Genomic DNA, 57,671 nt, shown 5'->3' on the forward strand with positions numbered 1-57,671 from the left:
AATCAACATTTTTTGCTCAAAATAGAGAAAGACTAACGAAAACATTACCTGATGAATCCGTTACGATTTTATTTGCGGGACAAGCACCGCATATGTCAGCTGATGCACATTATAAATTTGTACCGAATCGTAATTTTTACTACTTAACGGGAATCGATGAACCAAATGTTATCTTTATGCTGAAAAAGTTTGGGAATAGTGTAGAAGAGACACTTTTCATTGAAAAATCAGATCCAGTAATGGAAAAATGGGTTGGGAAGACAGTTTCTAGCGAAGAAGCAGAGGGAATTTCAGGTATAAAGAAAGTTTTATATTTAGATAGCTTTGAAAAAGCAGTATCAAATATACTCTTTACAGAAAATGCGAAGCATCTATATTTAGATATAGAACGTCGCGAGTGGAATGGTACGGAGACAAAAACATTAGCATTTGCTAAACATGTAAGAGAAAAATATCCACACGTAACAATTGGTAATGTATATCCGAACATTTGTGAATTACGAGTTTTTAAAACTGAGGAAGAAATTGAAATTATTAAAGAAGCGATTGCTATAACGAAAGACGGTATTTACAACGTACTTAAGCATGCAAAAGTAGACATGATGGAGTATGAATTAGAAGCTCAATTTGATTTTACACTGAAATCATCTGGCATTAAGCATCATGCGTTCAATACAATTTTGGCAAGTGGTAAAAATGCTACAGTTCTTCATTATGAAGATAATGATGCACAAATTCAAAATGGTGATTTAGTATTGCTAGATTTAGGTGCTCAAAAAGACTACTATAACGCTGATATTAGTTATACATTCCCGGCAAATGGAATATTCTCTAGTCGTCAAAAACAAATTTATAATATTGTATTAAAAGCATTAAAAGAAACAACAGAGATTATTAAGCCGGGATTAAAGTTCGCTGCATTAAATGAGCATACAAAAAAGGTACTGGCAGAAGAGTGTAAAGCAATTGGTTTAATTCAAGAAGATGAAGAGTTATCAAAATACTATTATCATGGTGTCAGCCATTTCCTTGGTTTAGATACACATGATGTAGGAACATATAAAGATAGAATGTTAGAAGAAGGTATGGTTATAACAATTGAACCTGGTCTTTATATTGAAGAAGAATCAATTGGAATTCGTATTGAAGATGACATTCTTGTAACGAAAGACGGGTATGAAAACTTGTCAAAAGATATCATTAGAGAAGTTGAAGAAATTGAAGAATTTATGAGTGTAAATAATGAACATGTAAAAGGAAACCAAGCTGTAGTTAAATAATAAAAGAGTCATCACTAATTTATTTGAACTTTATCTCGAATCGTGGACAATTAAAAAATCCATGATTCGGGATAGGGTTCTTTTCTTCGAAATACTAATCTTTAATTATTAATCCTAATAAAGTAGCAAACTGAACAGCTTGATATGTTGATACTTTACATCCTCTTAAATCGTTCACTGAAACTGTAAGTGTATCAAAGGTAGAAGAACTAATATCTATCCCCTTCAGTGATGTCTGATCAAAATTAGCTTCATCAAGACTACATAATTGGAATTCAACTTTTTTAAGTTTACAGTCAAAAAAATCTGCATTATTTAATGAAGTTTCATTAAATATAATTTTTTCTAGTTTAGAATTCCCAAATGCTGCTAAATTCAAAATTGAATTCTCAAATTTAACATTTCCTAAGCTAGATTCTGCAAAATTAACCCCGATTAATTTACTGTTTTTAAATTCGACTCTATGAACAGAAGAATTGCTTAAATTAACATTTGATAAATCGCAGTTTTCAAAACAAACATCTGTAATATCAATATTGCTAAAGTCTGTATTAGTGAATTTACAATTCTTTATCACTGCATCATACAATCGCACTCTATCTACAGATTCATTTTCGAAAGTGGAGTCTATAATTTCACACACTTCTAATGTTGGATCTTCTTCATAAAAAATATCTTGAAAATTCTTTGAAGATAACTCTGGTGAAATTTTTGGTCTATCAATTTTCATCGTATATCAATCCTCTTCTATTTGATATATTTGTGTAATTTGAGTCCATTGTCTGTAAAGAACATTAGTTCTTATTATACAAAAATCTAAGTTCTTTTGTGAAGAGCATTTTAGCTACATTTTTCTTATTTAATAATAGCAGTGTTATTGTTTCTTAAGAAATAACGTCAAAACAAATACGAGAACGGCTAATATAGTCGCTACAAGGAAAGCATTTTGTATTTCTAAAATATTCGCCTCTTGTAATGTCTCCGCTTTTAGTAATCTTCCAATTAGCTTACGTAAGATCTAATTACATCTCCTTATTTTCTTGAAAATCAACTTCTATAATGATTTTGAAAAAGAAAAAGGAGGGATTTTCCATGAAACGATTTGTATTAGCAGCCATTACAGTCTCTGTAATATTTTTAATTGCTGCCTGTTCTGTGACGACAAATACAACAAATGATCATAAAAATATGAATGATAAAAAAACACTACAGACTGAAACAGCTACAACACCATTGAAGGTTGAAAAAGGACCAGAAGTTACTTTAATAGCGAAAGAAGAAAAGCAAAAATTAAGTAACGGTGTTATTGTTCCAGTCTGGACATTTAATGGCTCATCTCCTGGTCCAGAAATTCGGGTGAAAAAAGGTGAAAAGGTGAAAGTGACATTAAAAAATGAATTATCTGTACCAGTATCCATTCATTGGCATGGATATCCTGTCCCAAATAACATGGATGGAATTCCAGGCGTGACACAAGATGCAGTTGAACCAGGAAAAAGTTTCACTTACGAATTTGAAGCGAACGTACCAGGAACGTACTGGTATCACTCGCATCAAGATTCTGTAAATCAATTAGATAGAGGTTTGTATGGAGCGCTCATTGTAGAAGATACAAAGGAAAAATATGATAAAGATTACACATTAATGTTGGATGAATGGGTTACAGATAAAGAAGAAATTAAAAAGCAGTTAAAAGAAATGACAAAAGGGCAAATAGGTAATAAATCTAAAGGTGATGAAAATACGAAAAAGAATGACGATAAGAACGGCATGGATCATTCCGGTATGGACATGGGCAGTGATCAAAAAGACTCTGGCAATATGACAGGAATGGACCATGGAAATATGAAGATGGAAGGTCATGATATGAGTATGTATGATTTATTCACAATCAATGGAAAAAGCGGTGATTTAGTAGTGCCATTGAAAGTGAATAAGGGAGATAAAGTTCGTCTTCGACTCGTTAATGCTGGTTATCTATCACATGATATACATGTTCACGGTCATGATATAAAAGTAATTGCGACAGATGGTCAACCAATAAACGATCCAAAAGTTATAAAGGATAAAGTAATTTCAATCGCACCGGGTGAACGTTATGATATTGAATTTACTGCTAATAATCCTGGGAAATGGTATGTTGAAGACCATTCAAAAAATAAAGGTGCAAAAGGAATGAAAGCTGTTATTGAGTATGATGGCAGCAAAGAGATGAAAGATAAAACAGACGAAAAAGAAAAATTACCGAAAGTAGATATAATGAAATATGGTACTAAAAAATTAGGTAGTTTCACGTTAAATCAAGAGTATACTGCCACATATAATATGGACTTAAATACGCAAATGAATGGAAATGAAATGGTATATACAATTAACGGAAAGGTATTTCCGGATATTGACCCAATTCAAGTGAAAAAGGGTGATTTAGTAAAAGTGAGATTGGTAAATCGTTCTAAAATGGATGATCACCCAATGCATTTACACGGACACTTTTTCCAGTTGTTGAGTAAAGATGGAAAACCGATAGAAGGTTCTCCAATTGTAAAAGATACATTGAACTTAAAACCGGGTGAAGAATATGAAGTAGCCTTTGTAGCAGACAATCCGGGTGAGTGGATGTTCCACTGTCACGATTTACACCATGCTTCAGCAGGGATGGTAACGGAAGTGAACTATACAGATTATAAATCTGGCTATGTTCCAAACCAAAACATTCCTAATAAGCCAGAATAATAGGAAGCAGTTATCCTATGGATAGCTGCTTATTCATTTTTGTTGCAAGTACTAATGTATATGTTGATTATGCCCAGGTGAAAGGAGCATGATTTGGAAATGTCGCGAATACGGCAACGATAATTACTACACTAATTGAAAGTAATAACAAAAAACGCTGTTGGATAAAAGTAGAAAAGTTCTCCGATAATAATTGAATCACACAGGACATAGTAATCGTTATAGTAAGTAAAAGGCTAATGAACAATATACTATGAGCTTGTTGAGCGCTTAACATTTCTGTAATCATTGCTCCCATCATACTTGCCATTAATCCAGAGAACATTCCTTCTAAAGCAGTATATAGGTGAAAACGTAGACCGATTAAGAAACCGATAAAACCACTAATTAAAATAGCAAGCAAAGTAGAATATAGTAATTCCCCCTTAAAGAGAATGCCTAAGTAAAAACCAATACTTAAACCGATACTCATACTAAAAGACATAATAAATACCATATACTCCATTAGGGTACCCTTACGTTTAGAAATATAGGATGTAATAAGAATCGAGGTACAGCAAAGTGTTAAGGTAGTTAACGTATAAGCAAACATTATGATACCTCCTTGTCCTATCGTTCATTTCATCATATGTTTATATGGAGGGTACTTATGCTTATTAATATCTGCATATTATCTGCACAATTTCATAGATGTAAGCAAAGGAACGCTTGATTTTTTAGGGCGTCTTTTTTAATTATAAGCATGTGAAAGAAATTGTTATATTATGAGTTTCTATTGTGAAGGCATAAAGAATAAGCGTATAATATTATAGGTCTCCCATTTGCGAGACAAACCGCGAATGATAAATAAGATTGTTGTTTTATCATCGCTTCTAAACATATAGACAATGAAAGTAACACTGGAATACAGATAGGGAGTTATAAAATGAAATTAATTATTGCCGAGAAACCAGATCAAGGGTTGGCTCTTGTTTCACAGTTTAAATATCGCCGGAAAGATGGATATTTAGAGGTAGAAGCGAATGAGTTATTTCCAAATGGAGCGTACTGTACATGGGCAATTGGTCATTTGACGCAGTTATGTAATCCAGAGCATTATCACGCAGAGTGGAAAAAATGGTCACTTAATACATTACCGATGATTCCAGAACGTTTTCAATTTGAAGTAACAAAGTCAAAGTATAAGCAATTTAACGTAGTGAAACAGCTGTTACATAATCCTCAGGTAACAGAAATTATTCACGCGGGCGATGCTGGGCGTGAAGGGGAACTGATTGTACGAAATATTATTAATCTTTGTAACGTGCAAAAGCCGATGAAACGTCTATGGATTTCATCTTTAACGAAGCAAGCTATTTACCAAGGATTTAAAAATCTACTTGATGAATCAGATACAATTAATACGTATTACGAAGCATACACAAGATCTTGCGCTGACTGGGTTGTTGGTATGAATGCATCACGTGTCTTTAGTATTTTGTTAAAGAAAAAAGGAATGAATGATGTATTTTCTGCTGGTCGTGTCCAAACACCAACGTTAGCATTGATTGTAAAGCGAGAGAAAGAAATTGAAAACTTTAAGTCAGAGCCTTTCTGGGAAGTGTTTGCAACCTTTAATATAGAAGGAAAGAAATATGACGGAAAATGGGAAAAGGATAATGAATCCCGCTTAAAAGACCCTGATATGGCGAATAAAATTGCGGCATTTTGCCAAGGGAAACCGGCTGTTGTGAAGGAAATGAAAACGGAGCGTAAAGAGTTTCAGCCGCCGCTTTTATTTAACTTATCATCACTGCAAGCAACGGCAAATAAAGCCTTTAAGTTTTCACCGAAAAAGACGCTTGATATAACGCAAGCACTCTATCAAAAAGGGATTGTTTCTTATCCACGTTCAGATTCTAACTATGTTACACAAGGAGAAGCAGCGACGTTCCCTGATATTTTACAGAAGTTAAGTCAGTTTGATGAATATAAAGGCTTATTACCGGCTCCGGTTGAATCCATTATGAATAACAAGCGTTATGTAAATGAAAAGAAAGTAACAGATCACTACGCAATTATTCCGACAGAGCAAGTTACAAACCCAAGCAGACTATCAGGTGATGAAAAGAAAATATACGATATGATCGTAAGAAGGCTTATTGCAGCTCATTATGAAGTTGCAATCTTTGACTATACAACGATTGTAACGCTTGTAGATGAACGTGCTGAATTCATTTCAAAAGGAAAACAGCAAATTCAAGAAGGTTGGCGTAAAGTTATTTTCCAAGACGATAAAGATGACGAAACCATTCTTCCAATTGTAGCTGAAGGCGAAGAAGGAAAAGTTGTAAAGGTGAAAGTGAAAGAAGGAAAAACACAGCCACCGAAGCGCTATACAGAAGGACAACTTATTACGTTAATGAAAACAGCTGGTAAGTATTTAGAGAATGAAGAGCTGGAGAAAGTATTAAAGAAAACAGAAGGTTTAGGTACGGAAGCGACTCGCGCAGGTATTATTACGATGCTGAAAGACCGTAAGTATATAGATGTAAAGAAAAACCAAGTGTATGCGACTGATAAAGGAAAAGTATTAATTACCGCAATTGGTGATAAAATACTAGCTTCACCGGAAATGACTGCGAAATGGGAACAACGTCTTGCGGAAATTGGTGAAGGTACAGCTTCACCAGCTACATTTATGGAACAGACGAAAAAGCTATCAGCTAAAATTATTGAAGACGCAGTGGAAATGTCTGAGAAGTGGGATTTCACGGGACTACATGTTGAATCGATTGAACGGAAAGGATCGAAATTTACAACGGGTAAAAAGGTTGGTAGCTGTAAAAAATGTGATGGTGATGTAATTGATAAGTCAACGTTTTACGGTTGTTCTAACTATAATACAACGCAATGTGATTTCACCATTTCAAAGAAGATATTAAGTAAAACAATTTCGCAAAAGAATATGACAAAGCTCTTAAAAGGTGAAAAGACTGATTTAATTAAAGGTTTTAAAAAGGGCGAGAAAACGTTTGATGCGAAATTAGAGTGGAAAGATAATAAGATTAATTTTGTATTTGAGAATTAATTTGTTAAAAGAGCATGACATAAAACTGTCATGCTCTTTTGTTTTTCTTTTATTTAAAATTTAACGATAAAAAAAATCCTTTAAATAATAATTTTTTATTGTAAAACGATAAATCTTGTATTAAAATCAAAATCATAATAAATGAGTGAGGTGCTTTTGTTAAAAGGTAACAACCTTATTTTTAAAATTAGAGGAGGTATAACTATGAACATTAACAATTTGATTGTTAAAAATATGGATAACCCCCATGAGTTGGAGAAGATGTATAGAAAAGATCCGAAAGCTTTTAAAAAAGCATTCTCACAAGCATGGGACCAAAACCCTGATTCCCAGGTTCTAGGTGCTTGGTATGAAAGGTTGCATTTCAAGGAGAAAGTAAATAAAGAAAAAACATCTTTGTTTCAAAAAGGTTTCTTATTCATGGGCCTTTTAGCTATTCTGGCCGGCATAAGCACCAGGATCATTTTCCACTTTGTTGAGCAGGAAGCAATTGCTCCAATTAACTTGGCTTTTGGTGTAATTCCCTTTATTGCTGCTTATTTTGTTTACAATAATACTCCCAAAAAAAGTATTATTTATTCCCTTGCAGCGTTGTTCCTTATTTCCGGGATGTATCTTAATACGTTGCCATTAAATTATAAAGACAGTACCATTCTTGCTTATTTACATCTTCCTATATTTTTATGGGTCTTAGTAGGGCTTGCGTTTACAGGAAATGAATATTCAAAAGGCAGTACAAGATTAGCCTATATAAAATTTAATTTAGAATATTGTCTTCTCTACGCCAGCATGGCAGTGAGCGGAATGATACTAGCAGTATTCACCATGCGTTTATTTAGCTTTGTTGACTTAGATATAGGAGAATTCTATTTTAGTAATGTTGTTTTATTTGGAGCAGCGGCTCTCGCTATTGTGGCTGCATACTTAGTATCAATGAATCTTAAGCTTGCTAAAAATATTACACCATACATATCTAAAATTTTTAGTCCTCTCGTCCTGATCACGTTGCTTATCTATCTTATAACGGTAATTTGGGTCGGGAAAAATCCGTTCTTGGATCGCAATTTCCTAATGGCCTTCAACGGAATCCTCCTTGGTGTATTGGCTGTTACCATATTTTCTATCGTTGAAAGTGACTCGGACGAGAAAAAGAATATTTCAGATTATATAAATTTTTCCTTAATTGTTCTGGCGCTTATTATTGACACTGTCGCATTGTCAGCCATAGTATTTAGACTTTCTTCTTACGGGATTACACCTAATAGACTTGCTGTTTTAGGAGTAAACATACTGATTTGGGCAAATCTCATTTGGATTATGTTTGCCTATATGCGTTTCTTGCAAAATAAATCAGGACCAAAAGCTATCCAAGATGCCGTTACGAAGTATTTGCCAATATACGGACTTTGGGCAGCTTTCGTCATATTTACGTTTCCTATCATTTTTAATTAGAAAGGATCTGTTAATGCGGGAGTGGTGAGGGCTAATAATCATTGGGGGATGAACAAAACCCCCAATGATTAAAGTTTCACTTTATTACAATTGGTATTATTACGTTTGTAGTTTCGGTAATTTCATTTGTAATGATAAATAAGAAATAAGTGTTGTATGTAATCTTTCCATAATAAAAAACGTCCCAAAATGGGACGTTTTTTATTATGCGTATTGCCGTTTTTTCTTAATAAGCAACAAAACTTGTGACACACAAGCTAGTACCGGTAACTCAATCAATGGTCCAATAACGAGTGCAAGTGCGATAAGAGGTTCGTCTGGAAAAGCGGTTACAGCGATAGCGAGTGCAACAGGTGAGTTTCTTGCTAACGTTGTTAAGCTTAGACTTACTGTATCTTTGTAAGATAAATGCATCATGCGCCCGATAAATTGTCCTAGTAAAAAATTGATGATGAAGAACAATAGAACAGGAACGAGTAATAATAAAACAACATTCATATTTTGTAGTAAATATTTACCTTGTGATGCAAACATCGCTACTATTGCTAAACTTAAAAATACAATTTGAGCAGAGCTAAAAAACGGAATGAGTTTATTCTCGAGAGGTTCAGCTTTTTTCATTTTATTCATAATGAATTTTGTAGCGTGTGCAAGTATAAATGGTAAGACGATTACGATAACAATACTTTCTACTAAAACAGAAATCGCTACAGCTTTCATGACACCAGCAAATAAAAATAAATAAATTGGAAGGAGTAGTACTTGCAAAATTAAATTTACAGGTAAAATTGCAGTAGAAAGTGCTACATTTCCTTTCGCTATTTCAGTAAAGATTAAGTACCAATCTGTGCATGGAGTAACCATTAACATTATAAATCCAACCCAAAGTGCTGGATAATCTGAAAGAAATAGTGCTCCTAATCCCCAAGTGAGTAAAGGGGTCCATAAGAAGTTAATAGTAAGACTTGTTCCAGCAAATTTTAAATTGCGAAATCCGTTTTTTATTTCTTTTAATGGGATGCTGAGGAATAATCCATATAGCATGAAGAATAAGAAGGGGACAATAAATTTGTCTGAATACGTATGTATCATATTAAATTGTCCGAGTACGATGCCGCATGTAACAGCAAAAAGAATAATAAAAGTTTGAATCTTTTCTATAGTGCTCATGAATAAATCCTTTCTATATATGAATTTTCCTCTCTAAGTTGTATTATACAAGTAATAAAGATGTATTTGGTGTTCAATTGTATCTCGCTTAATATTTTTAAGTCGAGATTTTATTTTTTATTAAAAGTTACTTGACTAAAGTAAGTGACTATATTACAATCACTTACATAAGGTAATTAAATAACAAAAAGTTGCAATGGCGTAACTTAAGGTATCTATTGGAATTTTTTCTTAGAATAAGAATTTTTATGATGATGAATAATGAATATGAAAAGAAAGATTAGGTGAAGAAAATGGGACTATTTAGCTCATTATTTGGTAAAAAAGAAGAAAATAAGAATGTAGAGGGGAATAAAAAAATGTCAAAAGTATTATTTGTAAAAGCAAACGATCGTCCAGCGGAGCAAGCAGTTAGTTCAAAAATGTATGAAACATTTGTAAGTACTTATAAAGAAGCAAATCCAAATACAGAAATTACGGAATTAGATTTATTTGCATTAGATCTTCCTTATTACGGAAATATCGCGATTTCAGGTGGATATAAACGTAGCCAAGGTATGGAGTTAACAGCTGAAGAGGAGAAGGCAGTTGCTACAGTAGATCAATATTTAAATCAGTTTTTAGAAGCTGATAAGGTTGTATTTGCATTCCCATTATGGAACTTTACAGTACCAGCACCATTAATCACATATATTTCATACTTATCTCAAGCTGGAAAAACGTTTAAATATACAGCAAATGGCCCAGAAGGTTTAGTTGGTGGTAAGAAAGTAGTTGTGTTAGGTGCTCGTGGTTCAGATTACTCTTCAGAACAAATGGCTCCTATGGAAATGGCAGTTAATTACGTAACAACTGTACTTGGATTCTGGGGAATTACAAATCCAGAGACAGTTGTAATTGAAGGACACAATCAATATCCAGATCGTTCACAACAAATTGTTGAAGAAGGTCTAGAAAACGTTAAAAAAGTAGCAGCAAAATTTTAATTCATGATAGTAAATGGAAAAACCAACATGGATGACCATGTTGGTTTTTTAGTCTATTTTTCATGTTAAAAAATGTATATTTATAAAATAAAAGAAAAGTTCGAAAATAGTATTGCAAAATATTATATAGCAAACTATAATGAATTCAAGAATAGTTGATACTTAAATTAAATATTCAGAAAATTCAATTAGTTAAAATTGGAAAATGAGATAAGGAAACTTGAATGGGGGTTATATTATGGCGAATAAAGTACCGTTTTCGTTCATAGTAGTTATTGGATTAATGTTATTTGCACTATTTTTTGGAGCGGGAAATTTAATTTTTCCAGCGATGCTTGGTCAATCAGCTGGAGAGAATGTATGGATTGCTAACGCTGGATTTTTAGTAACTGGTGTTGGATTACCATTACTAGGTGTACTAGCATTTGGTTTTTCAGGTAAAGATGATTTGCAGTCGTTAGCTAGTCGTGCTCACCCAGTGTTCGGGATTGTATTTACAACAGTTTTATACTTAGCGATCGGTCCGTTATTTGCAATACCGAGAACAGGAAATGTATCTTATGAAATTGGTCTTAAGCCGTTTATGCCAGAGGGAGTAGGTTCTACACCTTTAATTCTTTTCACAATTATATTCTTTAGCATCACTTGTTTTTTTTCGCTAAATCCCGCGAAAATTGTCGATATTGTTGGAAAAATTTTAACGCCAATTAAGTTGACTTTCATCGGTATTTTAGTAATCGTTGCTTTTATACATCCGATTGGAGATATGCAAGCACCAGTGGAAGCTTATACATCACATGCATTCTTTAAAGGATTCCAAGAAGGATACTTAACGATGGATACGCTCGCATCATTCGTATTCGGGATTATCATCATCAATGCTATTAAAGAAAAAGGTGCGAAAACGAAAACACAAATTATGGTCGTTTGTGCAAAAGCGACAATAATTGCAGCATCTATTTTAGCAATTATCTATACAGCTCTTTCTTATATGGGTGCTTCAAGTGTTGCAAAGCTTGGACATTTAGAGAACGGCGGAGAAGTATTAGCGAAAGTTTCTAACTACTATTTCGGATCATATGGCGGAGTATTATTAGGATTAATGATTACAGTAGCTTGTTTAACAACTAGTGTGGGACTTGTATCAGCATGTTCTTCATTCTTCCATAAGTTATTCCCAAATGTTCCTTACAAAGCAATTGCAATCACACTATGTGTATTTAGTGCAATTGTTGCAAACGTAGGATTAACACAATTGATCGCAGTTTCTGTTCCAGTATTAACAGCAATTTATCCACTAGCAATCGTATTGATTTTCTTAACATTCTTCCATTCATTATTCAAAGGAAGAGCTGAAGTTTATCAAGTGAGCTTAATCGTAACATTTATCATCAGCTTATTCGATGGATTAAGTGCAGCTGGAGTTAACATTGAAGTAGTAAGCCAAGTGTTCACTAAATTCCTTCCGATGCAGGGAGTAGGATTAGGCTGGATCTTCCCAGCGATTATCGGTGGATTTATCGGATATGGCATTAGCGTTGTAAAAGCAAAAAATCAAGTTCAACCAGCTAGTGCGAATAAGAAAATAGGTTAAATAAAAAAGTTATAGAACTTGTTTCTATAACTTTTTTTGTTACTATTGATAAGGATAGAAAAAATAAAGTAGTAGGGGAAATAAAATGAAAAAAACAATTGATCATATCGGCATCGCAGTTCGAGATATAGATAGTACGATACGTTTTTATGAAAATGTGTTACTAGGAACTTTAATAGATCGTTACGTAAGTGAAGCTCCTGGTGTGGAAAGCGAAGTAGCCATTCTTGAAGTGGATGGAGATAGAATTGAATTACTTGCACCGACGAATAATACGACGTCGCCAATTGCCAGATTCATCAAACAAAAAGGTAAAGGTGTACATCATGTTGCATATCGAGTAGATGATTTAGATGTAGCTTTAGAAGAGTTAAAGGAGCAAGGCATTCGAACGTTAGAGCATACACTTCGAATTAATAAACACGGCAGAAGATTAATTTATCTTAACCCAGCGGATACTGAAGGAACGATTATCGAGTATTGTGATTATCCGGAAGAGAAATAGAATAGGGATATTTTTTTAAAGGTGTTACGTAATAACGTAATACCTTTTTATTTATGTATTTCACATTTTCTTCACAAATGATTCACGATAACTTTTCTTCTTTGATAACTTACATAAATATATTTTATGATATAATAACAATCGACTTTAAAAATGTAAGTTGTATCTATCGTGATAGTTACTATCATATTAGAAGTTTAAAGGTGGAAGAGAAATAAAGAGTTATACTTTCTAGAAGTTTATATTTAATCAGGTTAATATTTCGCCGGAGAATCAAACTTCGGAAGTTAAAGTAATGAAAATAGAGCGATGAGGAAGAAAGAAGTGAAATGAGTGTGAAAGTAATGAGAAGATTAGGGACATGGTTATTACTTGCGTGTGTGCTTATCATATTGATACCGAAAAGTGCATCTGCTCATGCGTATGTTGTGAAATCAAACCCTACGGAAAATGAAACGTTGAAGAGAGCACCATCTGTTGTGAAAATTGAATTCGATGAGGACATACAAGTTTCACGTTTTAATACATTGTATGTGAGAGATACATCAGGTAAAAGAGTCGATTTAAAAGATGCTCATATTGATAAAAAAAATAAAAAACTATTAGAAGCCGGATTAAAAGAAAATCTCAAAAATGGTCTCTACTCTATTCAGTGGAAAGCTATTTCAGCTGATGGGCATCCAATTCAAGGGGTTATTCCATTCCGTATTGGATTAGCGGAAGCGGGAACAGACGATGTACAAGTGGAAGAGATGGGGTATGTCCCGCAAATCGATATGATTATGGAACGTGGAATTTTATATACAAGTTTCTCGCTATTTTTAGGAGTTCTCTTCTTTAATCTTATTATGTATAAAGGGAATGCAACCTCGGTTCGATCAAGGAGTAAGAACATAATATGGATCTCCTTATTTGGGATATTTATTAGCTTGTTATTCAACCTACCATTGCAAGCGAAAATAAATGCCGATGTTTCGTGGCTAGAAGCATTCAACCCTTTACTATTAAAAGAAACATTACAGCTTTCTGTTTTTGGTTATGTATGGATTACTCAAATGGTTCTCATTAGTACGCTTATAATTGTTACGTATTTTGCGGTGAAGCATGAGAAGTTTTCGTCGTTTAAAGTATGGAGTATTCCAATACTATTGTTTATAGGGTTACTTGTTATGAAGGCCTTTAATAGTCACGCATACGGTTTAAAGTTTAAAGACATTGCTGTCGTTATGGATTTTCTACATTTATTCGCAGCTTCATTATGGGCTGGTGGTTTATCATCTATTATTCTTCTTTTACGTAATGAGGATAACAAGTGGCATATGTATTGGGATATGATTAAGCGTTTTTCACCGTGGGCAACAGGTGCTGTCATCGTGATTTTAATAACAGGTCTTTTTAACAGTACATTTTTTATTCCAACAATCCACTCGTTATTTGATACGAAGTATGGATTGGCTTTATTAACAAAGATACTTTTATTCATTTTCATGGGGATATTGGGAATTATTCATTATGTGAAAGGGAGAATGCGAGCACAGCAAGGATTAGGAGCTACGGTGAAAGTAGAGTTTGTCATTGGAATTATCATTTTCGTAATCGTAGCTTTTATGACAAACGTACAAACACCACCGATGCCTCCTACTGGACCATTTACAGAGAGTAAGCAATTAGATAATGGATATGAACTTACGCTAAATGTAAGTCCGAATAAGGTAGGTCAAAATAAATTCCATATTACACTAAAGGATGAAAAGGGACAGCCTATTACTGATATGGAACAAATGATATTGACGACTCAATCATTAGATATGAACATGGGAAACGGTTCATTTAAAGTTTCAGTAGTTTCACCGGGAGAATATGAAGCAGAAGGTATGTATATTAACATGACAGGAAACTGGAATATACATGTTCATGGATTAACAAAATCTCTTGATAGTTTCGATACAGATTTTAAATTTATTGTCGGTGGCAGATAAAAAGAAGCTATGTATGAAAAGGAGCTAATAGAAAATGAAACGTATAAAAAAATTAGGAACAACAATGATCGCAACAATTATTGCAATGGGGATTTTTTCGTTACCTGTTAGTGCTCACGTAACTGTGAAACCAGCAATTTCAGATGTTAACTCTTGGGAGACTTATACGATAAAAGTACCAGTTGAAAAAAATATGGCAACGACAAAAGTCACGCTGAAAATACCAGCTGGCGTCGAGTTTCAACAGTATGAACCAGTGCCAGGATGGAAAGTGGAAGAGAAAAAAGATACAGATGGAAAAGTTAAAACTGTAGTATGGGAAGCAACAGGAGAAGGGATTTTACCTGGTCAGTTTCAACGATTTACTTTCGTCGCTAAAAATCCAAATAAGGAACAAAAAATAGCTTGGGACGCATATCAACAATATAAAGATGGAGAAATTGTTGAATGGACAGGTGATGAAAAAGCTGAAAAACCGCATTCACTTACTACAATTGCAAAAGGTACGTCATTAACAGGAGAACATGGTGAAGTGTCTAGTGTAGAAAAGAATGAAGGTACTAGTAATATGCAATTGATAGCAATTGTCTTATCTATTTTGGCGATAGTATCGTCGGTAAGTGCGTGTGTTTTTGTAGTACGTCGTAAAAAGTAAAACGTAAGAAAGAGCCTACAAACAGTAGGCTCTTTCCCATATTTATTTCACTTCAACTTGCTGCCTTACAACAAGTGTTTTCGGTTTTATATTTACAAAACAAATACTCACAACAATAAATAATAGTCCGATGAATAAGCTAATGGTAATAGCCTCATGTAAGAAAATTGAACTTACAATAATAGCTATTAGTGGAATGAGGAATGTATAAGCCCCAACTTTACTTGCTTCACCAGCTCCAACAAGTGTGAAGTATGCAAGCCACCCCATTGCAATAACGAAGAACGAAATAAAGAGAAGTACGCTAACAAATGGTATACTCCAAGCGATACTAGACCAGCTTTCAAACTCTGAACCAAATCCAATTAAGCAAAGGCCACCAATAATAAGCTGAAGTGTTACCATCCAAATGGCATTAACACGGTGACCAGTCTTCTTAATAAATACTGTGCCAAGTGCCCAGCCGATAGCGCATCCTAACGCGAGAAGGATTCCAATAATAGAAATATGTCCTGTTAAACTGCTAGAGCTAATAACACCTACACCAATAAATCCGAGAACAAGCCCGAAAATTTTCAAGCCGTACATTGATTCTTCAAGCCATATCCACGAGAAAATACCGAGTAAAACTGGTTGTAGAAATACAATGGCGGAAAATAACCCAGCAGGCATATATTGAAGGCCGACAGTTTGTAATCCGTAAAATATAATGATGTTAAGTAAAGAAGAAATAACGTATAAATGCCACGTTTCTTTTAAATGTAACTCTTTGTATTTCGGTAATGCGAACAGGAGTAAAATGAATCCTCCAATTAAAGTTCGAACGCCTGCAAATAAAACAGGTGGTGTATAATGCAGGGCAAACTTTGATAAAGGCCAATTGATTCCCCACATGAAAACGAGAAAGGTAAGGATTATGGCCGTCTTAGTTCGAGAAAGCTGTGTCACTGAAAGACCTCCTTGTTGTTATTCATTTCACTATGATATGATATCGACTGTAATAAATAAAATGAATCTTTTTTATGAGGAGTATAAGTGATTAGTTATGACCATTACACAACTGCAAGTATTAATAAAAACTGTTGAGTTAGGTAGTTTTACGAAAGCTGCCAGGGTATTAAATATGACGCAGCCAGCTGTTAGTCATGCGATTTCAAGTATTGAGTCAGAGTTAGGCGTTACTATTCTTATACGTGATAAACGAAAAGGGCTCCTCGTTACGGATGTAGGAAACAGGATTCTTGTACATATTAGAGAGATTTTGAACGGTGTAGAGAAGATTGAACAAGAAGTTGCGATGGAGAAAGGACACGAAGTTGGGACGATTCGAATTGGTAGTTTTCCGAGTGCTTCTGCACATTTCTTACCCAAAATGATAAACCTTTTTAAGGAGAAGTATCCGAAATTAGAAGTGGTTCTTTGTGAAGGAACGATTAAAGAAGTTGAAGATTGGTTAGTATCGAGGGTTATTGATATAGGAATTGTTATTTTGCCTAATAAAGATATGGAGATTGTTCCATTAACGAAGGGGAAAATGGTTGCTATCTTAAGAGAGGATCATCCTCTCTGTAAGAAGGACTCTATTACAATTAGTGATTTAGAGAATGAACCGATCATATTATGTAAGGGCGGATACGAACCACCTATTATTGATATGTTTAAACAAGCAAACGTACCACTTCGGGCTGAGTATGTAATTTCGACAGTTACTACAGCTTTAAATATGATTCAAGAAGGATTAGGCATTGCAATATTAGCTGAATTATCTTTAACGAATTTACCAAAAAATGTGCAAACGAGAGAATTGGAACCACAAGTATGGAGAGAAATTGCTTTAGCTGTTCCTTCATTAAAGGATTCTTCAATCGCTGTGCAGCTATTTATTGAAGAATTTCAATCGCTATTTGCAGAATAAAAAGAGGTGTCTCATATATCATAATGGGACACTTTTTAATTTACTTATAAAAAATCTATGAAAAGGATTGACTTATTTTTTAGTTGTAACTATAATGATTACATCAAGGTGGTGATTACGATGAAAATTAGTAGCCGCTTTTCCATAGCTGTTCATATTTTATCTATTTTGAAAAACAATCCATCTTCACTTTGTACTTCAGACTATATGGCTGAGAGTGTCAATACAAATCCAGTAGTCATTCGTAAAATCATGTCGTACTTGAAACAAGCTGGCTTTGTTTACGTAAATCGTGGACCGGGTGGCGCGGGATTACTAAAGGATTTACATGAAATCACATTGTTAGATGTGTATCATGCAGTGAACGTAGTCGAAGAAGACAAGCTATTTCATATTCACGCCCAACCGAATCCAGATTGTCCAATTGGGGCGAACATTCAAGCGGTGTTAGAAATTATTTTAATTCAAGCACAATCCGCGATGGAAGAAGTTTTGAGAAATATTACGATGGGGCAGTTGTTTGAAACTTTGCAAGAAAAAATGAATGCTTAAATAATATTTATATTTTTTTATCACTAATGTAACTGATTTGATTACAACGATAAAGGTAAGGTGTAAAAGTTATGACTGTAAAAATGAAAGTATACTCAGATTTTATATGTCCGTTTTGTTTTTTAGCAAAAGGTCCATTAGATGAGGTAGCGAAAGAGAAAGATGTAAAGATTGAATGGATGCCATTTGAATTACGTCCAAGTCCATATTCAAAAATAGATCCATGGAATGAACCAGAAAAATTAGGTTCATGGGATGCTTTCATTCTTCCGACAGCGAAGAAGTTAGGAATTGATATGCGCTTGCCACGTGTTTCACCACATCCATATACACATTTAGCTTTCGAAGGATGTCAATTTGCGAAAGAACGTGGACTAGGTAATGAGTATCATCACCGCGTATTCACAGCATTTTTCCAAGAAGAGCAAAACATTGAAGATATTGATGTGTTAACAAAATTAGCGGTAGAAGTAGGACTTCCTGAGGCGGAATTTAAAGATGCTTTAGTAACTCGTAAATATAAAGAAAAGCATCAAGAAGCAATTCAGCACGCATATGATGAAGCGAATATTATGGCTGTTCCAACTGTCATGATTGGAGATGAAGTCATTCAAGGGCTTGCTAGTAAAGAAACACTAGAAAGGGTCATTGATAAAGAAATTGAAAAGGATAAAACAAATTCCTTTGAAGGTATGCAATGTAATACCGATGGATATTGCTAATTCGCTTGTTATGAAATAACAAAATAAATTATAAAACAAACATTTGGAGGAATTAAAATGTCAGCAACTACAACAAACTTAAAAGAAGCAATCGTGAACCGCCGTTCAATTCGTAAAGTAGCAAAAAACGATGCAATTACGAAAGAAAGAATTGAAGAAGTGTTAAAAACAGCTTTACACGCACCAACATCTTTCAATATGCAAAGTGGTCGTATGGTTGTATTAATGGATGGAGAGCATGAAAAGTTTTGGGATATCATTAAAGAAACACTAAGAGCACGCGTACCAGCAGAAAACTTTGAAGCGACTGTAGAAAGACTAAAAGGCTTCCATGCAGGTGTAGGAACAGTTCTATTCTTTGAAGATCAAGCAACTGTAGAAAAAATGCAAGAAAATGCCCCATTATACAAAGATCAGTTCCCATTCTGGTCTCATCAAGGAAATGCGATGTTACAACATACTGTGTGGATGCTATTATCGGCTGAAGGAATTGGTGCATCATTACAACATTACAACCCAATCGTAGATGCTGAAGTGAAAGAAACTTGGAACATTCCAGCAGAGTGGAGCTTAGTAGGTCAAATGCCATTTGGTGAACCAAACGAACAACCAGCAGAAAGAACGTTCTTGCCTACTGAAGATGTAGTGAAATTTTATTAAGAAATACAATATGTAACGAGAAGGAAGCTGTGCTTAAAAACAGCTTCCTTTTTGTAGTGGTGTTAATTTATGCGCATTTAGGGAAGAAATATAAGAAATAATACGGTGAGAAGGGAATTAGAAAAATGAATGATGAGAAAAAATATACAGTGGTAGGTACTGATGTTGAGGAAGTAAAGCGTTTAAATAAAAATTCAGGATTAACGTATAATCAAGTGAAAGAAATGTTAGCAAAGCAAATGCAAAAAAAGAAGTAATTAGATTGAAATCTTTCATTTTTTCATTTAGCATTTTGATTGGAGAGAGTTAAGTAAAAGGTAACTCTCTTTTTTGTATAGCTAAGCATCTTATAGAGTGGAGGAAGCAACATGAAGAAATGGGTAAAGGTAACGCTGTCTATCACTGGAGGCATTGTCTTATTAGCGTGTGCCGGCGGATATTACGTGTATAAAAATTATTTTCCAAAGGAACCTGAGCGTATTGTATATGATAAAGAAAGAGTGCTACAACCGATACATAATCAGCTTAAAGGAATCAATATAGAAAATGTAAAGATAAAAGAAAAAGAAGTCGTAAATGCGACTGTAGATGAGCTTCAAAAAATGATTGATGACGGAAAGTTGTCATATGAAGAATTAACGAGCATTTATCTCTTTAGAATACAAGAACATGATCAAAATGGAATAACATTAAATTCTGTTACAGAGATAAATCCTAATGCGATGGAAGAAGCAAGAAAGTTAGATCAAGAGCGGGGTAGAAACAAAAATTCGAATTTATATGGTATTCCTGTCGTTGTAAAAGATAATGTACAGACGGAAAAAGTGATGCCGACTAGTGCAGGAACTTATGTATTAAAAGATTGGATTGCAGATCAAGACGCAACAATTGTGAAGCAGTTGAAAGAAGAAGGAGCATTTGTTTTAGGAAAAACGAATATGTCTGAGTGGGCGAACTATTTATCTTTTACAATGCCAAGCGGGTATAGCGGGAAGAAAGGACAAAATTTAAACCCGTACGGTCCGATTACATTCGATACTTCAGGATCAAGTTCAGGATCTGCTACAGTAGTTGCGGCAGATTTTGCGCCGCTTGCAATTGGAACAGAAACGACGGGATCGATTGTTGCACCAGCGGCGCAGCAATCAGTAGTTGGGTTACGTCCATCTTTAGGTATGGTAAGTAGAACAGGAATTATTCCATTAGCTGAAACTCTTGATACAGCAGGACCTATAGCAAGAACAGTAAAAGATGCAGCAACGTTATTTAATGCAATGATAGGTTATGACGAAAAAGATGTTATGACAGAAAAAATGAAAGATAAAGAAAGAATTAATTATACAAAGGATTTATCAATAGATGGATTAAAAGGGAAAAAGATAGGGCTTCTTTTTTCTGTAGACCAACAAGATGAAAATAGAAAAACAGTAGCAGAAAAAATAAAAAAAGACCTTCAAGATGCAGGTGCAATATTGACTGATTATATTCAGTTAAACAATGGGGGTGTAGATAATTTGCAAACTTTAGAATATGAGTTCAAGCATAATGTAAACGACTATCTTTCACAGCAAAAGAATGTACCGGTAAAATCGTTAGAAGAGATTTTAGCGTTTAATAAAAAGGATAGTAAAAGACGAATAAAGTACGGACAAACATTAATTGAGGGGTCTGAAAAATCTGCTATAACGAAAGAAGAGTTCGAAAACGTAGTACAAACGAGTCAAGCAAATGCAAAAAAAGAGCTAGATAGGTATTTAGTAGAACAAGGTTTGGATGCTCTAGTTATGATTAATAACGATGAAGTTCTTCTATCAGCTGTAGCTGGTTATCCGGAATTAGCGGTTCCTGCTGGATATGATAAAAATGGAGAACCAATCGGTGTAGTGTTTGTAGGGAAACAGTTTGGTGAAAGAGAGCTTTTCAATATGGGATATGCGTATGAACAGCAGTCTAAAAATAGAAAATCACCTAGTTTATAAAAAGATTATATGAAAAATAACTGGAGTCCACCGAAATATGTTGGTGGATTCCAGTTAAACGAATCTAACAATATGAAAAGAAAAAAAGGATTCTTCTTAATTAGTAAGAAAGATTGTCTATAGGAGTTCATAAAATGTAATATATTCAATTTCCATCCATTGAAGGGGGAGGTTAATTTTTAATGAATGAAGTAAAGAGTTTTTTTCGAAGTAGAGGGTTTCAACGGTTTCTCGTTTTAATAATAGTAGCGCTTGTATTATATGCATTAAAAAGTATGATCAATTTAATATTAATTACGTTTATACTGACGTTTTTAATGGATCGATTTCAACGTTTTATTTCAAGAAAATTGAAAGTAAACCGGAAAATTGTTATTGCATGTTTGTATATAATACTAGTTTCCTTTATAGGCACAACGTTATATAAATATTTACCTGTGCTGACGATACAAATTTCACAATTAATTTATCAATTTAAACTGTTTTTTCAAAATCCACCTGATAATGAAATCGTTAAATATGTACTTTCGACAATTAATGGGATGGAAGTATCAAAATATATAGAACAAGGTGTAGATGTCATATATCAATCAATAGCAAATATAGGGAAGGTAAGTTTACAAATATTATTATCTCTAATTTTAAGCTTATTTTTCTTATTAGAAAAAGAGCGTATTATTACATTTACATCTAAGTTTAAAGATAGTAAGTTAAAAATCTTTTATGAGGAAATTGCATATTTTGGTGAAAGATTTGCAAGATCGTTCGGAAAAGTAATTGAAGCTCAGTTTTTAATTGCCGTTGTAAATTGTATTCTTACTGTCATTGCATTAATTGTTTTAGGATTTCCACAGCTACTTGTATTAGCTGTTATGGTTTTCTTACTAGGGTTGATTCCTGTTGCAGGTGTGATTATTTCTTTGTTTCCACTTTGTATCATTGCTTACAACGTAGGCGGAGTTATGTACGTAGTATACATACTTGTGTTCATAACAGTAATCCACGCTCTTGAAAGTTATTTTTTAAATCCGAAGTTTATGTCTGCAAAAACAAATTTACCAATCTTTTATACATTTATGATTCTCATCTTCTCAGAGCATTTCCTCGGAATATGGGGGCTTATTATCGGGATACCAATCTTTATCTTTTTATTAGATGTACTTGATATAAATAATGAGGATGCGACTAAAAAATAAGAAATGATAGAAAATCATTAAAAGGTCATAGGGGATAATTAAGATAAAAAAGCAATCCAAAATAAATTGGATTGCTTTTTTATCTTAATTAAAGAACCGGAGCCATTGTTTCTTTTAATACTTGAACAGAGTGATCGAATTTTAATTCTTCTTCTTCACTTAATTCAACCTCTAAAATTTCACGAACACCGCCGCGATTTAAAACAGCAGGCACCCCGATATAAACATCTTTTTGACCATATTGACCTTCTAAGTAAGCTGATACAGTTAATACACTATTTTCGTCGTTTAAAATTGCTTTTGTAACACGTAGAAGTGACATACCGATACCATAATAAGTTGCGCCTTTACGCTCAATAATATGGTAAGCTGCATCACGGACGTTTATGAAAATTTTGTCTAAATCTTCTTGATTATACGTGTTGTCTTTTTCAAGCAGTGTTTGTAGTTTTTGGATACCAACGGAAACATGACTCCAAACAGGAAGTTCAGTATCGCCGTGTTCTCCGATAATATAAGCGTGAATGTTGTGTGGACCAATATCGAAGTACTCACCTAACATATAGCGGAAACGAGCAGAATCAAGCGTTGTACCAGAACCGATTACACGTTCTTTCGGTAAACCAGATTCTTTCCAAGTTACGTAAGTTAAAATATCTACAGGGTTTGTTGCGATTAAGAAGATGCCATCAAATCCGCTATCCATAATACTGCGAACGATTTGTTTAAAGATTTTAGCGTTTTTCTCAACTAAATCTAAACGTGTTTCGCCTGGCTTTTGTGGTAATCCAGCTGTAATAACTACAAGGTCAGCATCTTTACAATCTTCGTAGCTGCCTTTCCATACTCTAGTTGGAGCTGGTGCGAATGGAACAGCATGACTTAAATCCATTGCTTCCCCTTCAGCTTTTGCCTCATTTACATCGACTAAAACAAATTCTTCAGCTACGGCTTGGTTAATCATACAGTAAGCATAACTACATCCAACTGCTCCTGTTCCTACTAATACAACACGGTTAATACCTTTTTTCATTTCAAAATTCCTCGCAATTTCATTGATTTTATTATGTAAGATAATACGTCTTACTTCTATAGAGTCATATCTAGTTTATTACATTTTATAAAAGATATTCAAGTATTTGAAAATGTATCCGTGCAAATCCGCGAACAAAACATAGGAATTCAGTGAACCGAATATAATTCAGTAAAATCCTTTGTAAAAGGGGAAATGGTATGGGGAACCCATTAACAATGGAAGAAATGCTTCATATTATTCATGCAGGGCTTGTTAAAAAGAATAACCCAAAACGGATTACGATTGCAGGTGCAGGGATTTCTGGATTAGTTGCAGGTTCTTTATTAAAAGAGGCTGGGCACGAAGTAACGATTATAGAAGCAAATAACAGAATAGGTGGCAGAGTGTATACGATTCGGGAACCATTTAGTGTGGGTTTATATTTTAATGCGGGACCGATGAGAATCCCTGACACCCATAAGTTAACCTTAGCGTATATTCATAAATTTAAACTACCTTTAAACCTTTTTATAAATAAAACTTTTGCAGATATCATTTATACGAATAACATTCAAACGAGATTGAATGTGTTTGAAAATGATCCAAGTGTACTTGAATATCCGGTTTTGGATAAAGAAAAAGGAAAAACGGCAGAAGAGCTAATGATTGAAGTATTAGAACCAATACTAAATTATATTAAGAAGGATCCTGATAAAAACTGGCTTATCGTTGAAAAAAAGTATAAAACGTATTCGCTTGGTTCATTTTTAATGGAGTATTATTCAGATGGTGCAATAGATATGATTGGGGTACTTCTTGATATGGAAGCTTATATGGGAATGTCCTTAATTGAAGTATTACGTGAAATGATTTTCTTTACTTCAACAACGAAATATTATGAAATAACTGGTGGAATGGATAAGTTATCGAATGCATTCTTACCACAATTAAGGGAACATATTTTAATGCAGTATAAGGTTGATAAAATTATACAAGAAGATAATAAAGTAATGTTACAAGGAAATCATGAACAAACGTTAGAGCAATTTACAATAACAAGTGATTTTGCTATTATTACAATTCCATTTTCAGCGTTAAGATTTGTAGAAGTTCAGCCATACTATTTATTCTCTTATTTTAAAAAAAGAGCAATTCGTGAATTAAATTATATTGCTGCAACTAAAATTGCAATAGAGTTTAAAAGTAGATTTTGGGAGAAAGCGGGACAGTGTGGAGGTAAATCTATTACTGATTTACCGATACGGTTTACATACTATCCGAGTTATGGCATTCATACTCCAGGACCAGCTATCGTTATAGCAAGTTATACGTGGGCAGATGAGGCGTTAACATGGGATAGTCTCCCGCAAAGAGATCGTATTCGTTACGCATTAAAAAATTTAGCGGAAATATACGGTGACATCGTCTATAGTGAGTTTGTCACTGGAACATCTTTTAGCTGGAGTAAAAATCCGTATTCTTGCGGTGCATTTACAGCTTTCGAACCAGGCCAAGAGCTCGAGTTATTTCCGTATATTACACCACCATCTGGAAAAGTACACTTTGCAGGAGAGCATACGACATTAACACATGGGTGGATGCAAGGGGCAATTGAGTCTGGAGTTAGAGTTGCATATGAAGTAAATGAACAGTGAATCTCTTATATTTACAAATGGTCATTCTTTTAATAAAATGATAAATATAAATCGTAATTATTACGCTTTGAATACATTTGAAGTAAAGAAATGGATGGTCGGTTGAATGAATAAAGTGGAGATTCATATATTAGGTGGTTTTTTAGGTAGTGGAAAATCAACATTATTACAAAATTTATTGTTAGCAGAGAAAAAGAAGAATAGAAAAGTTGCAGTATTAATGAATGAAATTGGTGAATACTCGGTAGATACAGATATTATTGGAAAAGAGAATGTTTTAAGAGAACTTCTTAAAGGATGTATTTGTTGTACGTTAAAAGAAGAGCTTGAAATACAATTACATTCGTTATACCAACAAGAAAGACCAGATGTAATTTATATAGAAACGACAGGTGTTGCGCATCCAATTGAAGTGTTAGACGCGTGTGTCTCGCCAATTTTAGCTCCTTTTCTGGAAGTGAAATCAATTGTAGTCGTTTTAGATGCAGTAAGGTGGTTAAACCGAAGTATATTAAGTGCAAATGTACAACAGCTATTGCATGAGCAACTTAAATTTGGTAGTCACATTCTTGTTAATAAAGCAGATTTACTAACAGATGAAGATAAGAACACAGTATTTGAAGAAGTAAAGGCAATAAATGATCATGCGAAAATGTATGAGACAAAGTATTGTAATATATCTTTAAAAGATATAGAAGAAGCAGAATTTCCAAATGATGAGGAACATGAGACACTACATGTCAAACAGCATTTACATATACAAACGATGACATATCAATTTACGAAACCGATTGATCAAGACAAATTATATGAATGGCTTTCGAATTTACCAGATAGTATTTATCGAGTGAAAGGTTTTGTGAAATTCCGTGGAGATAAATACCCTCACCTATTCCAATATTCGTTCGGAGTACCAACTTTATTAGAACAAGACTTCGGTTTCCCGACAAACTTAGTAGTAATAGGAGAAGGACTAGATAAGAAACAATTGGCTGAAGGGTTAGAGAAAGTAGAACTTAACTCTAATTAAGGGGAAAAGACTAACTTAAAAATAAGTTAGTCTTTTTGTATGGTCATTGCTGAAATGAAACAGTATTTTCAATTGGATTGCAGAATATATATTGATTGTATGTCCGTTTCCATTACATAGGAAGGTGATTATATATTTGTGCCGAATGTAGAGGGTACTACAAGAGTTTTCCATTATCTATCGAATTAGTTAGTCATGATTACGGACAGGGGATTTTGGCGTGTTTGATTCTATCAGAAAGTAAAGTATGGGGAGGATCACAATGTCGATGAAAAAACGTAAGTGGCTAAAGACAATGTTTACTGGTTGTGTTTTAGGTTCGTTATTAATAACGGCAGCTTGTTCAGGAAAGAAAACAAGTACAGAGGATGAAAAAACGATTAAGGTAGGAGTCCTTGCTTCTTTAACAGGACCGCTAGAATCGTATGGAAAACAAACAGTGAACGGATTTGAATTAGGGTTAGATTATGCAACTGGTGGAACTGGGAAAGTAGATGGGAAAAAGATTAAGTTTGTTGTAGAAGATACAGAAACGAAAGCGGATGTAGCAGTTAAAAAAGCTACGAAGTTATTAGAAGAAGAGAAAGTTGATTTTTTAGTTGGATCGTCTAGTTCAAGTGATACGTTAGCGGTTTTACCACTGGCTGAAGAATATGAAAAGATTATGGTTGTAGAACCGGCAGTTGCGGATAGTATTACCGGGAAGAACTGGAATAAATATATTTTTAGAACTGGAAGAAGTTCCTCACAAGATGCGATTGCAGGAGCAGCAGCAATTGCGAAAAAAGATGTAAAGATTGCGACATTTGCCCCAGATAACGCTTTTGGTCGTGAAGGGATTGCTGCATTTAAAGCGGGTGCGAAAAAATTAGGTGCGAACATTGTGAATGAGCAATACGCGGATACAAATTCAACAGATTTTACAGCGAATATTCAAAATATCATTAGTTCAAAACCAGATTATTTATTTATCGTTTGGGCAGGGGCAAATTCACCTTGGAAACAGTTGAAAGATATGAATGTGGAAGCGCAAGGTATTAAAATTTCTACAGGTGCGCCAGATATACCAGCATTAAAAACAATGGATGCATTAGTAGGTATGCAAGGTTTTTCTGTATATTATCACACACTTCCAAAAAATAAAGTGAATGATTGGCTAGTTGAAGAGCATAAAAAACGTTTTAATGGTGCAGTGCCAGATTTGTTTACAGCGGGAGGAATGTCAGCAGCAATTTCTATTGTAGAAGCCTTAAAGAAAACAAAAGGTGATACAGATGTAGATACCTTGATTAAGAAAATGGAAGGAATGGAATTTGATACACCGAAAGGAAAGATGAAGTTTAGAGAGAAGGACCACCAAGCCATGCAGATACTGTATTCTATCACATTGAAAAAGCAAGACGGTGTTGATTATCCGGTGCCAGTGTTAGAGCGAGAATTAACGATGAAAGAAACAGAACCACCAGTTCAAAATAAATAGACTGAATTTTCTGTTGTTTTTGTATAAAGAGGGGGGACCCTCTTTATACATATTTCTTTCATACTCACGGCTTTAAAGGGAGGGATTTCGTGACACATTTGCTAGAGACGAAAAATCTTAGCGTATCTTTTGGTGAACATCATGTTATTAAAGATGTAAATTTAACTGTCCAAAAAGGAAAGCTCATTTCTATTATCGGGCCAAATGGTGCGGGGAAGACAACATTATTTAATTTACTAAGTGGACAGATTTCACCCACAACAGGTGAAGTGTATTTTAAAGGGCAAGATATTACAAAACTATCGATTTCAGATCGAACACGCTTAGGAATCGGTCGCTCTTTTCAGCTTACAAACATATTCCCAGAATTAACGGTACTTGAAAATGTCCGTTTAAGTGTTCAATCATTCGTACAAGATTACTATAGTTTTTTCCCGAGTTCAGCAAAATTAAAGCAACAAGTTGGAGAGGCGAGACGTTTCTTAAAAACAGTATTACTTCACGAGAAAGAGAACGTATTAGCGAAAGATTTGGCACATGGAGAGAAAAGAAAGCTAGAACTTGCGATGTTATTAGCTTTAAAAACGGATGTGTTATTACTTGATGAGCCGACGGCAGGTATTTCGGTTGAAGAGGTCCCTGCTATATTACAAGTGATTGAAAATATTAAGAAACATCCAGAGAGCACAATTGTACTTATCGAACACAAAATGGATATGATACTAGGTTTGTCAGATCATCTTATCGTTTTATTTCATGGAGAGTTATTGGCTGAAGGATTGCCAGAAGAAATTATGAAAGATGAGCGTGTACAAAGTGCTTATTTAGGGGGATTATATAGTGGCACTATTACAAGTGAATAATATAGAAACGTATTTAGATCAGTTTCATATTTTGCAAGGAGTATCTCTTACTGTTGAGAAAGGGACGATTACTGTACTGTTTGGTAGAAACGGGGCAGGGAAAACAACGACATTACGTTCAGTGATGGGGTTTCACCGCATTGCAGATGGTGAAATTTATTATGATAGTGCAAAAGTAAGTGGATTAGCTACACATTTAATTTCAAGGAAAGGAATAGGATATGTACCAGAAAATCAAGGTATTTTTCATGATTTGACAGTAGAAGAAACATTCGCTCTTGCTAGGGGGAAAGGTGAAGAAGTAGAAGGGAAAATAGAGTGGATGCTAGAACTATTTCCGGATTTAAAGCAGTTTTGGAATAAGAAAAGTGGGCTCTTGAGCGGAGGGCAAAAGCAAATGTTGGCTATTTCAAGAGCGTTTATTAATAGTGATGGATTATTACTTATTGATGAACCGAGCAAAGGGCTATCCCCGATAATGGTGGAGAAATTAATGGTAGCTATTTTGAAGATGAAAGAGAAAACAACAGTTTTACTTGTTGAGCAAAATTTTATGATGGCTAGTCAAATTGGCGATTATTTTTACATTATGGATAACGGACGAATTGTTCATAACGGTTTTATGAATGAATTAAAAAAGAATAAGGAAATGTGTCATAAATATTTAGGAATCTCTTAACATGAATCCGAGGTGAAAAGGATGGATGTGTTAATCAATTTATTTGTAAATGGGATTTCAACAGGGATGCTCATTTTTTTGTTAGCATCAGGGCTTTCACTTATTTTCGGTCTAATGAGCGTTTTAAACTTTGCACACGGTGGTTTATTTGCATGGGGAGCATTTACAGGTGTTTGGTTATTTAATATGACAGGAAGTTATATATTAGCTTTAGTTGGAGCAGTAGCCATGGGAATGTTCCTAGGATTTATTTTAGAAAGGTTTCTTATTAGACCGGTATATGGAAATCATGTTCGACAGCTGCTCGTTACGCTTGGAGGAATGCTCGTTCTTAGTGAGTGTATTAAAATATTTTGGGGGCCAAACCCTATTAGTGCAAAATTACCGTTATGGTTACAAGGAAGTTTTACATTCGGAGGTATTATATTAATTAAATATCGTCTATTTGTTATTTTGATTGGGATAATTATTTACATTGCACTACTACTATTACTCAAAAAGACGAAGATAGGTCTTATGATCCGTGCAGGTGTAATGGATAAAGAAATGGTTCAAGCGCTTGGTATTAATGTAAAAGCGATATTTTCTTTCGTCTTTTTATTAGGGGCAGGGATGGCAGCTTTGGGAGGATTCTTATTAGCACCGTATTCGGGCGTTATTTTCGCCGAGATGGGCATGCAGTATGCAATTTTAGCATTTATAGTAGTAATTATCGGTGGATTAGGAAGCGTACAAGGTTCAGCTATTGCTTCTTTAATTGTCGGATTAGCTGGTGCTTTTACAGCGTATTTTATACCAGATTTATCACTTGCAATTAATATGTTAATGTTACTATTTTTCTTAATAGTGAAGCCAACTGGACTTGTTGGTGAAAAGGGGTGAAATGGTGAACAACACATCGGACCGAATTAAAGTATACTTCGGAGTATGTATGCTCATTTGTTTAAGTGTATTTCCGTTCGTAAATGATTCACGGAGCCTGTTAATTTTGTTCACTCAAATCTTCATCTTTGCTATTTTTGCAATGAGTTTTGATGTATTGCTTGGGTATACAGGAATTGTATCGTTCGGTCATTGTATGTTCTTTGGGATAGGAGCATATGGGGTAGCGCTTTTATTTGATCGACAAGGCGTATCAATAACGAACTTTTTAATTGGAATAGTAGCTGCAATTATCGTTTCAGCAATCGTTAGTTATATAATTGGTTTGCTTTCTTTACGATTGAAAAGTCATTTTTATGCAATGTTAACACTTGCTATTTCACAGTTGTTTTTCGTACTTGCTGAAAAATGGCGTGGGCTTACTCACGGAGGAGATGGTTTTACATTTGGGGTACCAGAAATATTCCGTGATCGTTTTACTTTTTATTATGTATCACTTGTATGTTTATGCTTCATTTTTATTCTATTACGTCTTTTTACAAAGTCTTCTATTGGGAAAGTATTAAAGGCAATTTCACAAAATGAACAACGTGTTGAAGCACTTGGATATAAAGTCCTCCATTATAAAATAATCGCAAGTGTAGTCGCAGGAATAGTAGCTGCAATTAGCGGTGGTTTATTTGTTATTACATTGCGCTTTGTCAATACGACTGTATTTTCAATTGAAATGACACTAAATGCACTCTTAATGACAATGATTGGAGGAGTGGGAACATTAATTGGAGCTATTGCTGGGTCTGGGATTATTGAATCACTAAAATATTATTTATCAGAACTAGCGACGGAATATCCGATTTTTGAAAGATGGACGATTATTCTAGGTTTATTGTATATTATCGTGCTACTCGTTTTTCCGAAAGGATTGGTTGGGACGGTTAAGAAATTGAAGAGTTTTAAAAGGAATAAAAAGGAGAAAAGTACAGAAGTGGAGCAAAACGTGTGAAAAATCAATTGTATACAAAATAAAAATCCCTCTTTTATATTCGTTAAAGAGGGATTTTTATTTTGAAAAAAGTTTGTAATCAAAGTCATTTTATTAATCAAATAGTTCATCAGGGATATGCTTTATAAAGGTTTGATTCGTAAAAAAATGAACAGCTAAATTCTCAAGGGGAACATCTTCAATTATTACTAATGTATCATTTTTAATCGGTAAAAAAGCTATTCCTTTTCCATCAGCAATAAACTCTTCCATAAGCGAATAAGAATCCAACTGTTGAAGTTGTCGCTGAGATAGATTGTTTTCTTTTAGAAATTGTATTGTCTTATTCCTAAAAGGGCACTTTTTGTCATTGCTAACGAAGAAAATTTCTTTTGAATAATCAATGGTACATTTTTCTTTCGCTTTTAATAAGCCTACAGAAATTGAGGTTGTGAACACTTTTTTAAACGATGCGTCAGGATAATCCTCATAAGTTATGACCATATCAACTTTTTGTTGCTGCAGTAATTTTTGCAAATGACTACTACTTTCTACATATATTTGATAATTTCTGAAATTTACTTTAATACGCTTACTTAAATAATTTGTCAAAATAGATTGTGACGTCGCTATTATATAAGAAGAACCACTCGTTTTAATTTCATCTTTTACTTCTTCTAATAGAGTTAATATTTTATTCGTGTAATCTAATAAAATGTCACCAGCAGGTAACAAGGAAACACCTTTGTTATCTCTATGTAGTAAAGGCGTTTCTAATTCTTGTTCTAATTTTTTGATTCGCTCAGTTACGTTCGGTTGAACATATCCTAACTCTTTAGCAGCTTTACTAATAGAACCCTCACTGGCCACAGTTTTGAATATAATAAGATCATTTATTTCCATGTATCTCAGCCCCTTATGCACTATCATTATAAATGATACCAAATATAATTTATACCTATTTTACGTTAGCCACTTATCGATTTATCATAATGTATATAAGATTGAAAGCGAGTGATAAACATGATTGGAATGCAATATAAGGTCATTTTGCCAAAGGATTATAATATAAAGATTATTAGGAATAGGGTAAAGGATAATGGGCATAAAACTGATGGTTTTCAAGACCTGAATTTTAAAGCTTATTTAATTACTGAGGTAGGTAAGGACGGGAATTTCTATAACTGTTATGCACCTTTATATATTTGGAATGGCCATGAAGGAATGAACAAATTTATCTTTGAAGGATATTATGATAATATTTTACAATCTTTTGGATGGCAACAAATACATATAGGTGTTCCATTAGTTGTTAATCTAAGTGATGGATTTAAGAAAAGTAGATATGTTGTTGAATATGCGGGAAGTATTTCTCAAAGTAAAACGCTGGTTGGGACTCAATTAAACACGATGAATGAAAATGTACAAAACAATGAAAAGTGTTTAGGGGATGTAATCGTTTATAATCCGGATAAATGGAGATATAGTAGGTTTGAGTTTTATGAAGAGAAACCTGATATTGTAGTGAATAAAGGTGTTACAGTATATGAGATTTTACACATTTCACGATGAAATTTTGTTGTATATTAAAAATAAGAAAAGGAATGAAAGTCTATGCCTTTTGTGAAGATTTATTATTCTGAAAACATATTAAATGAAGAAGAGTTGGAAAAAATGGGTGAATGTATCCATCTTTCATTAATTGAACATTTTAACATCCCTGAAAATGATTATTTTCAAATGTTCCTACCTTACCAACAAAACAAATTTTTATATAATCCATATTATTTGTTGGAAAGAGGAGAAAAGAGAACAGAGAATATGATTTATGTTTCTATTACATGTGGACCGGGAAGAACGGTGCAACAGAAAAAAGATTTGTATCAATCCGTATCCTTAAAAATTACGGAATATTCCGATTTTAAAACTTCGGATATTTTTATTACACTAAATGAGACAGCTGCTGAAAACTGGTCATTTGGTCAAGGAATAGCACAAATGGTGAAAATAAAGGGAGAAAAAAATGAAAAACGAACTTATTGAAGTACATATTAAAAAGAAAATGAGAGAAATGTCACCTGCATTTGCTCATTATAGTGAAAAGATATTATTTGAGGAAGTGTGGCGGGATGCCACTTTAACATTAAGAGAAAGAAGCTTGTGTACTGTGTCAGCACTAATCAGTCTCGGTAATACAGAACAATTACAATTTCATCTGAAGCTAGCTAAACAAAATGGGGTTATGGAGAATGAATTGGTTGCATTAATAACACATATGGCTTTTTACGTTGGTTGGCCAAAAGCTATGGCAGCTTTAAATATAGTAATGAATGAAATGAAAAGTTAAGAATAATGATAAGTAAGAATTCATGTTTATATGAATTCTTACTTATCATTATTTATACAATACTCTATCGCTATATTTATTACATTTTCTCTTGCTTTTTTATCACTTGCGTAGTAAAGTGATAGTAAGATTCACGATAGGAAGTGATCAAACATGCGTGATAATACGATAGGATCATTAATATGGTTACGTTTAATACGATTTACGAACCAAAGTAATCAAATGTCAAATGAGTTTTTAAAACGTTTTGATTTAACGACAGCTCAATTTGATGTGCTTTTGCAAATACGTACGTATCAACCACTAACACAAATGGAGTTAGCTGAAAAGGTAACTGTTACACAAGGTGGCATTTCTCGAATGTTAACTCGTCTTGAAAAAGAAGGATATATTGTACGAAAACAAGATTGGAAAACGAAAACAATTAGTCTTACAGAGCAAGGGGAATCGGCCTTAGAGAAAGCATTGCCAGAGCAACTTGCATTTCAATCTTCGTTTTTTGATGATGTATTAAATGAAGAAGAGCAGAAAATATTATACGAGCTAATGACGAAAGTTCATAAGCATAGTGAAAAAAAAGAATTACCGCAAGAGTAATTTTTTTTACACTATCAATTGACTAATCAAGTGAAGGTATAGGTAATACGGAGATATACTTGACTTACCAACGTTTTTAGAAAAAAACTAATACTACTTTATTAAAGAGGAGAGTAACTATGGAAAAATACCGTATAGATATAAGAAAAGGAATTGAGTTTGGATTATATTCAATTGGTGATCATGTTTTAAATCCACATAATGGGGAGAAAATTACGCCAGAAAAAAGAATTCACGAACTAATTGAAACAGCTAAGTTAGCAGATGAGGCAGGGCTTGATGTGTTTGCTGTCGGCGAAAGTCATCAAACGCATTTTACAACACAAGCTCATACAGTTATTTTAGGAGCTATTGCACAAGCTACGAAAAATATAAAAATTGCAAGTTCCGCAACGATATTAAGTACATCTGACCCAGTTCGAGTATATGAGGATTTCGCTACCATTGACTTGATTTCTAATGGACGTGCAGAAATTGTGGCTGGTCTGTGGATCTCGTATTGGAGGATATAGTTTACTTGGTTATGACGTGAATGATTATGAAGAATTATTTGAAGAGAAGATGGATCTTTTATTAAAAATTAATAACGAGGAACATGTAACATGGAATGGACAGTTCAGAGCACCGCTCGCACATGCATCGGTTATTCCGAGAGCGAAAAATAATAACTTACCAATTTGGCGTGCAGTTGGAGGTCCACCAGCTAGTGCAATTAAAGCGGGACGTGCAGGTGTGCCAATGATGATAACAACACTTGGTGGTCCAGCAATTAACTTTAAAGTGTCAGTAGATGCTTACCGCGAGGCTGCTGTACAAAGTGGATTTGATCCAGCTAGTTTACCAGTTGCGACAACGAGTTTATTTTATACGGCAAAAAATTCACAAGATGCACTTAGTGAATATTACCCTCACATTAATGCTGGTATGCTTACACTGCGCGGTGGTGGGTATCCGAAACAGCAATTTACAAATGCAATAGATTACCGTGATGCTTTAATGGTTGGTAGCCCACAACAAATCATTGAGAAAATGCTTTACCAATATGAATTATTTGGCCAACAACGCTTTATGGCACAAATTGATTTTGGCGGTGTACCATTTGATAAAATTGAGAAAAATATTGAATTAATTGCTACTGAAATTTTACCAGCCGTTAGAAAACATACAGCAAAATAAATAAAAAACTGAGAGTCTAATCGACTTTCAGTTTTTTTTATTTATTCTGGAAAAATGACAAAAAAATGAACTTTTAGTCGAGGAAGAGGGAAGTTATTTTCTATTTTTGAATAACATTATTTCGAGTTTGAATTTTGAAAATACATTTTTCTCTTGACAAAAAACAAGCATTTATCGAGGGTAGTTTCGAGGACATTTTTTCGGGTGAAAGTCAAGTGTATGAAGAGAAAAACGATTGTTTTATAGATATAAAAGTAAGAAGTATATTGAAAAAACACATTTTTCTAATGAGAAAAATCTGATTCAAAAAAATGACAAAAGACATATTTCAGACAAAATGATGTCAATAATACGTCAAAAATAACCTGAATTTACTATGCAGGTATATTATACAATTCGATTAACGAATAAAACACTACAGAAATAGTGAAAAGGTAAAAAATAGCATTACAATAGTTTGAAAAACTGAAACTTCATATTTTTCGACAATACATACAAAATGTTTTTGTCTTTTCGTATTTCTTAATAATTGAGTTTGATAAGATTGCTCAATTAACTTTTATTATAAATACTATGAAGGAAGTGATTTTAGTATGGAAACGCTCGAATTGGCACGAATACAGTTCGCATCAACAACGATTTTCCATTACTTTTTTGTTCCGCTGTCAATTGGTTTAGCTTTTATTATTGCGATCATGCAAACGTTGTATGTGGTAAAAGGGCAAGAAGTATATAAGAAGATGGCAAAGTTTTGGACGCAATTATTCCTTATTAACTTTGCAGTAGGTGTAGTAACAGGTATTTTACAAGAATTCCAGTTTGGTATGAACTGGTCAACGTATTCACGTTTTGTAGGTGATGTATTTGGTCCATCACTTGCGATTGAAGGATTACTGGCATTTTTCATTGAGTCTACATTCCTGGGTTTATGGGTATTCGGTGAGGATAAATTACCGAAGCGAATTCACTTAATGTGTATTTGGCTCCTTTCAATTGGAACGATGTTATCAGCATTCTGGATTTTAACTGCAAGTGCATTTATGCAGTCACCTGTCGGGTATGAAATGGCAGCTGATGGTCGTGCGCAAATGAATGATTTCTTAGCCATTATTCAAAACCCACAACTATGGGTACAATTCCCGCATACAATTACAGCGGCAATTGCAACAGGTGCATTCTTTATTGCTGGTGTAAGTGCATGGAAAATTACAAAAGGACAAGAAACTGTAGTATTTAAAAAATCTTTCCGAATTTCTATCATTGTTGGAACAATTACAACGGCGCTTGTATTATTCTTCGGTCATGCACAAGCGCAACAATTAATTAAGACACATCCAATGAAGATGGCGGCAGCCGAAGCGCTATGGAATACAAGTGAGGATCCAGCACCATTTACAGTATTTTCGAAAATTGATACAGAGAAGAAAGAAAATTCGTTTGAAATTCAAATCCCTTATATGCTAAGTCTATTATCGTATGATAAGTTTAGCGGTCAAGTTGAAGGGATGAATCAAATTCAAAAACAATATGAGGAAAAATATGGACCTGGAGATTATATTCCTCCAGTGCATACAATGTTTTGGAGTTTTAGAGCGATGGTAATGAGTGGAACATTCATGCTTCTTCTAGGAGCTTACGGATGGTTCTTATCAAGAAAAGATCGTTTAGCGGAAAAAACGTGGTATTTAAAATTAATGGTGTATGCAATTTCTCTTCCATTCATCGGTAATACAGTAGGGTGGATTATGACTGAAATGGGTCGTCAACCTTGGGTTGTATTTGGTGTAATGAAAACAGAAGATGCTGTATCACCAAATGTAACATTCGGTGAAGTATTATTCTCACTTATTTCATTCACATCAATGTATTTAATTATGGGTGGAATTTGTGTGTACTTATTTGTTCGTACCATTAAGGGCCACAAGAATAAGAAAACGAAAAAGGATTATCAAAGCCATGATCCATTTGATAAGGAGGAAGAGTATGTTATCTCTTAATGAGTTATGGTTTTTAGTTATTGCAATCTTATTTGTTGGATTCTTTGTACTGGAAGGTTTCGACTTTGGGGTAGGAATGGTTTCGAGGTTTTTAGGAAAGAATGATTTTGAAAAACGAGTTTACTTAAATACAATAGGACCGTTCTGGCACGCGAATGAAGTATGGCTTGTTTGTGCTGGCGGAGCGATGTTTGCAGCATTTCCGCACTGGTATGCAACTTTATTTAGTGGTTTTTATATTCCATTTGTATTTATGCTTCTTGCTTTAATTTTAAGAGGTGTTTCTTTTAAATTTCGCGCGAAAATAGATAATCATAAATGGAAGAGTGCATGGGATTGGGGGATGTTTATTGGAAGTATGTTACCTCCTATCCTTTGGGGAGTTGCGATTGCAAACTTTATGGTAGGTGTACCTATTGATGAGAGTAAAAATGTTGTAGGTGGATTCTTGCAATTACTTCATCCATTTGCGTTACTTGGAGGAGTAATGTTTCTCCTGCTATGTATTGTTCACGGATTACAATTTCTTACGATACGTACAACTGGTAAATTGAGAGAACGTGCACGAATTGCTGCAATAAAAATTGCACCATTTTCATTAATTACACTTCTTGTTTTTGCTGGTGTGGGGTTATGGAAAACCGACATTTTCACTGCTCATGGAACAGAATGGATTATGGTGCCAATCGGAGCTTTTGTAGCACTATTAGTGTCCACTTTATTAAATAAAAGAAGAAGAGATGGTTGGGCTTTCTTTATGACGAGTTTAACAATCATTTTACTAAGTGCGAGTGTATTTATCGGTATGTTCCCACGTGTTATGATTAGCTCTTTAGGAGCAATGAATGATTTGACAATTTACAACGCAGCATCAGGAGCTTATGCATTAAAACTTATGACTTACTTTGCGATTGCTATTTTGCCTTTCGTTATCGGAAGTCAAATATGGAGTTATTATGTATTTAGACAACCTGTTAAGTCAGACAACGATTTGGAGTACTAATGAAAAGAAAAAGAGGACTTCCGTCTTATCCCGGTAGCCGTATTTTATATGTAGCGTTAACGATTATTAGTATTTTAGAAGCTTTTAGTATTATTGCGCAAACAATCTTTTTAGCACGAGCTATTACGTTTTTATTTCATGGAGAGACAGTACAAACAATATTAAGTGAAATTGTTTATTTTGGTATCGCGTTTGCAGCGCGTCACATAGTAGTTCGAACATCACAAATATTAGTGGAACGTTTTGCTGAAAAAACAGGGTCGTTACTAAGAAAACAACTAATAGAGGCATATTTCACATTAGGTCCAAGGTATGTTCAAACTGTTGGAACTGGTCATCTGGTTACCTTATCAATTGAAGGGATTGAGAAATTTAAAACATATATTGAATTAACGATTCCTAAAATGATTAGAAGTAGCATCGTTCCAGGTCTAATTGCACTATACGTTTTTACGCTAGATATTGAGTCTGGAATCATTTTAGTTGTAACGATTCCTATCGTGATCATATTTATGATTCTTCTCGGATTAGCAGCGCAAAAAATGGCAGATAGTCAGTACGAGATATATCGTGTACTTTCGAACCATTTTGTAGATACGTTAAAAGGTTTAGAAACATTAAAGTATTTAGGGAAAAGTGAACAGCACGAAGGAAAGATTGAAAAAGTAAGTAAAAGGTATAGAAAAGCAACGATGCGTACTTTGCGAGTTGCTTTTCTTTCTTCTTTTGCATTAGATTTCTTTACGAGTTTATCAATCGCGTTTGTGGCAGTTGGATTAGGGATACGTTTAATAGATGGAACGATTATACTATTACCAGCCCTTACAATTTTGATTTTAGCTCCGGAATATTTTCTGCCGATTAAACAAGTGGGAGCAAATTATCATGCGACATTAGATGGACAAATTGCGATGGAGCAAATAGAAGAGATTTTGCAACAACAAAAAGGAATACAAAAGAAAGATTTAAACGAAGACATAGTATGGAATGCCTCTAGTAGCTTGAAATTACAAGATATCAAAGTTAATAATACTGAATCTGAAAAGGCTATATTAGAAAGGATTAATTTTACTTGGGAAGGTAACGGTGCTATTGGTGTTATTGGTGAAAGTGGTGCAGGCAAATCGACGTTAATCGACGTATTAGCAGGTTTTTTATCTCCTTCGAGTGGAAAGATGTTAGTAAATGGTCTAGAAGTTGATGGATCTACTCGTGAAGATTGGCAAAAAAATATCGCTTATATTCCGCAGCAACCTTATATTTTTCCGCTTTCATTAAAGGATAACATTCGTTTTTATGAAACAAATGCAACAGATGAAGAAGTTGAAAGAGTTATTAATGAAGTCGGCCTTCGTTCACTCGTTACATCACTTCCAAATGGGATGCACGAAAGAATTGGGGAAGGTGGACGTATGCTAAGTGGCGGACAAGAACAGCGTGTTGCTATGGCGCGTGCGCTTTTAAGTAAAAAACCAATCATTTTATTAGATGAGCCTACGGCACATCTTGATATTGAAACCGAATTTGAAATAAAGCAAGCGATGTTACGTCTATTTAATGGAAAGTTAGTATTTTTAGCAACTCACCGTCTACATTGGATGAAACAAATGGACCATATCCTTATTTTAAATAAAGGGGAAATGAAAGAAAGTGGGACGTATGAAGAACTTTTAGAGAATGAGACATTACATTTTCATAGGGAAGAGAGGGGAGAGAAATGAGTAACTGGGTTAAACCTTATATAAAACAAAATAAAGGTAGAATGACTTTAACTATTTTCCTTGGTCTTCTTGGAGTTAGTTCAGGAGCGATGTTACTTTTTATTTCAGGTTATTTAATCTCAAAATCTGCCCTTAGACCAGAAAATGTAATGGCTGTATATGTTCCTATTGTTGCAACAAGAGCGTTTAGTATAGGGCAAGCTGTGTTTCATTATATAGAGCGCTTAGTCGGACATGATGTCGTACTACGTATATTAGAAAAAATGAGAACGAAGCTATATAGAATAGTAGAACCACAGGCGTTATTTTTCCATTCTCGATTTCAAACGGGTGATATGTTAGGAGTGTTATCCGAAGATATAGAGCATTTGCAAAACCTATATTTACGTACAATATTTCCTAGTATATTAGCGCTAGTTGTTTATAGTATCTTCTTACTTGTTATCGGTGCATTTGACCTTGTGTTTGCACTTATTGTAGGTTGTATGTTAGCTATTATCGTGTTTCTTCTTCCATTTGTATCATTACTTTTGATGAAGAAACACCATGTTACTTTAAAGCAAGGCAGAAGCCGTTTGTATCAAAAACTGACAGATGCTGTTTTTGGATTATCTGATTGGCAAGCAAGTGGTCGTAAAGATGAATTTATTAATGAGTATGTAAAACAAAATGATCAGTTGTTAAAAATCGAAAAGAGAGTGAAACGCTGGTATCATATTCGGGACAGTATCATTCAATTAGTAGTAGGTATTGTAGTTATTTCAATGATTATATGGACTGGGAATGAAGCGGCAAGTGAACAAATTGCTCCTACAGTTATCGCAGCTTTCGTATTAATGACTTTATCTGTAACGAACGCGCTTATTCCTATTGCAGATGCCATCGATCGAATACCGTCGTACGTAGAATCTACCCATCGTCTTAATGGCGTAGAAAGTGATAGTGTTTTACATGATGAAACGGATTTGCATGGAGAGAAAGATTATATTGAACCAAAACATGTAGATATTGAACTGAATCACGTATCGTATAGTTATCCAGATAGTAATGAGATTGTATTAAAAGATGTATCATTACAAATAAAAGCAGGGAAGAAAATTGCTATTTTAGGGAGAAGTGGGACAGGGAAATCTACTTTACTAAAATTGTTAACAGGGGCGTTAAGCCCAGTAAATGGCCAAGTTGTATTGAATGGTGAACGAGCTCATACGAATCTTTTATCTAAATATATTTCTGTATTAAATCAAAAGCCGCATTTGTTTGATACGACAATTGGAAATAATGTACGAATTGGCAAACCAGAGGCGACGGATGAAGAGATATGGAAAGCTTTAGAGAAAGCACAACTAGCTTCACATGTTACTTCTCTTCCAGACGGATTACAAACAAAAATGCATGAAATGGGAAAGCGGTTTTCTGGTGGGGAAAGACAAAGGGTTGCTTTTGCTAGAACTCTTATGCAAGAAACACCCATCATTGTACTTGATGAACCGACTATCGGTTTAGATCCGAAAACAGAATTATCTTTAATTGAAACAATGTTTTCTGCAACGGAAGAAAAGACGGTTATTTGGATTACGCACCATCTTGTAGGAATAGAACATGTAGACGAAGTTATATTCCTTGATCGTGGCCAAATTGTCATGCAAGGTAGTCATAAACAACTTCTGAAAGAAAATGAAAAGTATCGTAAACTTTATGAGTTAGATAAAGGAATATAATTTGAATAAGAAATAATTGTAAAAATAGCTACGCCTAATGGTGAAGCTATTTTTTTGTTAGATTGCAGGTGTATATGATTGTTACGAATTAAAAATGAATTTCATATTATACATATAATGGAGGGATGTGCATGAAGGAGCAATATAAAATCATTGTTTTAAGTGATGAATTATCAGGGGATAGGATTCGAAATACATTAGACAAAAATAAATGTAAAACAATAGTTCATGTTGTAGACGTTTCAAATGTTGTTCGAATAGAAAATTCTTTTCAATATATAGTCATTTGGAGAGTGGACGCAGAAAAACTTACAAATGACTTGATAAATAGGGGCGTGCAAAGTTCAAAAATTATTAATTTAACAAAATACATGTATGAATGGAAGGACAAATTAATTTCTATCTATCAAATAAATCCGGATCTTATGTCTTTATACATTTCTATGAAAAAAGCAAAGAGTGATCCGACGTATGAATTGTTTGCTACCGGTTTGTCTTATCCACATTGTGGCATAAGTACGGAGCTCCTCTCAAAAAAGTCAATAAAATTAACACTTCCATCTCAAGATCTATACTATGATTATTTAATAGCGTCACAACTTCTATCAAACACTCATTCATTTCAATATTGTTTAATAGGAATAGCCTATTTCTCGTTTTTCTTTGATATGTCGTTATCATCTGAATCGTATAGAATTCACAAAGTATATTATCCATTGTTTCAAGATGGTCATCATACTGTAGTTCATTCTCCTCTACCCACTGATGGATTCTTACATCTAAATACTCCGAAACCACTTCTTTCTATTTTTGATTTGCATTTTGAATATATTTTATTAGATGAACTAAAAGATGAATCATTGATACTGCCTTGGATAAATGCTGAATGGAATATCATTCCACTTCACATTCCTTTTGAAGAACACGGGAAAATAAGAGCAGCTTCACATGCTAAATTGGCGTATCCTCATACTTTAGTTGAAAATAAAATGATTTTTAAGAAATATTTAGAATTACTGTTAAAAAACGATATAAAGCCATTAATTGTTGTATTCCCTGTTACTTCACATTATTTCAATTGTAGTAGTAAGAAATTAAAAGAAGATTTTTATAAAGTTATAAATGAGTTTCAAACTCAATATTCTTTTCAAATCATAGATCTATTTGATTCGCCATTATTTTGTGAGGATGATTTTTATGATAGTGATCATATGAATAAAAAAGGTGCAAATAAAATGTCCGCGTTATTAAATATGTTTATTCAGGAACGAAAAGTATGATATTTTGTTTCATGTTTGCATAAAAGTATATAGGCTCCATACAGTTAAAGTAATGTGATTTTTGTGTCGCGTATATAAATAGTATGCGAAGAGGTGAGAGAGTTAAAATGAGAACTCGTATTGAAAGAACTGAAGAGGTGGTAGAGCAACTTCCATTGGTAAGTGTATTAATTCCTACGTATAATCGTCCTCACTACTTTGAAAAGGCTTTATGTAGTGTGTTAGAACAAACGTACCCTAATATAGAAATTATAGTTGGAGATGACAGCACGAATGACGAAACAGAAAAGATGTTACAAAAATATTTATGTAATCATTCAAATATTATTTATATAAAAAACAGATCAACTCTCGGACAGTTTGAAAATGCGTTAATGTTATTTCATGAAGCGAATGGTGAGTATATAAATTTTTTAATGGATGATGATATATTTCATGTGAATAAAATTGAAAAGATGATGAAGTACTTTTTCAATGATCTAGATAATGAAATTAAGCTAGTAACATCTCATCGTCAAGTAATTGATGATAAAGGGAAAGAACTACGACATATTTATTCAACTGTCCGTTTATTTGAAGAGGATACGATTATAGAGGGGACAGAATTAGGAAATAAGGTAATTGTGGAGCAAAAAAATTATATTGGAGAACCGACAACAGTTTTATTTCGTAAAAATGATTTGCAAGAACCGTATGGGATTTTTGATAAGAGGCGGTATTTATGTAACGTAGATATAGCTTCATGGTTATCTTTATTAAGTAAAGGAAAAGCAGTATATATAGCAGAGACACTTAGTTACTTTCGATTACATCCAGATCAACAGTTAAATGAATCTAATAAAATGATGGATGGGTTAGAAGATTTTTCACACAGTATTATAGCAGGAGAACAATATGGTTTCTTATCCACCGAAAAAGAGTTAGACAAAGCGATAACTAATTTTCTAGATTATGCAAGAAGGATAGTTCCATCATCGATATTATATACATTAGACTATTACCAAAAAATTAGAGAGAAGAAAATAAACATAGAAAAGAAAAAACAACATATAAATAATAATTCTTCTTTACCGAAAGTAAGTATACTTATTCCTGCGTACAATAGACCTTATTACTTGGAATTAGCGCTCAACAGTGCTCTGAATCAAACATATGAAAATATAGAAATTATTATTTCTGACGACAGTACAAATCATGAAGTCAATGCTATGATTCAACCGTACTTACGTGAATATGAGTGTATTACATATGTTAAAAATGAAACGCCATTAGTTGCCGAAAACTTTAATAAGTGTGTAGAACTTGCGGATGGGAACTATATAAACTTTTTATTAGATGATGATTTATTTCATCATGAAAAGATCGAGAGAATGATGCAATACTTTTTGACGTTAGAAAATATTTCATTTGTGACGTCATATCGTGAACTGATTGATGAGAATGGAGAGATATTACCACCTTCAACATTAAATATGAAAATCGCGAAAGAAACTACACTTTTTGAAGGAAAAGAATTAGGGAATTATATGTTAAAAAACTTGAAAAATGTAGTTGGTGAGCCGACAACTGTTTTGTTTAATCGGAATTTGTTTGACGGGAAGTTTGGATATTTTAAAGGAAAGGCTTATTCTGCTATTAATGACATTGCAACTTGGCTAGATATGATGAGGAAAGGAAAAGTAGTTTATATACAAGAACCTCTTAGTTATTTTAGACAACATAGTGGACAAAATCAAAAACAAATGCATTTTATTTTAATGACAATTGAAGAGTGGATTGAATTAATTATAGATGCATATAATAGTGGATTTTTAAGTTCCGAAAGTGAGTATAAAGAGAGTTTATCTTATTGTTTAGAAAATGCGGGATTTATAGTTAAGGATGCAGTAAGAAATGGCGAACTAGATCAAATTTATAATGAAAAGATAAAAAAAGGATTAAACAAGTTAGTTGCTCATATGTTCGAGAAAGAATCTTGTTATTGTCAATATTGCAATCAACAATTTGAAAAATTTTCACCTTGGCCAGCACATTATGATTTTCCGAAATATAAATTTGAGATGTGGAATAAAGATACAGGGATATGTCCAGTTTGTAATTCGATGGATCGTGAAAGATTGTATCGTGCGTACATTGAAACGGAAACGGACTTGTTAAATAGAAACTATACAATGCTTCATATTGCACCTGAAGCGAAGTTAAGAGATTGGTTTAACGAGTATAAAAATATTACGTATGTATGTGGTGACTTAGAACCAAAGGATCCATTAATGAAGGAAATTGATGTTACAAGGATTACATATGATAGTAATACTTTTGATGTAATATTATGTAGTCATGTGTTAGAACACGTTCCTAATGATGACAAAGCAATGCGAGAGTTATATAGAGTGTTAAAGCCAAATGGATGGGGAATTATTCAAGTACCAATCGTAATGAATGTAGATTTTATTGTAGAGAATGAATTAATTGTAACACCACAATTGAGGAAACTAGCTTTTGGTCAAGAAGATCATGTGAGAATTTATAATCAATCGGGATTTATTCAACGATTAATGAATGCAGGATTTAAGGTAGAATTATATAACATAGCGGAAAAACAAGGAATGAAAAGTGCTAGGAAATTTGGATTATCTGAAACAGATATGCTCTATATTGTCCGAAAATGATAGAAAGGAATAGATAGATATGGAGAATATTCCTTTTTTACGTGCTTCAACTGTACCTGTAAGTGAGTATTTGGACGAATTGAAGGAAATTGATACATCTCACATATATACGAATTATGGACCTATAAATCAACGTTTTGAGGAAACAATTATGTCGGCGTTTTTTCAAAACAGGGGAGCTGTTACAACAGTAGCAAACGCAACGTTAGGGTTAATGGCGGCTATTCAACTAAAGAAAAGAAGAAAGGGAAAGTATGCTCTCATGCCTAGCTTTACATTCCCTGCGACTGCCTTAGCCGCTATTTGGTGTGGATTGGAACCTTACTTTATTGATATTTCAATAGATGATTGGTATATGGATAAAACGGTACTTTTGGATAAGATAGAAGAATTAAAAGAAGAGGTTGCGATTGTTGTCCCGTACGCCACCTTTGGATCATGGATGAACTTAGAAGAATATGAAGAATTAGAGAAGAAGGGGATTCCGGTTGTCGTAGATGCGGCGCCGGGATTTGGATTAATGAATGGAGGGATGCATTACGGTCAAGATTTTAGTGGAATGATCGTATATAGCTTTCATGCAACAAAGCCGTTCGGAATTGGTGAAGGAGGGCTCATATATAGTAAAAACGAAGAAGATATACAACGTATTAAAAGAATGGGTAATTTCGGATTTGATAAAAATCGTGAATGCACGATGATGGGGTTTAATTGTAAAATGTCTGAATACGCAGCAGCTATTGGGATTGCGACTATAAAAAAGTGGGATCAAAAATTAAAAGAACGCACCCGTATTTCTGAATGGTATAAACAGTTGTTACAAAATACTGGGTTAATGAAAAAAGGGTGGAAAGTCCAAAAGACAGAAGCAGTTATTCACCAATTTATGCCTATCATTTGTCCAGAAGAAGTTCGCAACATACAAGTAATAGAAGAAATGAAAAAACAGAAAATAGAAGCTAGATTATACTTTTCACCATCTTGCCACCAACAAGTTCTTTTTAAAAACTATAAGTCTACAGATTTAACAAAAACGAATAAAATAGCAAAACGAATCGTAAGTTTACCTTTATGGGAAGGAATGACGAAAGAACTAGTAGAGCAAATTGTAATCTGTTTAGAGCAGAAGGTGGTGTCGGTAGATGAATAGTTTTTATAGTCAAGAAGAACTAAAGAAAATTGGATTTTTATCTGTTGGGAAAAATGTATTGGTTAGTAAAAAAGCAAGTATATATAATCCGAGTGCTATATCAGTTGGCAATCATGTAAGAATTGATGATTTTTGCATTTTAAGTGGTAAAATCACAATTGGAAGTTATTCGCACATCTCGGCGTATACAGCGTTATATGGAGGGGAAATTGGGATTGAAATGCATGACTTTGCAAACATTTCAGCTAAAACAATCGTATATGCAGTACTTGATGATTTCAGTGGAAATACATTAATGGGGCCAACCGTCCCGAATCAATATAGGAATGTGAAAGTAGGAAAAGTTATTTTTAAAAAACATGTGATTATTGGTGCTAATTCTATTATTTTTCCAAATGTAACTGTAGGAGAAGGTACGGCAGTCGGCGCGATGAGTATGGTAAAAGAGAGTTTAGATGATTGGTATATTTACGCTGGAGTTCCCGTAAGGAAAGTAAAACCTCGTCAAAAAAAGATGCTAGAGTTGGAAATTGATTTTTTAAAAAGCATTCATTCTTAATAAAAAAGAATGAATGCTTTTTATTTTTATCTCGCTATTTGCCGGGCAGTAAGACTTCACCTCAAAATTCAGCGAAAGCAAAGAAATTAGGTGGGAGCTGATTAAAGTTTCACTTTATGATAGAGCAGAGTGTATCTTAACTTATTATGTTTTAAATTTTGCTGACCAAGGCAATACTGAGCCATAGTGAATGTAAAGTTGGAGGGCGAGCGTATATGTTTGATGAGGATGGGATTGTTTTAATTATGGAACCAGCTGATGAAAGAAACTTGAGGAGATTTATTTTTTCAGTGCCACAGTCAGTGTATGAAAAGAAGGGGATTACATTACACTATGGAGCAGCTATAGGACAAGGATATATGGATATAATTGAAGATATTATAAGCGTACATATAGAAATAGATGTTGTAACAATAATAGGGCATGTAAGAGTATAAATAGCTATTTGAAAAAAGGTTGTAAGCAATTTAGCTAGAAGTTATGATAGAGAAAATTATAGACAATTATAAAGACGAAGGGAGTCTGAAATGAAAATAAAATCAATTTTATTAGTATTTATAGTTTCAATTGGTTTAATGGGATGTTCAATAGTGGAGGAAGGAAAGAACTCTATAGATTATGCTCAAAAGGCGACAGACTATGTAAATGAAATAAGCGCATTTGCAAATGAAGCACCGGCATTAGCAGAGAAAGCTATTAACGATGGGACAGCTCGAAAAGAATTAGAAACGAAGCTGAATGAAATTAAACAAGATATACCAGCTTTCAATGAATTAACGCCACCAGATGTAGCGAAGGATCTTCATCAACAAATTGTTGGATATAATGAAAAGCTAAATTCGTTAATTGATACGTCTATGAAAAAGATAGAGGAAGGAAAAATGGACGTAGAGCAATTTAAAAACTCAGAGCTCATGCAGACGATAGATCAAGTTCGTGATTTGAAAGATAAGGTGCAAAATTTAGGTCAATAACAAAAAGCTCCGTTTGTAACAAACGGAGCTTTTTGTTATTGGATACAATAAACGATTACACCAACGATAATAATCATGTTGCCGATGAGTTTACGTTTCGTTATTTTTTCCCCTAGGAAATACCAACCGAAAATTAATATGATGATATAACTTAAGGATTCTAATGCTGATGCTTGTTTTAATTCCATGCCCTTCATGGCGATTACATTTAATCCAGCATTAAGTACAAATAAAGAGTAACCGATAATAACATAAGGATTCACATATTCTTTTATTCTAGAATCGTATTGTTGTAAAGTAGCTTTTTTTAATAATATTTGTGAGTAATTTGCTAAAATTATCCCGAAAATAAACAATAGCATATAACTATTCATCTTTTGTCACCACCACAATTCCGACGATAATAATAGCTGCACCAAGTAAATGATTCCACTGAATTGTATCTCCAAATAGAAATACTGACCAAAGCATTGACCATAGTATAATAATCCCTCGATGTGAATATGCTTTTGAAATTTCGAAATGTTTAATTACTTGTTGCCATAAAATTGCATATCCGAATAAAAGTATAACTAGTCCGAAATAAGCAACAAAAAATGAGATTGAAGCAATTGGAAATTGAGCTGCCCATTTCATGTAAACCATAATGATAGAATATATCAAAAAAGCTACATGTAAAAATACATAATTTTTAATAGTTGGTTTCATTTATTCACTCTCTTTTACATATAAATATCTATTTATACCTGTTTTTTTAATGATAGATATAGAAATATATTTTGTTTAATCTTTCACATTCCAAATTATATAGTATCATGGCTTTTATTGTAAAACAATAGAAGCCATGCATTCATTTTTTCCAAGATTCTACAATATGTATCGTTTTATTTGTTGCATCCAACTCTACTTGAACACCGAAAGGTATAGTAATCATTGGATGTGTATGACAACAATCGAAGTCAGCTAGAAAAGGAATTTTTTGATTTTGAAGTACTTCCAACAGTATTTCAAAAGGTTTTCGATTTGTACCACAATCATCAAATTGCTCATGTTTTCCAAGAATGATACCTGAAATTTTATCAAATACACCGTTAATTTTAAGGAATGAAAAGCTTCTTTCGATAGTAGCTGCATCTTTTGAACTGTCCTCAATAAAGAGAATATCGCCTTCTTGAATATGTGGCATATAGGGGCTAGCCCAAATTCCTTGTATCGTGTTTAAATTCCCGCCAATAATACGCCCAGTAGCTTTTCCTTCAATTACTGAAATCCAATTGTTTGGTCGAAGTTCTTTCTCCTTCGTCTTTTCTTCCCAATTAATAAATTCATCTGACCAAAATAATGGTTGTTTTATATGATAAGGAAGAGATTGATCATGTAGTAAAGTTTCTGCAAAATATTTGTATGTGCAGTTAACAAAAGGTTCAAATTCGCCAAAGGAAGGGACGAGAGCGGGCCCATAAAATGTAGGGATTCCTGTTTTAGCATAAATTCCTAGTAATAAAGCAGTTGCATCTGAATATCCAATCATTATTTTAGGGTTATTTAGAAAAGCGTCATAATCAATATAAGGTAATATTGAATTTGAATTCATCCCACCAATTGTTGACATAATACAAGAAATATTAGGGTTTCTTATCAAGGCATTTAGTTCATCAGCACGCTCTTGTATACTACCAGAACGATAAAAATCATATCGACCTGTTAATGAACCTTCTAATATACGAAACCCTTTCTGTTGTAAGTAAGATTTTGCTCGTTCAAATCTTTTTGGAGAAGTGTAGGTTACTGGTGAAGAAGGGGAGTAGATCCCAATTGTGTCTCCATATTTTAATGATTTTGGAAGTAGCATTTGTATGAATCCCTTCTATTAAATAGTTTATTTACAAGATTTTATTGTTGAATATTCTTATATTTCAGTATTATAAGTGTAACATAAACAAATTAAAATAATAATTCCTGTATATGAATAAATATACTTTTTACCTTGACTGTATAAAGGAATTGTTGTTAAGGTTAAATGTGAGTGTATAAAAGGTTTGCTAAAGGAGTTTTGAAATGAATCGGTTAAAATGGGGAAGGATGACAGTCCTATTAGTCATTATTTTAGGGATATGTTGGTTCTTATTCCAAGGAAATCAAAAGAGCGTAGCGAATGTAGAAGGACAACCTTTGCAAGTGGCAGAACTACCTAAAGCAGGATTTACTGAAAAAGTAGTCCCGCCAAAGTACATCCCACCAGAAATTAACGCAAAAGCGGCTATGATTATCGATGCGAGTGATGGAGATATTATTTATCAATATAATGAAAATGAAGCTTTTGCACCGGCTAGTATGTCTAAGATGATGACAGCGTATCTCCTACTAGAGAGTATACATAACGGGAAAGTTCGCTGGGAAGATCCAGTTAAAATGAGTGCGAAGGCGGCACAAACAGAGGGAGCGAGAATCCCAGTACAAGTTAATGACACATTAACTGTTAAAGATTTATATCATGCATTAATGATTGAGTCAGCTAATAATTCAGCTGTGGCTTTAGCAGAACATATGGCAAAATCGGAGAAAGATTTCGTTCAGCTTATGGATGCAAAAGCGAAACAGTTAAAAATGTCGGAACATGCTAAATTTGCAAATGCTTCTGGATTACAAGAGCCAGATGGAAGTGAAACAAAAATGACGGCTGCTGATGTAGCACAATTGGCGTATCATCTTATAAAAGATTATCCGGAAATATTAGAAGTGACTCACTTGCGTCAAAGTCAGCTAGCATTTAATAATATTAATGTTATAAGCACAAACGACATGTTAAACAAAAATAATAAAAGTTTATATATAGAAGGAATGGACGGACTAAAAACAGGATTTACAGATAGTGCAGGATATTGTTTTACTGGGACTGCCAAGCAAGGTGATAACAGAATTATTACAGTAGTCATGGGGACATCAAGTAAAACAAAACGTTTTACAGAGACAAATAAGTTAATGTCGTATGCATTTGGATTAGTTAATTAAGTAAGTAAGTAAAATACGAATCTAGATCGCTACATAAGTAAGACTGTTTGTTGTTACTAATTTTAGATAACAACAAACGGTCTTTTTATTTTAACTTTAAAAAGGAAAAAGATTCTAAATACAAGTGTTATCATTTGAGTTTATTTGTTGCTGTGATATTATAAAGTTATAAGCTTATTAATAATAAGTTTGAGGGGCGTAATATGACATATACATATGAAATAGCCTCAATTGAAAATTGGAGGGAATTATGATGGCAAAAGATTTTTACTCAGCAATTGAAGACAGAAGATCTATTTATGCAATTAGTAAAGAGCAAGTAGTTTCTGATGAAAAAATTCAAGAAGTGATTTATCATGCTGTAAAACATACACCTTCAGCTTTTAATTCTCAAAGTGCTCGCGTTGTTGTTTTATTAGGAGAACAACATGATAAATTATGGGATATTACGAAAGAAACATTAAGAAAAATTGTACCTGAAAATAACTTTGCACCTACTGAAGAAAAAATGAATGCATTTAAAAGTGGTTATGGAACGGTTTTATATTTTGAAGACAGTGAAGTTGTGGAAGGCCTTCAAGCAAACTTTGCATTATATAAAGATAATTTCCCAACTTGGTCTCAGCAATCATCAGGAATGTTACAATTTGCAATTTGGACAGCTTTAGAAATTGAAGGGTTTGGTGCTACGTTGCAGCATTACAATCCGCTAATTGATGAAGAAGTGAGAAAAGAGTGGGATGTTCCAGCAAATTGGAAGCTCACTGCGCAAATGCCATTTGGTAAACCGGTAGTACATGCTGGTGAAAAAGAATTCCAACCGTTAGAAAACCGTGTGAAAATTTATAAATAAAATAATTTGATAAAAGGTGAACAGGAATATAACCTGTTCACCTTTTTTATACGTAATAAGGGTTTTTTTGTCCAGCATTTTTCATCTGATTTTTTAATTCATTTTTACGTATTTCAATAGCTGATACTTTTTGTAATGTTATCATTGAAACGAATTGAATAAAAGCATAGTATGGCTCTATATTTTTTTGTATTGGATCATCTATTATATTTCTCACAAATATGCCTCCTCTTTTTATTCCAATAAAATTCCGCATTAATGGGTAGCCCGAGTAGTGAGGGTTAATAATTAGCGGGGGGATAAAACCTTTACTAATTAAAGTTTTATTATGATATATAATACTATGATTATCCTATAAATTCCATTATCGGAAAAGAAAACAGTTGGTATAGTGTGTGTTTTCTGTAAAGGAGAAATGGTTTTTATGAAATAAATCTTACAATTCGTCAAATTATTTCAAAATTGTAGATAGTATAGAAATTTAGTTTTCTAAAAATATTATACTATTGATAAATAGAGTGATTTTTGTCATGATGAAAGTATACTTCATGTAAGGAGCTTTATAAGGAAATACATAATGTGGTTTGTATTAGGTTAATAGAATTTTTTATAGAAGATAGAAAAGCGATGTTTTATATTGAGATATTAAATGAAATGTCGAATTTTCATGCGATATATAAGAAATTTGAAAAAATCATTGCAAAAACACTATAATTAATGATAAAGTTCACATGAAGTTCACACGGATTTCACTTTGTTCATTTAAAATGAACTCTGTGTGAAAAATAAAACTCTTGCTAAAAAATGGAACTGGATGAATATTTTACTTTGATAATATTGTAAAGTATTAAAGTTTTAAGTTTTTTTTAAGAGGATAGTAGGGAAAGGAAGTAAAGACAACTTATGAAAAAAGTAATTGCAGGTTTAGCAGCAGCTTCTGTAGCTGGCGTTGCAGTTCCAGGAATGGATTCTGCTCATGCACAAGTTTCAAATGAAGCGCTAAAAGAAATTAATGGACAAACTCAAACTCAAACGACTGTAACTGAAACAAAAACTGTAGAAACAACTTCTGAATTAAAATACACAGTAACTGCTGATGTATTAAATGTTCGTTCAGGTGCTGGTACAGGACATAACGTTATTTCTAAAGTGAAATCAGGTCAAGTGCTACAAGTAGTTGGACAAGAAAACGGTTGGTTCAAAGTAAACGTAAATGGTCAAACAGGTTATGTAAGTGGTGACTTCGTAACGACTGGTGGCAAAACAGGAACGACTGTTCAACAAGGAACAGGTACTTACACAGTAAACGTTTCTTCACTTAACGTACGTACAGGCCCAAGTACATCTCATACAGTATTAGGTTCTGTAAACAAAGGTAAAACAGTACAAGTTGTAGGTGAAGTACAAGATTGGTTTAAAATCAACTTCAATGGTGGAACTGGATACGTAAGCAAAGACTTCGTAACAAAAGGTGGTTCTGCTGTATCTAACGAAACACAACAACCAACTACAAACAACAATACTACAACAGTTCAAACTGGTGGTTCTTATGTTGTTAACACTGGTGCTTTAAAAGTACGTACAGGCCCAGCTACATACAACGCTGTAATCGGTGGAGTAACAAATGGTAAAGTACTAAACGTTACTGGCGCTGAAAATGGTTGGTACAAAATTAACCATAACGGCCGCACGGGTTACGTAAGTGCAGACTTCGTTAAGTTTGTAAAAGGCGGAGTAAACAACGTTACAAATAACAATAACAATAACGTTACAAATAACGTTCAACAACCAGGTAAAGACGTACAAAAACCAACAACAGGTGGAGATACATCTTCAATCGCTGGATTCGCTAGATCTTTAAATGGTTCACCATACAGAAATGCTGGTACAACACCTGCTGGTTTTGACTGCAGTGGATTCATTCACTACGTATTAAATCAAACTGGTCATAAAGGCGCTCGTCAAACAGTTGCTGGATACTGGAGCTCTAAAACAAAAACTAGCAATCCACAACCAGGTGATTTAGTATACTTCCAAAATACTTATAAATCAGGTCCTTCTCACATGGGTGTTTACTTAGGAAACGGTCAGTTCATTAGTGCAGAAACAGATGCAACTGGTGTACGTATTAGTTCTGTAAGTAACTCTTACTGGAGCAAGCACCTATTAGGTTACACAAAAGCATACTAAGAAAAAGTAGTTTTATATACTTTTCGTATAGAGAAAAGGCTTTCCAAGGAAACTTGGGAAGCCTTTTTATAATTGTATAAATTGGAAGTTTAATAGTTTTTATTTTAAATTTCCATTTAAAAATCGATCATATAAGTCATGGAAATAGTTAGGACGAAATAAGTTCGCTGCATGTCCTGCTAAAGGTATTTCCTTATATAGAACGTTAGGTAAAATAGATTTCAAATCAAATAGACAAGATTTATAGAGATGATCATGCTCTCCCATTACCCATAGTATAGGGTGAGGAAGTGATTTTAATTTAGACTTTAAATCGAATTCTAACCGATGTCGTAATGACTGGGCAATAATGGATGAATGTAATTGTAATCCGAAACGGTAGTAAATATTTCTTGAAATGACTGCAAACGGATTTGCTTTTAGTATACCACTTGGAAAAATAGTATTTGCGTATTGAGAGAGCCATTTAGAGTATTCATCCCCTCGCTTCTCCCAAAAATTTTGGAATACGCTATATAAGCGAGAAGGGTTATTGTAATGTCCTCCAATATGACAAATACTTAATACTTTTTCTGGATGCATTTGTGCAAAAATTGTAGAGATGTAACAGCCGTAACTTAGCGCACAAATATGAGCTTTTTTAATACCTTCTTGTTCATATAAGTTTAATAATTGATCTACGAGACGCTGTAATGAAAAGTCGATTGCTTCTCCTTTATCATCACCGTGACCTAATAAGTCATAAGTTATAATGTTGTAGGAGGCAGAAAATCGTTTTTGCTCCTTTTTGAAGGCGCGACGATTGCCAACTAATCCATGAATAAAAATAATTGTTTCCTTTTCAGAATGTATATTTGTTTGCAAAAAGGATACTCCTTTCACTAACTGGAGATTTATATCGTGTTTTAAATTATTTATCTATAATTCACATAGAATAATATTAAGTACCAGGTAATAATATCAGATGTTTATATCTGTTGTAAAGATGAGTTTTTATGTATATTTTGTAAAAATAGAAAAAGTGTGTTTACATTCAGTTTACATTTGTATCGTATTCTAATTTTAGAAAGAATAGTTTGGTTTAACATGAGGAGATGAACAGGAATGGAAGTTAGAAATGAAATGAAGAAAAAAGGGAGCTGGAGGCAGTTTTTACGCCTTATTCAAGATACAAATCCTCCGAAAGGAATTTTAATTTTTGCGTTATTAATGAGTTTGCTTTCTACGGGAGCGAGTTTATTTATTCCTATGCTAACAAAAGGATTAGTAGATAATTTTTCGCTTTCTTCAATTAGTGCAGGACAAATTGTTGGGTTAGTTGCTTTCTTTGTAATGCAAACTATTGCGGCAGGGTTGTCTATATATTTACTAAATTATATTGGGCAGAAGATTGTAGCGGGACTAAGAGAACGTTTGTGGAAAAAGGTACTTATCTTGCCGGTATCTTATTACGATCAAAATAGAACAGGTGATACCATTAGCCGTATGACGAATGATACAGGTGTTGTGAAAACGTTAATTTCTGAGCATTTGTCAAACTTATTAACAGGTGGTATTTCAATTGTTGGATCGTTAATTGTATTATTTGTGTTAGATTGGAAAATGACTGCGTTACTTTTAACGGTTATTCCGTTGTCTGTATTAATTTTAGTTCCACTTGGACGAAAAATGTATAAGATTTCAAAAGCGCTTCAAGATGAAACGGCATCTTTTACAAGTGTGTTAACGCAAGTGTTATCAGAAATTCGTTTAGTGAAATCTTCAAATACAGAAAAAAGAGAATATGAAACGGGTAATACAGGCATACAAAAGTTATTACAATTTGGTTTGAAAGAAGGAAAAGTGCAAGCATTAATTTCGCCAGTTATGTCGTTTGTTTTAATGGCACTACTTGTTATTATCGTAGGATATGGCGGGATGAGAGTTTCTAGCGGTGCATTAACAACTGGTGAACTTGTAGCGTTTATTTTGTATTTAGTTCAAATTGTAATGCCGATGAGTCAATTATCTATGTTCTTTACACAATTCCAAAAGGCAATTGGTGCAACGGAAAGAATTAGTACGATTTTAGAATATAAAGTAGAAGATCATGAAACTGGTGTGAAAGTGACAAATGCTAAGCAGCCGATCGTTCTTGAAAATGTACATTTTGAGTATAACGAAGAAGAGCAAGTTTTGAAAAATATTGATTTCATAATTGAATCTGGAAAAGTGACAGCGATTGTAGGACCAAGTGGTAGTGGGAAAACAACGTTATTCTCATTACTGGAACGTTTTTATGAGCCAACTAGTGGTGCCATTAAATTAGGAAAAGAATCAATTACGAGTTATTCATTACAGTCATGGCGACGTCAAATCGGTTACGTATCACAAGATAGTCCGTTAATCGATGGAACGATTCGTGATAATATTTGTTACGGCGTTGAAGGTGAAGTAACGGATGAAGAAATTGAAAAAGTAGCAGCAATGGCATATGTTGATGCATTTATTCATGACTTACCAAACGGTTATGCAACAGAAGTTGGAGAACGCGGTGTGAAGCTTTCTGGTGGGCAAAGACAGCGAATTGCCATTGCCCGAGCGTTACTTCGAAATCCGCAAATTCTTATGCTCGATGAGGCAACTTCAAGCTTAGATAGTAAATCTGAGTCTGTCGTTCAAAAAGCGTTAAATAACTTAATGAAAGGCAGAACAACGTTAGTGATTGCGCATAGACTTTCTACTGTTGTAGATGCAGATAAAATTATCTTTATTGAAAAAGGGAATCTTACAGGTAGTGGTACGCATGATGAATTATTACAGACGCATGATATGTATCGTGAGTTTGCAACGCAACAATTGAAAATTAAAGAGGGTGCATTTTAAAAAAATATATTAGATGCTAAGTAGAAAGGAAATGGTTCCTTTGATACCTAAAATTTTAATAGTAGACGACGATCCACACATTAGGGAACTCGTTTCTGTATTTTTAGAACGAGAAGGTTTTCAAACGTATGAGGCAATTGATGGAATAGATGCACTTCAGAAAATGGACGAAGTAAAAGTCGATATGGTTATTCTTGATATTATGATGCCGAATATGGATGGGTTTGATGTATGTTTTGAATTAAGAAAATACTATGATATCCCGATTCTGATGCTAACTGCCAAAGGGGAAACATCACAAAAAGTAAAAGGATTTCACCTTGGAACAGATGATTATCTTGTAAAGCCCTTTGATCCTATAGAACTAGTAGTGAGAGTAAAGGCATTATTGAAACGTTACCAAATTACAGTTTCACAATCGATTCAAGTTGGAAATGTATTATTAAATCGTAAAACATTCGAAGTTACATCTGGAGAACAAACGGTTATGTTACCGTTAAAAGAATTTGAGCTGCTTTTTACT

The 57,671-nt window shown here is 33.8% G+C and carries 52 protein-coding genes and 2 pseudogenes (2 of these 54 cut by a window edge); 43 read left to right on the forward strand and 11 right to left on the reverse strand.

Translation table 11 applies throughout. The features are described 5' to 3' along the window. On the forward strand, nt 1-1,280 hold the 3' portion of the coding sequence (locus BUA87_RS00885; RefSeq protein ID WP_061660351.1) for an aminopeptidase P family protein. The gene continues 4 nt to the left of window position 1, outside the view; 1,280 of the gene's 1,284 nt are visible here — the last part of the coding sequence; the start codon falls outside the window, past its left edge; its stop codon occupies nt 1,278-1,280. A gap of 94 nt (nt 1,281-1,374) precedes the next feature. Here BUA87_RS00885 and BUA87_RS00890 read toward each other — a convergent pair whose 3' ends face one another. Continuing rightward, nucleotides 1,375-2,010 carry a pentapeptide repeat-containing protein gene (locus tag BUA87_RS00890; protein WP_000687268.1) on the reverse strand — a complete coding sequence of 212 codons (636 nt, stop codon included), beginning with the start codon at nt 2,008-2,010 and terminating at the stop codon, nt 1,375-1,377. A gap of 362 nt (nt 2,011-2,372) precedes the next feature. Here BUA87_RS00890 and BUA87_RS00895 point away from each other — a divergent pair, with 362 nt between their 5' ends. Next, a complete protein-coding gene (locus tag BUA87_RS00895; protein ID WP_071714434.1) occupies nt 2,373-4,013 on the forward strand; it encodes a multicopper oxidase family protein in 1,641 nt (546 codons plus the stop codon). A gap of 51 nt (nt 4,014-4,064) precedes the next feature. Here the strand turns inward: BUA87_RS00895 and BUA87_RS00900 are convergent. Continuing rightward, nucleotides 4,065-4,605, reverse strand: a pseudogene (locus BUA87_RS00900) (hypothetical protein). 333 nt (nt 4,606-4,938) lie between these two features. Here BUA87_RS00900 and topB point away from each other — a divergent pair. Continuing rightward, nucleotides 4,939-7,083, forward strand: coding sequence for a DNA topoisomerase III (gene topB, locus BUA87_RS00910; protein WP_000766771.1), 2,145 nt, complete (start codon nt 4,939-4,941; stop codon nt 7,081-7,083). A gap of 204 nt (nt 7,084-7,287) precedes the next feature. Then, on the forward strand, nt 7,288-8,535 hold the full coding sequence (locus tag BUA87_RS00915) for a DUF4153 domain-containing protein (RefSeq protein ID WP_001024718.1): 1,248 nt from the start codon (nt 7,288-7,290) through the stop codon (nt 8,533-8,535). Between the two features lie 204 nt (nt 8,536-8,739). Here the strand turns inward: BUA87_RS00915 and BUA87_RS00920 are convergent, their stop codons facing one another. Then, nucleotides 8,740-9,705, reverse strand: a complete 966-nt coding sequence (locus BUA87_RS00920; RefSeq protein ID WP_072938207.1) for an arsenic resistance protein — start codon at nt 9,703-9,705, stop codon at nt 8,740-8,742. A gap of 293 nt (nt 9,706-9,998) precedes the next feature. Between BUA87_RS00920 and BUA87_RS00925 the strand changes: the two genes are divergently transcribed. From BUA87_RS00925 to BUA87_RS00945, 5 genes are all read left to right on the forward strand, one after another. After that, nucleotides 9,999-10,691 carry an FMN-dependent NADH-azoreductase gene (locus tag BUA87_RS00925; RefSeq protein ID WP_000522502.1) on the forward strand — a complete coding sequence of 231 codons (693 nt, stop codon included), beginning with the start codon at nt 9,999-10,001 and terminating at the stop codon, nt 10,689-10,691. 238 nt (nt 10,692-10,929) lie between these two features. Beyond that, nucleotides 10,930-12,285, forward strand: a complete 1,356-nt coding sequence (gene brnQ / locus BUA87_RS00930) for a branched-chain amino acid transport system II carrier protein (protein ID WP_071714430.1) — start codon at nt 10,930-10,932, stop codon at nt 12,283-12,285. Between the two features lie 85 nt (nt 12,286-12,370). After that, nucleotides 12,371-12,790, forward strand: coding sequence for a VOC family protein (locus tag BUA87_RS00935; protein WP_000750850.1), 420 nt, complete (start codon nt 12,371-12,373; stop codon nt 12,788-12,790). Between the two features lie 329 nt (nt 12,791-13,119). Then, nucleotides 13,120-14,769: a copper resistance CopC/CopD family protein gene (locus tag BUA87_RS00940; RefSeq protein ID WP_071714429.1), complete on the forward strand. Its 1,650-nt coding sequence runs from the start codon at nt 13,120-13,122 to the stop codon at nt 14,767-14,769. Nucleotides 14,770-14,803: 34 nt separating this feature from the next. Further along, entirely contained in the window at nt 14,804-15,424 is a 621-nt protein-coding gene (locus BUA87_RS00945; protein ID WP_071714428.1) for a YcnI family copper-binding membrane protein, read from the forward strand. A 42-nt stretch (nt 15,425-15,466) separates the two neighbouring features. On the opposite strand, the gene BUA87_RS00950 is transcribed toward BUA87_RS00945, so the two are convergent. Continuing rightward, nucleotides 15,467-16,372, reverse strand: coding sequence for a DMT family transporter (locus BUA87_RS00950; RefSeq protein ID WP_071714427.1), 906 nt, complete (start codon nt 16,370-16,372; stop codon nt 15,467-15,469). Nucleotides 16,373-16,469: 97 nt separating this feature from the next. Between BUA87_RS00950 and BUA87_RS00955 the strand changes: the two genes are divergently transcribed. The 7 genes from BUA87_RS00955 to BUA87_RS00980 all read left to right on the forward strand — a co-directional run bounded on the left by BUA87_RS00955 (nt 16,470) and on the right by BUA87_RS00980 (nt 22,448). After that, entirely contained in the window at nt 16,470-17,339 is an 870-nt protein-coding gene (locus BUA87_RS00955) for a LysR family transcriptional regulator (RefSeq protein WP_000156771.1), read from the forward strand. 120 nt (nt 17,340-17,459) lie between these two features. After that, a complete protein-coding gene (locus BUA87_RS00960; protein WP_071714426.1) occupies nt 17,460-17,891 on the forward strand; it encodes an Rrf2 family transcriptional regulator in 432 nt (143 codons plus the stop codon). Nucleotides 17,892-17,962: 71 nt separating this feature from the next. Beyond that, entirely contained in the window at nt 17,963-18,613 is a 651-nt protein-coding gene (locus BUA87_RS00965; protein WP_072938211.1) for a DsbA family oxidoreductase, read from the forward strand. A gap of 57 nt (nt 18,614-18,670) precedes the next feature. Further along, a complete protein-coding gene (locus tag BUA87_RS00970; RefSeq protein WP_071714425.1) occupies nt 18,671-19,273 on the forward strand; it encodes a nitroreductase family protein in 603 nt (200 codons plus the stop codon). Between the two features lie 125 nt (nt 19,274-19,398). Continuing rightward, nucleotides 19,399-19,530, forward strand: coding sequence for a hypothetical protein (locus BUA87_RS31565; RefSeq protein WP_000997344.1), 132 nt, complete (start codon nt 19,399-19,401; stop codon nt 19,528-19,530). 111 nt (nt 19,531-19,641) lie between these two features. Then, nucleotides 19,642-21,252 (forward strand): amidase family protein, encoded by a 1,611-nt coding sequence (locus BUA87_RS00975; protein ID WP_071714424.1) that lies wholly within the window; start codon nt 19,642-19,644, stop codon nt 21,250-21,252. A 182-nt stretch (nt 21,253-21,434) separates the two neighbouring features. Further along, the gene (locus tag BUA87_RS00980; protein ID WP_001006602.1) at nt 21,435-22,448 is read left to right on the forward strand and encodes an AI-2E family transporter; all 1,014 of its coding nucleotides are present in this window, start codon (nt 21,435-21,437) and stop codon (nt 22,446-22,448) included. Nucleotides 22,449-22,536: 88 nt separating this feature from the next. On the opposite strand, the gene BUA87_RS00985 is transcribed toward BUA87_RS00980, so the two are convergent. After that, a complete protein-coding gene (locus BUA87_RS00985; protein WP_000715322.1) occupies nt 22,537-23,481 on the reverse strand; it encodes an L-lactate dehydrogenase in 945 nt (314 codons plus the stop codon). 200 nt (nt 23,482-23,681) lie between these two features. Here BUA87_RS00985 and BUA87_RS00990 point away from each other — a divergent pair, with 200 nt between their 5' ends. The 7 genes from BUA87_RS00990 to BUA87_RS01025 all read left to right on the forward strand — a co-directional run bounded on the left by BUA87_RS00990 (nt 23,682) and on the right by BUA87_RS01025 (nt 31,055). Next, a complete protein-coding gene (locus BUA87_RS00990; RefSeq protein WP_000528024.1) occupies nt 23,682-25,118 on the forward strand; it encodes a flavin monoamine oxidase family protein in 1,437 nt (478 codons plus the stop codon). A gap of 106 nt (nt 25,119-25,224) precedes the next feature. Further along, nucleotides 25,225-26,148, forward strand: a complete 924-nt coding sequence (locus BUA87_RS01000; protein WP_001044941.1) for a CobW family GTP-binding protein — start codon at nt 25,225-25,227, stop codon at nt 26,146-26,148. A gap of 262 nt (nt 26,149-26,410) precedes the next feature. Further along, complete coding sequence (locus BUA87_RS01005; RefSeq protein ID WP_000061994.1) at nt 26,411-27,628, forward strand: substrate-binding domain-containing protein; 1,218 nt, start codon at nt 26,411-26,413, stop codon at nt 27,626-27,628. An 89-nt stretch (nt 27,629-27,717) separates the two neighbouring features. Beyond that, nucleotides 27,718-28,491 (forward strand): ABC transporter ATP-binding protein, encoded by a 774-nt coding sequence (locus tag BUA87_RS01010; protein ID WP_000149328.1) that lies wholly within the window; start codon nt 27,718-27,720, stop codon nt 28,489-28,491. Then, a complete protein-coding gene (locus tag BUA87_RS01015) occupies nt 28,469-29,170 on the forward strand; it encodes an ABC transporter ATP-binding protein (RefSeq protein ID WP_001196708.1) in 702 nt (233 codons plus the stop codon). The genes BUA87_RS01010 and BUA87_RS01015 overlap by 23 nt, the downstream gene beginning before the upstream one ends. A 21-nt stretch (nt 29,171-29,191) precedes the next feature. Next, nucleotides 29,192-30,052: a branched-chain amino acid ABC transporter permease gene (locus BUA87_RS01020; RefSeq protein WP_000382787.1), complete on the forward strand. Its 861-nt coding sequence runs from the start codon at nt 29,192-29,194 to the stop codon at nt 30,050-30,052. A gap of 49 nt (nt 30,053-30,101) precedes the next feature. Next, nucleotides 30,102-31,055: a branched-chain amino acid ABC transporter permease gene (locus BUA87_RS01025; protein WP_002083259.1), complete on the forward strand. Its 954-nt coding sequence runs from the start codon at nt 30,102-30,104 to the stop codon at nt 31,053-31,055. Between the two features lie 93 nt (nt 31,056-31,148). On the opposite strand, the gene BUA87_RS01030 is transcribed toward BUA87_RS01025, so the two are convergent. Next, entirely contained in the window at nt 31,149-31,937 is a 789-nt protein-coding gene (locus BUA87_RS01030; RefSeq protein ID WP_000404994.1) for a LysR family transcriptional regulator, read from the reverse strand. Nucleotides 31,938-32,057: 120 nt separating this feature from the next. Between BUA87_RS01030 and BUA87_RS01035 the strand changes: the two genes are divergently transcribed. The 15 genes and pseudogenes from BUA87_RS01035 (at nt 32,058) to BUA87_RS01105 (ending at nt 48,228) form a co-directional block, all read left to right on the forward strand. Further along, nucleotides 32,058-32,606, forward strand: a complete 549-nt coding sequence (locus BUA87_RS01035; RefSeq protein ID WP_065228657.1) for a DUF4865 family protein — start codon at nt 32,058-32,060, stop codon at nt 32,604-32,606. Nucleotides 32,607-32,648: 42 nt separating this feature from the next. Continuing rightward, a complete protein-coding gene (locus BUA87_RS01040; protein ID WP_044795745.1) occupies nt 32,649-33,077 on the forward strand; it encodes a tautomerase family protein in 429 nt (142 codons plus the stop codon). Continuing rightward, a complete protein-coding gene (locus BUA87_RS01045; protein WP_000787201.1) occupies nt 33,058-33,381 on the forward strand; it encodes a carboxymuconolactone decarboxylase family protein in 324 nt (107 codons plus the stop codon). The genes BUA87_RS01040 and BUA87_RS01045 overlap by 20 nt, the downstream gene beginning before the upstream one ends. 153 nt (nt 33,382-33,534) lie before the next feature. Next, nucleotides 33,535-33,978 carry a MarR family winged helix-turn-helix transcriptional regulator gene (locus BUA87_RS01050; protein WP_001205528.1) on the forward strand — a complete coding sequence of 148 codons (444 nt, stop codon included), beginning with the start codon at nt 33,535-33,537 and terminating at the stop codon, nt 33,976-33,978. A 119-nt stretch (nt 33,979-34,097) separates the two neighbouring features. Next, nucleotides 34,098-35,154 (forward strand): annotated as a pseudogene (locus BUA87_RS01055) (LLM class flavin-dependent oxidoreductase). Between the two features lie 593 nt (nt 35,155-35,747). Continuing rightward, on the forward strand, nt 35,748-37,151 hold the full coding sequence (cydA, locus tag BUA87_RS01060; protein WP_000448869.1) for a cytochrome ubiquinol oxidase subunit I: 1,404 nt from the start codon (nt 35,748-35,750) through the stop codon (nt 37,149-37,151). Next, nucleotides 37,138-38,154: a cytochrome d ubiquinol oxidase subunit II gene (cydB, locus tag BUA87_RS01065; protein ID WP_000950083.1), complete on the forward strand. Its 1,017-nt coding sequence runs from the start codon at nt 37,138-37,140 to the stop codon at nt 38,152-38,154. Before cydA ends, cydB begins: the two co-directional genes overlap by 14 nt. After that, nucleotides 38,154-39,875 carry a thiol reductant ABC exporter subunit CydD gene (gene cydD / locus BUA87_RS01070; RefSeq protein WP_065228659.1) on the forward strand — a complete coding sequence of 574 codons (1,722 nt, stop codon included), beginning with the start codon at nt 38,154-38,156 and terminating at the stop codon, nt 39,873-39,875. The genes cydB and cydD overlap by 1 nt, the downstream gene beginning before the upstream one ends. Further along, entirely contained in the window at nt 39,872-41,596 is a 1,725-nt protein-coding gene (cydC, locus tag BUA87_RS01075) for a thiol reductant ABC exporter subunit CydC (protein ID WP_072938214.1), read from the forward strand. The genes cydD and cydC overlap by 4 nt, the downstream gene beginning before the upstream one ends. Nucleotides 41,597-41,727: 131 nt before the next feature. Then, a complete protein-coding gene (locus BUA87_RS01080) occupies nt 41,728-42,876 on the forward strand; it encodes a hypothetical protein (protein ID WP_072938217.1) in 1,149 nt (382 codons plus the stop codon). A gap of 107 nt (nt 42,877-42,983) precedes the next feature. Beyond that, entirely contained in the window at nt 42,984-45,545 is a 2,562-nt protein-coding gene (locus tag BUA87_RS01085) for a glycosyltransferase (RefSeq protein WP_071714418.1), read from the forward strand. Between the two features lie 19 nt (nt 45,546-45,564). Continuing rightward, the gene (locus tag BUA87_RS01090; protein ID WP_071714417.1) at nt 45,565-46,695 is read left to right on the forward strand and encodes a DegT/DnrJ/EryC1/StrS aminotransferase family protein; all 1,131 of its coding nucleotides are present in this window, start codon (nt 45,565-45,567) and stop codon (nt 46,693-46,695) included. Further along, nucleotides 46,688-47,254 (forward strand): acyltransferase, encoded by a 567-nt coding sequence (locus tag BUA87_RS01095; RefSeq protein ID WP_001084183.1) that lies wholly within the window; start codon nt 46,688-46,690, stop codon nt 47,252-47,254. The genes BUA87_RS01090 and BUA87_RS01095 overlap by 8 nt, the downstream gene beginning before the upstream one ends. Nucleotides 47,255-47,469: 215 nt before the next feature. Further along, nucleotides 47,470-47,691: a hypothetical protein gene (locus tag BUA87_RS01100; RefSeq protein WP_000459105.1), complete on the forward strand. Its 222-nt coding sequence runs from the start codon at nt 47,470-47,472 to the stop codon at nt 47,689-47,691. A 90-nt stretch (nt 47,692-47,781) separates the two neighbouring features. Next, complete coding sequence (locus tag BUA87_RS01105) at nt 47,782-48,228, forward strand: DUF6376 family protein (protein ID WP_000695205.1); 447 nt, start codon at nt 47,782-47,784, stop codon at nt 48,226-48,228. A 35-nt stretch (nt 48,229-48,263) separates the two neighbouring features. Here the strand turns inward: BUA87_RS01105 and BUA87_RS01110 are convergent, their stop codons facing one another. The 3 genes from BUA87_RS01110 to BUA87_RS01120 all read right to left on the reverse strand — a co-directional run bounded on the left by BUA87_RS01110 (nt 48,264) and on the right by BUA87_RS01120 (nt 50,080). Continuing rightward, on the reverse strand, nt 48,264-48,602 hold the full coding sequence (locus BUA87_RS01110) for an EamA family transporter (RefSeq protein WP_001089874.1): 339 nt from the start codon (nt 48,600-48,602) through the stop codon (nt 48,264-48,266). Then, a complete protein-coding gene (locus BUA87_RS01115) occupies nt 48,595-48,936 on the reverse strand; it encodes an EamA family transporter (protein ID WP_000805130.1) in 342 nt (113 codons plus the stop codon). Before BUA87_RS01115 ends, BUA87_RS01110 begins: the two co-directional genes overlap by 8 nt. Before the next feature lie 142 nt (nt 48,937-49,078). Continuing rightward, a complete protein-coding gene (locus BUA87_RS01120) occupies nt 49,079-50,080 on the reverse strand; it encodes a S66 family peptidase (protein WP_023521717.1) in 1,002 nt (333 codons plus the stop codon). 206 nt (nt 50,081-50,286) lie between these two features. Here BUA87_RS01120 and BUA87_RS01125 point away from each other — a divergent pair, with 206 nt between their 5' ends. Both BUA87_RS01125 and BUA87_RS01130 read left to right on the forward strand, forming a co-directional pair. Beyond that, nucleotides 50,287-51,240: a D-alanyl-D-alanine carboxypeptidase family protein gene (locus tag BUA87_RS01125; protein ID WP_001080878.1), complete on the forward strand. Its 954-nt coding sequence runs from the start codon at nt 50,287-50,289 to the stop codon at nt 51,238-51,240. Between the two features lie 250 nt (nt 51,241-51,490). Then, nucleotides 51,491-52,093, forward strand: coding sequence for a nitroreductase family protein (locus tag BUA87_RS01130; protein WP_002093949.1), 603 nt, complete (start codon nt 51,491-51,493; stop codon nt 52,091-52,093). 46 nt (nt 52,094-52,139) lie between these two features. Here BUA87_RS01130 and BUA87_RS01135 read toward each other — a convergent pair whose 3' ends face one another. Further along, nucleotides 52,140-52,310: a hypothetical protein gene (locus BUA87_RS01135; protein WP_001244281.1), complete on the reverse strand. Its 171-nt coding sequence runs from the start codon at nt 52,308-52,310 to the stop codon at nt 52,140-52,142. A gap of 686 nt (nt 52,311-52,996) precedes the next feature. On the opposite strand from BUA87_RS01135, the gene entFM reads away from it, so the two are divergent. Further along, nucleotides 52,997-54,283 carry an enterotoxin EntFM gene (gene entFM, locus BUA87_RS01140; protein ID WP_072938220.1) on the forward strand — a complete coding sequence of 429 codons (1,287 nt, stop codon included), beginning with the start codon at nt 52,997-52,999 and terminating at the stop codon, nt 54,281-54,283. Nucleotides 54,284-54,382: 99 nt separating this feature from the next. Here entFM and BUA87_RS01145 read toward each other — a convergent pair whose 3' ends face one another. Further along, entirely contained in the window at nt 54,383-55,147 is a 765-nt protein-coding gene (locus BUA87_RS01145) for an alpha/beta fold hydrolase (RefSeq protein ID WP_023521720.1), read from the reverse strand. Between the two features lie 240 nt (nt 55,148-55,387). On the opposite strand from BUA87_RS01145, the gene BUA87_RS01150 reads away from it, so the two are divergent. Together BUA87_RS01150 and hitR are read left to right on the forward strand one after the other, a co-directional pair. Then, on the forward strand, nt 55,388-57,148 hold the full coding sequence (locus tag BUA87_RS01150) for an ABC transporter ATP-binding protein (RefSeq protein ID WP_000453877.1): 1,761 nt from the start codon (nt 55,388-55,390) through the stop codon (nt 57,146-57,148). A gap of 40 nt (nt 57,149-57,188) precedes the next feature. After that, on the forward strand, nt 57,189-57,671 hold the 5' portion of the coding sequence (gene hitR / locus BUA87_RS01155) for an envelope stress response regulator transcription factor HitR (RefSeq protein WP_071714450.1). It continues 195 nt past the right edge of the window; only the first 483 of its 678 coding nucleotides appear in the window; the start codon lies at nt 57,189-57,191; its stop codon lies off the right edge, out of view.

The sequence above is a fragment of the Bacillus sp. bc15 genome, from assembly GCF_900142585.1.
Lineage (GTDB): Bacteria > Bacillota > Bacilli > Bacillales > Bacillaceae_G > Bacillus_A > Bacillus_A cereus.

Coding starts and splice junctions, on each gene's coding strand:
- BUA87_RS00890 (WP_000687268.1), bottom strand. CDS start 2,010: ATGAAAATTGATAGACCAAAAATTTCACCAGAGTTATCTTCAAAGAAT.
- BUA87_RS00895 (WP_071714434.1), top strand. CDS start 2,373: ATGAAACGATTTGTATTAGCAGCCATTACAGTCTCTGTAATATTTTTA.
- topB (WP_000766771.1), top strand. CDS start 4,939: ATGAAATTAATTATTGCCGAGAAACCAGATCAAGGGTTGGCTCTTGTT.
- BUA87_RS00915 (WP_001024718.1), top strand. CDS start 7,288: ATGAACATTAACAATTTGATTGTTAAAAATATGGATAACCCCCATGAG.
- BUA87_RS00920 (WP_072938207.1), bottom strand. CDS start 9,705: ATGAGCACTATAGAAAAGATTCAAACTTTTATTATTCTTTTTGCTGTT.
- BUA87_RS00925 (WP_000522502.1), top strand. CDS start 9,999: ATGGGACTATTTAGCTCATTATTTGGTAAAAAAGAAGAAAATAAGAAT.
- brnQ (WP_071714430.1), top strand. CDS start 10,930: ATGGCGAATAAAGTACCGTTTTCGTTCATAGTAGTTATTGGATTAATG.
- BUA87_RS00935 (WP_000750850.1), top strand. CDS start 12,371: ATGAAAAAAACAATTGATCATATCGGCATCGCAGTTCGAGATATAGAT.
- BUA87_RS00940 (WP_071714429.1), top strand. CDS start 13,120: ATGAGTGTGAAAGTAATGAGAAGATTAGGGACATGGTTATTACTTGCG.
- BUA87_RS00945 (WP_071714428.1), top strand. CDS start 14,804: ATGAAACGTATAAAAAAATTAGGAACAACAATGATCGCAACAATTATT.
- BUA87_RS00955 (WP_000156771.1), top strand. CDS start 16,470: ATGACCATTACACAACTGCAAGTATTAATAAAAACTGTTGAGTTAGGT.
- BUA87_RS00960 (WP_071714426.1), top strand. CDS start 17,460: ATGAAAATTAGTAGCCGCTTTTCCATAGCTGTTCATATTTTATCTATT.
- BUA87_RS00965 (WP_072938211.1), top strand. CDS start 17,963: ATGACTGTAAAAATGAAAGTATACTCAGATTTTATATGTCCGTTTTGT.
- BUA87_RS00970 (WP_071714425.1), top strand. CDS start 18,671: ATGTCAGCAACTACAACAAACTTAAAAGAAGCAATCGTGAACCGCCGT.
- BUA87_RS31565 (WP_000997344.1), top strand. CDS start 19,399: ATGAATGATGAGAAAAAATATACAGTGGTAGGTACTGATGTTGAGGAA.
- BUA87_RS00975 (WP_071714424.1), top strand. CDS start 19,642: ATGAAGAAATGGGTAAAGGTAACGCTGTCTATCACTGGAGGCATTGTC.
- BUA87_RS00980 (WP_001006602.1), top strand. CDS start 21,435: ATGAATGAAGTAAAGAGTTTTTTTCGAAGTAGAGGGTTTCAACGGTTT.
- BUA87_RS00985 (WP_000715322.1), bottom strand. CDS start 23,481: ATGAAAAAAGGTATTAACCGTGTTGTATTAGTAGGAACAGGAGCAGTT.
- BUA87_RS00990 (WP_000528024.1), top strand. CDS start 23,682: ATGGGGAACCCATTAACAATGGAAGAAATGCTTCATATTATTCATGCA.
- BUA87_RS01000 (WP_001044941.1), top strand. CDS start 25,225: ATGAATAAAGTGGAGATTCATATATTAGGTGGTTTTTTAGGTAGTGGA.
- BUA87_RS01005 (WP_000061994.1), top strand. CDS start 26,411: ATGTCGATGAAAAAACGTAAGTGGCTAAAGACAATGTTTACTGGTTGT.
- BUA87_RS01020 (WP_000382787.1), top strand. CDS start 29,192: ATGGATGTGTTAATCAATTTATTTGTAAATGGGATTTCAACAGGGATG.
- BUA87_RS01025 (WP_002083259.1), top strand. CDS start 30,102: ATGCTCATTTGTTTAAGTGTATTTCCGTTCGTAAATGATTCACGGAGC.
- BUA87_RS01030 (WP_000404994.1), bottom strand. CDS start 31,937: ATGGAAATAAATGATCTTATTATATTCAAAACTGTGGCCAGTGAGGGT.
- BUA87_RS01035 (WP_065228657.1), top strand. CDS start 32,058: ATGATTGGAATGCAATATAAGGTCATTTTGCCAAAGGATTATAATATA.
- BUA87_RS01040 (WP_044795745.1), top strand. CDS start 32,649: ATGCCTTTTGTGAAGATTTATTATTCTGAAAACATATTAAATGAAGAA.
- BUA87_RS01045 (WP_000787201.1), top strand. CDS start 33,058: ATGAAAAACGAACTTATTGAAGTACATATTAAAAAGAAAATGAGAGAA.
- BUA87_RS01050 (WP_001205528.1), top strand. CDS start 33,535: ATGCGTGATAATACGATAGGATCATTAATATGGTTACGTTTAATACGA.
- cydA (WP_000448869.1), top strand. CDS start 35,748: ATGGAAACGCTCGAATTGGCACGAATACAGTTCGCATCAACAACGATT.
- cydB (WP_000950083.1), top strand. CDS start 37,138: ATGTTATCTCTTAATGAGTTATGGTTTTTAGTTATTGCAATCTTATTT.
- cydD (WP_065228659.1), top strand. CDS start 38,154: ATGAAAAGAAAAAGAGGACTTCCGTCTTATCCCGGTAGCCGTATTTTA.
- cydC (WP_072938214.1), top strand. CDS start 39,872: ATGAGTAACTGGGTTAAACCTTATATAAAACAAAATAAAGGTAGAATG.
- BUA87_RS01080 (WP_072938217.1), top strand. CDS start 41,728: ATGAAGGAGCAATATAAAATCATTGTTTTAAGTGATGAATTATCAGGG.
- BUA87_RS01085 (WP_071714418.1), top strand. CDS start 42,984: ATGAGAACTCGTATTGAAAGAACTGAAGAGGTGGTAGAGCAACTTCCA.
- BUA87_RS01090 (WP_071714417.1), top strand. CDS start 45,565: ATGGAGAATATTCCTTTTTTACGTGCTTCAACTGTACCTGTAAGTGAG.
- BUA87_RS01095 (WP_001084183.1), top strand. CDS start 46,688: ATGAATAGTTTTTATAGTCAAGAAGAACTAAAGAAAATTGGATTTTTA.
- BUA87_RS01100 (WP_000459105.1), top strand. CDS start 47,470: ATGTTTGATGAGGATGGGATTGTTTTAATTATGGAACCAGCTGATGAA.
- BUA87_RS01105 (WP_000695205.1), top strand. CDS start 47,782: ATGAAAATAAAATCAATTTTATTAGTATTTATAGTTTCAATTGGTTTA.
- BUA87_RS01110 (WP_001089874.1), bottom strand. CDS start 48,602: ATGAATAGTTATATGCTATTGTTTATTTTCGGGATAATTTTAGCAAAT.
- BUA87_RS01115 (WP_000805130.1), bottom strand. CDS start 48,936: ATGAAACCAACTATTAAAAATTATGTATTTTTACATGTAGCTTTTTTG.
- BUA87_RS01120 (WP_023521717.1), bottom strand. CDS start 50,080: ATGCTACTTCCAAAATCATTAAAATATGGAGACACAATTGGGATCTAC.
- BUA87_RS01125 (WP_001080878.1), top strand. CDS start 50,287: ATGAATCGGTTAAAATGGGGAAGGATGACAGTCCTATTAGTCATTATT.
- BUA87_RS01130 (WP_002093949.1), top strand. CDS start 51,491: ATGATGGCAAAAGATTTTTACTCAGCAATTGAAGACAGAAGATCTATT.
- entFM (WP_072938220.1), top strand. CDS start 52,997: ATGAAAAAAGTAATTGCAGGTTTAGCAGCAGCTTCTGTAGCTGGCGTT.
- BUA87_RS01150 (WP_000453877.1), top strand. CDS start 55,388: ATGGAAGTTAGAAATGAAATGAAGAAAAAAGGGAGCTGGAGGCAGTTT.